Source organism: Klebsiella sp. EMBS2024 (genome assembly GCF_036233805.1).
GTDB lineage: Bacteria > Pseudomonadota > Gammaproteobacteria > Enterobacterales > Enterobacteriaceae > Klebsiella > Klebsiella pneumoniae.
Window position 1 is genome coordinate 2,412,377 of the sequence record NZ_JAZARW010000001.1, and the last position, 48,275, is coordinate 2,460,651.

Here is a 48,275-nt window from a genome sequence, read left to right on the forward strand (position 1 = left end):
ACCGGGAGTCGCAGATGCGCTCCCGGTTTGTGCTTTCAACCGCGCGGCGGATTACTTCGCTACCGCCGTTTCCAGCCAGGCTTTAAAATCGTCGCCCAGCGTTTTGTGACGAATACCATATTCGACAAACGCCTGCATGTAGCCAAGCTTATTACCGCAGTCATGGCTCTTGCCTTTCATATGATAAGCTTCAACCGTTTCTTTCTCGATCAGCATATCAATGGCGTCAGTCAGCTGAATTTCATCACCAGCGCCCGGAGGGGTTTTCGCCAGCAGCGGCCAGATATCGGCGCTGAGGACATAACGCCCCACCACCGCCAGGTTGGACGGCGCAACGTCAGCTTTTGGCTTCTCAACCACGCCCACCATCGGTACGCTTTCGCCCGGCTTCAGGGATTCGCCTTTGCAGTCAACCACGCCATAAGCGGTTACGTCTTCGACAGGTTCAACCATAATCTGGCTGGCGCCAGTCTCATCGAAGCGAGAGATCATCTCAGCGAGGTTATCGCGGCTCAGATCGGATTCATATTCATCCAGAATAACGTCTGGCAGAATAACCGCGACCGGCTCATCTCCCACTACCGGATGGGCGCACAGCACCGCGTGACCCAGACCTTTCGCCAGGCCCTGACGAACTTGCATAATAGTCACGTGCGGCGGGCAAATAGACTGCACTTCTTCCAGCAGCTGGCGTTTTACACGTTTTTCCAGCATCGCTTCCAGCTCAAAACTGGTATCGAAATGGTTTTCGATAGAGTTTTTCGACGAGTGCGTTACCAGAACAATTTCAGTAATTCCTGCAGCGATACATTCATTAACAACGTACTGAATTAACGGCTTATCTACCAGCGGCAGCATTTCTTTTGGAATCGCTTTGGTGGCCGGCAGCATCCTGGTGCCTAATCCCGCAACCGGGATAACCGCTTTTCTGACTTTAGAATTAAAGGCAGCCATTGAAATCTCCTGGACTGTTTGTTTTTTAAACTTCTCGTTACAAATAACGTGTCGAGTATATCAGTCAACCGCGTATTTACTGGTCTGAAAAGCTGCCGATAGCCTCGAATTAGGACTTTTACGCATAAAACTGCTCGATGTTACCACCGCTAAAGGGCAAGAGGTAATCCCGTCTGCTTAGATATAAACGCAATTGCTCATTCCGCAGACAACATTAAGCGTAAACGACCGCCAGCCCCCCAAATTTGGCACTGCCACGAGGTGCAGCGTTGGCTAATTTGGTTAAGATAAGCATCACCCAGCGTCCCCAAAGGAACGCCATTACTAATCTGAATTTGATGCTCCCCCGTATTCAGCGTGCCATTAAGTCCCGCTGACACCAGAATTAAATTTTTCAGCCCGCTGTGGTAATACCCTACTAACAGAGGGAACTGGCCCGGAAGATTTGCCTGACGCAGCAGTTGATTCACCTGTTTTAACAAACTTCCCATTTCTGGTAGCCGTTGTCCCTGGTGCGCCAGTTGCTCCTGCAGCAGACCATTAAACAACGCGCGCAGCAATAATGCTGCCAACACGCCATTATCGCCTGCGCGTGTGACATCCAGACAATAGAAAGCCAAATCATTTTCCGAAAGCGGCGCGATATCGAGTACCAGACCGGGCTTGTCTGCCGACACCAGTTGTCGATAATGAACGCGGCAGTGCGACATTTCCTGTTGCACCGGCGGCTGTAATTCCTGCAATAGTCTTGAAGCGGCGATGGGATTACTGACCAGCGCATCCCAGTCCTCAAATAAACGCTCTTCCTCTTCCACGCGCGAACTGAACATCGCGGGATAGAGACAGGCGTAAACGGTCTCGCGCAGGCGATCGAAATCTTTTACTGGCTTTAACAGCACGTCCTGGACGCCAAGTCGCAACGCTTTAGCTATATCTGCCATGTTTTCGGTGGCGGAGATCATCAGGATCGGTAACTGTTCGCCGCGGTTACGCAGCGTTTCCACCAGCTCCAGACCGTTCATTCTCGGCATAGAAATGTCGCAAATCATCAGGTCCGGATGCACCTCCGTCATTTTATGCAGGGCATCCTTGCCATCTTCCGCCTGGAAGGTTGTTGCTCCCAGCGAGGTCAGCCATCCATGCAAGAGTGAGCGGAAAACGGGTTCGTCTTCAACTATCAGAATCTGTTTTCCCGCCAATGGCTGCGTCATGATATCTCCCCTGGCTGACGATAATTCAATAGTGGCACGCTATTCTCACTATCGCCTGTCAGAATTTGCTTAAGTCAGTAACTCGTACGTCAAACGGCTGTACGCACTAATGGTAATAATTCATCCATTTTCTTTTCTACCGCCAGTTGCCCCGCGGCAATCGCCTCTCCGGCGCGATGAAAATCAAGCGTCGAAACTTGCGGACAGTATGGCTGCAACAGGATATCCGGCGGGTCACCCGCCATACGATTGCGTTTAAGACGGTTTTCCAGTACCTGGATAGATGTGGTCATGATCTCCATCGCCGTCGGCGTCACGGCCGTACGGCGGGAACTCATTCGCGTCAAGCGCGCGCGCAGACGAGTATGCCATGGCCCCTCCTTCTCTTCCGCTTCCTGCCGCGGCGTTTCAAGGGAGAACAAATCCTGCTGCATAAGATGGGCATCATGTTGCAGGTCGACGGCAATCACAATATCCGCTCCCATTGCCCGGGTGAGCGACACAGGAACCGGATTGACCACCGCGCCATCGACCAGCCAGTAACCATTATGCCTTACTGGCGACATTAACCCCGGCATACTGCAGGAGGCGCGAATGGCTAAATGTAGATCGCCTTCGGTAAACCACAGCTCCCTACCGGTGCTTAAATTGGTGGCAACAGCAGCAAACCGGCGCTCGCAGCGTTCAATCTCGGTGACGGGCATAATGCGGCGGTAATGATTGAATACCTTTTCCCCCCGCAGCAGTCCCCCCCTGCGCCAGGAGAGATCCATCAGCTTCAGGACATCCCAGTTGCTGAATGAGCAGACCCATGATTCGAGTGCCGGGAGTCGGTTACAGGCATACGCCGCCCCTACCAGCGAACCGATAGAACAACCGGCTACGATATCAATCTCAATACCGGCCCGCTGGAGGGCGTTGATGACGCCAATGTGCGACCATCCGCGAGCTGCTCCCGCACCTAGCGCCAGACCAATTTTAAGCTTTCTCATTAGTACTAATAACTATCCTTCCACTCTGAGCGTGGCAACATTGTCACGGCTCAGTTAACATAATGCCCTTTGGCGTAGAAGCGCCGTTACTCTTTCTTCCATGGAGGCAGTTTTGTCGCAATTATGCCCCTGTGGCAGCGCACTGGAGTATAGCTCATGTTGCCAGCGATATCTGTCCGGCGCTGAGCTTGCGCCGGGCCCGTCACAGCTTATGCGCTCCCGTTATAGCGCGTTCGTCATGAAAGACGCTGACTATCTAATCAAAACCTGGCACCCGTCCTGTCAGGCGCAGCAATTTCGCGCCGAGCTGGAGAAAGGGTTTTCCCAGACCGAATGGCTGGGCTTAACCCTGTTCGCCAGTGATGAGGGGCGAGCTCCAAATGAAGGTTTTGTCAGCTTTGTCGCCCGCTTTAATGACAATAACCGCCCTGGCGCCATTATTGAACGTTCCAGATTCTTAAAAGAAAATGGACAGTGGTACTATATCGACGGGACACGACCGCTGATTGGCCGTAACGACCCCTGCCCCTGCGGCTCAGGTAAAAAATTTAAAAAATGCTGCGGCCAGTAACGCTGGCGCAGCGCTTGCAAACATTACAGGATTTTCCTCGCGATGCATTCATTACAACGTAAAGTACTACGCACTATTTGCCCTGATCAGAAAGGCCTCATCGCGCGTATCACCAATATCTGCTACAAGCATGAACTCAACATTGTGCAGAACAATGAGTTTGTTGACCACCGTACCGGTCGTTTCTTTATGCGCACCGAACTGGAAGGCATTTTTAACGACGCTACTCTGCTGGCCGATCTCGACAGCGCCCTGCCTGAAGGCTCCATCCGCGAACTGAATCCGGCAGGCCGTCGCCGGGTGGTGATTCTGGTGACGAAAGAGGCGCACTGTCTGGGCGATCTGCTGATGAAAGCCAACTACGGCGGGCTGGATGTCGATATTGCCGCGGTTATCGGCAACCATGACACCCTGCGCTCGTTGGTGGAGCGCTTTGGTATTCCGTTTGAGCTGGTCAGCCATGAAGGACTGAGCCGCGAAGAACACGATCAGCGGATGGGCGATGCTATCGCCGCCCACGAACCGGATTACGTGGTGCTGGCCAAGTATATGCGCGTCCTGACGCCAGAATTTGTCGCCCGCTTCCCGAACAAAATCATCAATATCCACCATTCGTTTTTGCCGGCGTTTATCGGCGCCCGTCCCTATCATCAGGCCTATGAGCGCGGCGTGAAAATCATTGGCGCTACCGCCCACTACGTGAATGACAATCTGGATGAAGGCCCGATCATCATGCAGGACGTGATTCACGTCGATCATACTTATACCGCAGAAGATATGATGCGCGCTGGGCGCGATGTTGAAAAAAACGTCTTGAGCCGGGCGCTGTATCAGGTACTGGCGCAGCGCGTCTTCGTTTACGGTAACCGGACGATTATTCTTTAATCGACTGAGAAATGAATTGGTTAGCTTTACGGCGTTACGCGTAAAAATCAGGCAACCAGTTTATTTTTGTCAAACGAATGCTTTACAGGGGCGCATCATTTGGTATGATGCGCCCCGCTTCCCGAGAAGGAAGCAGGCCAGTACCAAGCATTACCCCGTGGTGGGGTTCCCGAGCGGCCAAAGGGAGCAGACTGTAAATCTGCCGTCATCGACTTCGAAGGTTCGAATCCTTCCCCCACCACCATTATTCACTAAAGTGATATGGTTTCCCCGACAAGCGTAAACGATGTTTGCACTTAGCGGGAAGGGTAAGAACCTTCGACTAAGGTTCGACTCGAGCGCCAGCGAGAGAACGTTGCCGCAGGCAATGGCCCGAAGGGCGAGGAGAGATAGCGACGAGTTATCCTTCCCCCACCACCATTCATTTTGCTGAATAACCTACAATGTGTTTTTACCCCTGGTGGGGTTCCCGAGCGGCCAAAGGGAGCAGACTGTAAATCTGCCGTCATCGACTTCGAAGGTTCGAATCCTTCCCCCACCACCATCTCCCCNTGCCATGCCCAGCATAATCTACCTACGNTATTCTATNTTCTGCCCNANNGGGAAGGATGAGAAGCTTCGACTAAGGTTCGACTCGAGCGAAGCGAGAGAACGTTGCCGCNGGCAANGGCCCGAAGGGCGAGGCGCTTTAGCGCCGAGTAATNCTTCCCCCACCACCATCTCCCCANGCCATGCCCAGCATAATCNACCTNCGNTANTCTATATTCTGCCCNNNNGGGAAGGATGAGAAGCTTCGACTAAGGTTCGACTCGAGCGAAGCGAGAGAACGTTGCCGCAGGCAACGGCCCGAAGGGCGAGGCGCTTTAGCGCCGAGTAATCCTTCCCCCACCACCATCTTCTTAAAAAACACCTCAATCCAATTANTCTACGATATTCTATATTCTGCCCCATGGGGAAGGATGAGAAGCTTCGACTAAGGTTCGACTCGAGCGAAGCGAGAGAACGTTGCCGCNGGCAANGGCCCGAAGGGCGAGGCGCTTTAGCGCCGAGTAATNCTTCCCCCACCACTGTTGCACTCTCAGCCACCTGTTCTGCTGTCTCATCGCTCGCGCTTCGCTTAGCGAGGCTACAAGTGGTGCCGTCTGGTAGCCCGGACAGGTGCGCAGCACCGCCTCCGGAAAAACTCACAGCGGTGGCAACCGCCTTTTTACCGGCGAGCTTTTCACCACCGAGGTGTTACACTGCGCATACTCCGCCAGACCGTCCAGCAGGGTATCCAGCTGGGCAATATCGCGCACCACGAGACGCATCACAAAACAATCTTCCCCGGTCACCTTGTCACTTTCAATACATTCCGGCATCGCCTGGATATATTTATCCACCTTCTGCAGCAGCCCAGGCAGCGGCCGGACCCGCACCAGCGCCTGCAGGCTATAGCCCAGCGCGGCGAGATTTACCCGCGCCCCATAGCCCTGAATGACACCCCGCTCCTCCAGGCGCTTCACCCGCTCGGCGGTGCTCGGCGAGGTCAGCCCCACCCGCGCGCTCAGGACCTTGAGCGAAACTCTGGCATCCTGAGTCAGGCAGGTGAGGATCGCCCGGTCAATTTCATCAAGTACGTCATTCATATATTTCACCTAATTATAAAAGGCACTTCCCCCCTTCTACCTTAATTCAGCCATATCACCCTGTCAGGGTTTTTCGCACAATAACTAAAAAATGGTGGAGGTGAAAAATGCAACTTACCCGCGGCGTCTGGCAGATGAGCCTGGCAATGATAATCTCCGGCTCGATCGGCGCGTTCGTGCTGCTCTCTGGTTTGCCGGTGACTGATGTGGTGTTCTGGCGCTGCCTGATTGGCGCGCTAACCCTGCTGGTGTTTATCGTGTTAAGCCGCCAGCCCTTCAACCGGCTAACGCGTTTCACTCTCGCTCTGGCGGTGATTGGCGGCGCGGCGCTGGTCGTCAACTGGCTGCTGCTGTTTGCCGCCTATTCGCGGATCTCAATCGGTATGGCCACCGTGGTCTATAACACCCAGCCGTTTATGCTGGTACTGATGGGGATGGTGCTGGGGGAACGGGTCAGCGCCGTGAAATGGGGATGGTTACTGCTGGCCTTTGGCGGCGTAGTGATCCTGCTGTCGAGCGAGCTGACGCCTGCACACGAAGAGGGGCTTACCACCGGCGTGTTGCTGGCGCTGGGCGCGGCATTCTTCTATGCCCTGACCGCCATCATCGCGCGCAAACTGCATCCGCTCCCCGCGCAACATATCGCCTTCATTCAGGTTCTCGTCGGCGTCGTGATGCTGCTGCCGCTGGTGCATGCCCCCGAATTGACGGCCAGCTTCCCCTGGCGCTATCTGCTGATCCTCGGCATCGTCCATACCGGGATCATGTATCAGCTTTTATATAGCGCGATACAGAAACTGCCGACGCCCGTTACCGGTTCGCTCTCCTTTATTTATCCGCTGGTGGCGATGGTGGTTGACTATCTGGTCTTCCACCATGCGTTATCCGCGGTGCAATTGCTCGGTGGGATGCTTATTCTGTTTGCCGCCGCAGGGAATAATCTCGGCTGGGGCGAAAAAAAACCCCGCCGCGGCGGGGTCAGTGAGCAGTCGCGGGCCAGTTAGCGACGGGCGCGGACAATCTGGTATTTGCGCGTCAGGTATTCGACCGGCGCGCTCCAGATATGAACCAGACGGGAGAACGGGAACAGCAGGAACAGGGTCATGCCCAGCACCAGGTGAACGCGGAAAATAAACGCCACGCCATCCAGATGCTGTGACGCGCCGCCGTGGAACGTCACCACCGACTGCGCCCAGCCGACCAGTTTCATCATTTCACTGCCGTCCATATGCTGAGCGGAGAACGGGATCGTCAGCAGGCCGAGCGCACACTGCACCATCAGCAACGAGAGGATCAGAATATCCGCTCCGGTGGTGGTGGCGCGAACGCGCGGGCTGAGCAGACGACGCTTGAGAAGCAGTAACCCGCCCACCAGGGTCATCACGCCGCAGGCGCCGCCGGCGATCATCGCCATCTTCTGCTTGACATCGATCGGCAGGAAGGACTCATACATCCAGTGCGGGGTCAGCATGCCGAGGAAGTGGCCGGCGAAAATACCCAGGATGCCGATATGGAACAGATTCGACGCCAGGTTCATCCCCTTACGGTCCAGCATCTGGCTGGAGGCGGCGCGCCAGGTGTACTGGCCATAGTCATAGCGCAACCAGCTGCCAATCAGGAACACCGAACCCGCAATGTACGGATAAATGTCAAAGAAGAACATATTCAGGAAGTGCATTATTGCTGTCCTCCGTTAGAGATATTCAGATATTGCGGGGCCACGGCTCCGGCAAAACGACGCTGGTGAGCGGAAATTTCCGACTCGCCGCAGCCCTGGTCGGCAAAGAATTTGACCTGTTCTTCTTCCCAGACGGCGTCCAGCGCCTGCGGCGTATCGTCGCGCGCTTCGTCGGCAATCTTCTCCGCCACCTTCTGGCTGTCGACCTGCGTATTGGCCAGCTTCAGCAACAGCTCGAACAGCACCGCATAGCGACTTTCGCGCTGCTGCAGGCGCGCGCTGAGCAGACCGAGGATCGGCGCGACGTCCCGCAGGCCGCCAAGCGCTTCCTCTTCCGGCAGCTGCGCCAGATACTCCAGATATAGCGGCAGATGATCCGGCAGCTCATGGCTATCCAGCAGCAGGCCGTGGCGCTCGTACTGCGCCATGAGATCCACCATCGCCTGCCCGCGATCGCGGGATTCGCCGTGGACATGTTCAAACAGCAGCAGCGAGGTGGCCCGGCCGCGGTCAAACAGTTCGCTATAGGCCGCCTGGGCGTCCAGCGGATCCTGAGCCACTAAATCGCGCAGGAAAACGCCCAGCGCGTGGGCATCCTCTTTGCTAAGTTTCTCTGATGACGCGAGCGCCTCGAACATCTCCTGCTGATGCTGCCATAAGGCAGCGTCAGGATATTCGAGCAGACGCGATACAATCACGAGTTCAATCATGCGTGCGGCTCCGTTTTGCTGGTCACGTCGATGGCGTCGATGCGACGGCTGTTGAACAGGTTGAACTGACTGTCAGAGCCGTGGCAGCCATCGCCAAAGCTAAAGCCGCAGCCGTTTTTCTCCGGAAACGCTTCTCGCGCCTGTTCACGATGGCTGCTCGGCACCACGAAACGATCTTCGTAGTTGGCGATCGCCAGATAGCGATACATTTCCTGGGCCTGCGCTTCGCTCAGCCCCACCTCTTCCAGCGCGCGGGTATCGACGACGCCGTCAACGGTTTCCGCACGCTTATAGTGGCGCATCGCCAGCATTCGTTTCAGCGCCAGCAGTACCGGCTGGGTATCGCCCGCGGTCAGCAGGTTCGCCAGATATTGCACCGGAATACGCAGGCTTTCCACGTCCGGCAGGATCCCGTTGCTACCCAGTTCACCCGCATCGGCGGCGGACTGAATCGGCGACAGCGGCGGCACGTACCAGACCATTGGCAAGGTGCGATATTCCGGGTGCAGCGGCAGGGCCAGCTTCCAGTCCATCGCCATTTTGTAAACCGGCGACTGCTGCGCAGCTTCAATGACCCCCTGCGGTACGCCATCTTTCAGCGCCTGCTCGATCACTTTCGGATCGTTGGGATCGAGGAACACGTCCAGCTGACGCTGATACAGATCTTTCTCGTTCTCGGTGCTGGCGGCGTTTTCAATCGCGTCCGCGTCGTATAGCAGGACGCCGAGATAGCGGATACGGCCCACGCAGGTTTCGGAGCACACCGTCGGCATCCCGGATTCAATACGCGGGTAGCAGAAGATGCATTTCTCGGATTTCCCGCTCTTCCAGTTGAAATAGATCTTCTTGTACGGACAGCCGGTGATACACATCCGCCAGCCGCGGCACTTGTCCTGGTCGATCAGTACGATGCCGTCTTCTTCACGCTTATAGATGGCGCCGCTCGGGCAGGTCGCGACGCAGGCCGGGTTCAGGCAGTGCTCGCACAGGCGCGGCAGATACATCATGAAGGTGTTTTCGAACTGGCCGTACATCGCCTTCTGCATGTTGTCGAAGTTCTGATCTTTGGCGCGTTTTTCAAACTCGCCGCCGAGGATCTCTTCCCAGTTCGGACCGCTGGTGATCTTGTCCATCCGCTGGCCGGTGATCAGCGAGCGCGGACGGGCGATCGGCTGATGTTTGCTCTCCGGCGCGTTATGCAGATTCTGATAGTCATAATCAAACGGCTCGTAGTAATCATCGATGCCCGGCAGATGCGGGTTGGCGAAGATTTTACCCAACAGCATCGCGCGATTGCCCATGCGCGGCTGCAGTTTACCGTTAATTTTGCGGATCCAGCCGCCCTTCCATTTTTCCTGGTTTTCCCAGTCGTTCGGGAAACCGACGCCCGGCTTACTTTCCACGTTGTTGAACCAGGCGTATTCCATCCCTTCCCGGCTGGTCCAGACGTTTTTACAGGTCACCGAGCAGGTGTGGCAGCCGATGCACTTATCGAGATTCAGCACCATGCCGACTTGTGAACGAATTTTCATTTTACGCTCTCCTGTACCTGGTCGTTGCCTTCGCCGTCTAACCAGTTAATATTCTTCATCTTACGTACCACCACAAACTCATCGCGGTTGGAGCCGACGGTGCCGTAGTAGTTAAAGCCATAGGCCAGGTGGCCGTAGCCGCCGATCATGTGGGTCGGTTTCGGCGTAATACGGGTGACGGAGTTATGGATCCCCCCGCGCTGACCGGTGATTTCAGAGCCCGGCAGGTTCACGATACGTTCCTGCGCGTGATACATCATGGTCATCCCGGCTGGAACGCGCTGACTCACCACCGCACGCGCCGTCAGGGCGCCGTTGGCGTTGAACACTTCGATCCAGTCGTTATCTTCGATACTCAGATCTTTCGCATCCGCTTCGCTCATCCAGACAATCGGCCCACCGCGCGACAGGGTCAGCATCAGCAGGTTATCGCTGTAGGTCGAGTGGATACCCCATTTCTGGTGCGGGGTCAGGAAGTTCAGCGCCTTCTCCGGGTTGCCGTTGGACTTCTCGCCCATCACCGCTTTCACCGAACGGGTGTCAATCGGCGGCCGATAGACCAGCAGGCTTTCGCCGAAGTCGCGCATCCACTGGTGATCCTGATACAGCGACTGACGTCCGGACAGCGTGCGCCACGGGATCAGCTCGTGAACGTTGGTGTAACCGGCGTTGTAGGAGACATGCTCATCTTCCAGGCCAGACCAGGTCGGGCTGGAGATAATCTTCCGCGGCTGCGCCTGAATATCGCGGAAGCGGATCTTCTCGTCTTCTTTGTTCAGCGCCAGATGCGTATGCTCGCGACCGGTGATCTCGCTCAGCGCTTGCCACGCTTTCACCGCCACCTGACCGTTGGTTTCCGGGGCCAGGGTGAGGATCATTTCCGCGGCGTCGATGGCCGTTTCCAGCTTCGGCTGGCCTTTCGCCGGGCCTTCCGCCTTGGTGTAGTTGAGCTTACGCAGCAGATCCATCTCGCTCTGGGTGTTCCAGGCGATGCCTTTCCCGCCGTTGCCGATGGTTTCCAGCAGCGGGCCGATCGAGGTGAAACGCTCGTAGGTCGCCGGGTAATCACGCTCAACCGGAATAATATGCGGCGCGGTTTTCCCGGGGATGAGATCGCATTCGCCTTTTTTCCAGTCTTTGACGTCCAGCGGCTGCGCCATTTCCGCGGCGGAGTCGTGCTGGATCGGCAGGGTCACCACGTCGGTTTCTTTACCGAGGTGGCCCACGCACACTTCAGAGAATTTCTTCGCGATACCTTTATAGATCTCCCAGTCGCTCTTCGATTCCCAGGCTGGATCAACGGCGGCCGACAGCGGGTGAATAAACGGATGCATATCCGAGGTATTCATGTCGTCTTTTTCGTACCAGGTGGCGGTCGGCAGCACGATGTCGGAGTAGAGACAGGTGCTCGACAGACGGAAATCGAGGGTCACCACCAGATCCAGTTTGCCGTCGAGGCCGTTATCCCGCCATTCGACTTCTTCCGGCTTCACGCCGCCCTGCTTGCCCAGGTCTTTGCCCTGAATGCCGTTCTCGGTACCCAGCAGGTACTTGAGCATGTATTCATGGCCTTTACCGGAGGAGCCCAGCAGGTTGGAACGCCAGATAAACAGGTTACGCGGGTGGTTTTTGCCATTTTCCGGCTGCTCGGCCGCAAAGCGAATCGAGCCCTCTTTCAGCGACTTCACGGTGTAATCCACCGGGGTCATGCCGGCTTTTTTCGCTTCGTCAGCGATACGCAGCGGGTTGACGCCAAGCTGCGGCGCCGACGGCAGCCAGCCCATCCGCTCTGCGCGCACGTTAAAGTCGATCAGGTGGCCGCTGTAACGGGATTTATCCGCCATCGGCGACAGCAGTTCCTGCGCGGTCACCGTTTCATAGCGCCACTGGCTGGAGTGGTTATAGAAGTACGAGGTACTATTCATGTGACGTGCCGGACGCTGCCAGTCAAGGGCGAACGCCAGCGGCTGCCAGCCGGTCTGCGGACGCAGTTTTTCCTGGCCCACATAGTGCGCCCAACCGCCGCCGCTCTGACCGACGCAGCCGCAGAAGATCAGCATATTGATCAGGCCGCGGTAGTTCATGTCGAGGTGGAACCAGTGGTTGAGGCCCGCCCCGACGATAATCATCGAACGACCGTGAGTTTTATCGGCGTTATCGGCAAATTCACGGGCGGTACGGATGATATGCGCGCGGGAGACGCCGGTGATCTTCTCCGCCCACGCCGGGGTGTAGGCTTTCACTTCATCGTAGCCGGCGGCGCAGTTGTCATCGTTCANACCGCGCTCCAGGCCGTAGTTAGCCATGGTCAGGTCATACACGGTGGTGACCAGGGCGGTAGAGCCGTCGGCCAGCTGCAGGCGTTTGGCCGGCAGTTTGTGCAGCAGAATGTTTTCCAGATCGACTTTGTTGAAGTGCTCAGACCCTTCGCCGCCGAAGTACGGGAAGCCGACGTTCGCCACTTCATCATGGCTGCCCAGCAGGCTCAGACGTAGCTCAATCTCTTCGCCAGTTTTACCGTCGCGCTGTTCGAGGTTCCATTTGCCTTTGTCGCCCCAGCGGAATCCGAGGGAACCGTTCGGTACGGTCATGTCGCCCTTCTCGTCAAAGGCGACGGTTTTCCATTCCGGATTGTTCTCCTGACCAAGGGAATCCACGAGGTCGGATGCGCGCAGCGTACGGCCGGCGGCATAATAACCGTCGCGCTCCTCGAGCATCACCAGCATCGGCATGTCGGTATAGCGGCGCACATAGTCGGTGAAATACTGGCTCGGCTTATCGAGGTGGAATTCACGCAGCATCACATGGCCCATCGCCAGCGCCATCGCGGCATCGGTACCCTGCTTCGGCGCCAGCCACAGATCGCAGAGTTTGGCGATTTCGGCGTAGTCCGGAGTGATGGCTACGGTTTTGGTCCCTTTATAGCGGACTTCGGTAAAGAAGTGCGCATCCGGGGTGCGGGTCTGCGGCACGTTTGAGCCCCAGGCGATGATATAGCTGGAGTTATACCAGTCGGCGGATTCCGGCACATCGGTCTGCTCGCCCCAGGTCATCGGCGAAGCCGGCGGCAGGTCGCAGTACCAGTCGTAGAAGCTCAGGCAGGTGCCGCCGATCAGCGACAGATAACGGGCGCCGGACGCGTAGGAGACCATCGACATCGCCGGGATCGGCGAGAAGCCAGCCACGCGGTCCGGACCGTAGGTTTTGACGGTATAGACGTTGGAGGCGGCAATCAGCTCATTCACTTCCTGCCAGGAGGAACGTACAAAACCGCCGCGACCGCGGGCCTGTTTGAAGCTTTTAGCTTTGTCGGCGTCTTCGATAATCGACGCCCATGCCTCAACCGGATCGCTATGCTGAACTTTCGCTTCCCGCCACATCTTCATCAGGCGTTTACGCATCAGCGGGTATTTCAGGCGGTTAGCGCTGTACAGATACCAGGAGTAGCTGGCGCCGCGCGGGCAACCGCGTGGTTCGTGGTTCGGCAGGTCCGGGCGGGTGCGCGGATAGTCAGTCTGCTGCGTTTCCCAGGTCACCAGACCGTTTTTGACATAAATCTTCCAGCTGCATGAGCCGGTGCAGTTGACACCGTGAGTGGAACGCACAATTTTGTCATGCTGCCAACGTTGACGGTATCCATCCTCCCAGTCCCGGTTGGTGTTTAGAAGCTGGCCGTGCCCATCGGCAAAGGTTTCACCCTTCTGTTTGAAGTAGCGAAACCGGTCCAGGAATTTACTCATCGGGTTTCTCCTGATATGGAGCCTGACGGCTCTCTGATAAATCGACATTGCTGGATTTGCAGCGAAGGTAACGCTATGAAAGAGGGCGAGAATTGATAGCGATCAATCCGAACTGGCTTGTTACTGCGCAGCAAAACCTCGATTACCACCAAGGTGGTATAAGATGTTATTTTTTAACTTATTGTTTTTTAATGATTTTAACCTCAAAAAGCAGCATCACGCCGGGATTTGTTAACAACGGAGGTATTAAGGGGTAGAGCCATTTCACTGGCAAGCCCACCTGTTCTGGCTCAGCGGTCGATGCGGACAATATTATCCCATAGTATGTTGTAACTAATTAAGCGCTTAAAAAAGGCGCCTCCGTGGGGAGCGCGCCTTTTTATACGCCAACGTTACCGCGGCCGATTACTGACGCTTACGACCGTATACCGCCCAGGTGATCACCACGCAGGCAATATAGAACACGAGGAACACTTTCATCGCCCCGGCCGGCGAGCCGGTCAGATCCAGCGAGATACCGAACGCTTTCGGAATAAAGAAGCCGCCGATAGCGCCAATGGCGGAGATAAAGCCCAGCGCCGCCGCGGTATCGGTCGCCGCCTCGCGCATCGCCTGCGCTTCGCTGCCGCCCTGGGCCTTCACGCGGTCCATAGTCAGCTTACGGAAGATCACGGAGATCATCTGGAAGGTGGAGGCGCTCCCCAGCCCGGCGGTCAGGAACAGCACCATAAACACCGCGAAGAAGGCGATAAAGTTACCGCCCTGGCCGTTGGTCGGCAGGGTCAGGAACAGCAGCGCGCAGAAGACAGCCATCACCACAAAGTTGACCAGCGTTACGCGGGTCCCACCGAGGCGGTCGGAGATCGCCCCGCCCATCGAACGCGCCAGCGCGCCAATGAACGGGCCGAAGAAGGCGTAATGCAGGATCTGCACATCCGGGAACTGAGTTTTTGACAGCATCGCGAACCCGGCGGAAAAGCCGATAAAGGAGCCGAAGGTCGCGAGATAGAGCAGCGCCATAATCCACAGATGCAGGCGCTTAAGTACCGGCAACTGCTCGCTCAGCGACGCTTTCGAAGCCGACAGGTCGTTCATAAAGAACCACGCCGCCAGAGTGAAAATAATCAGGAAAGGTACCCAGATCCACGCGGCGTTTTCCAGATACAGCATCGAGCCGTCCGGTTGCTCGCTACCGTTACCGCCAAAAACGGCAAAGATAGAGATCGAGACCACCAGCGGCGCGACCAGCTGCATCACGCTGACGCCCATATTGCCAAGTCCGCCGTTAACGCCGAGCGCCCCGCCCTGCTTCGCTTTCGGGAAGAAGAAGCTGATGTTGGCCATACTGGAGGCAAAGTTGGCTCCGGCGAAGCCGCACAGCAGAGAGATAATCACGAAGATGCTAAACGGCGTAGAGGTATCCTGGACCGCGAAGCCCAGCCAGACGCACGGCACAATCATGATCCCGGTGCTGAACGCCGTCCAGCGACGGCCGCCGAACAGCGGCACCATAAAGGCGTAAGGCACGCGTAATAAGGCGCCTGACAGCGCCGGCAGCGCGGTCAGCATAAACAGCTGATCGGTTGTAAACTGAAAGCCTACTTTGTTGAGGTTAACGGCAACCGCGCTGAACAACATCCAAACGCAGAACGCCAGTAACAGACAGGGAACGGAGATCCATAAATTGCGGCTTGCCACACGATGGCCGCGCTGTTGCCAGAATTCAGGATCTTCAGGCCGCCAGTCGGTTATGACCGAGCGGTTAGCCTTCTCCGGGAGGGAAGATTGACTCATAGATACCTCTGATTATTCATATTTCCTGCCGCTACCTTAGGGGTTACCCGGGGCGGTAAGTTGATATAAATCAAAGGAAAAGCGTGAGCTAATTTGTGCAAAAATAAGCCATGCCTCCAAGTGAGTAGAGAATGGTGGGGAAAAAAGTGTGGTTTTTCACGCTGCTGCCGGGTTGCGTATAATCCCCCCCCTAACATCGCCTACCACCGACAATTAAGGAGTAACTCTTTAGGGGTATGGGTATACTCCAGGGGATAGTCGAGAATAAGCGCCACTCCCGGAGACATGACCGGTCAGGAGCCACGCATTCCATGTTAAAACGTCTTTTTACCCCGCTGACGCTGGTCAATCAACTGGCGTTAATCGTGCTGCTCGCCACGGTTATTGGCGTCGCCGGCATGGCGATCTCCGCGCGCCTGGTGAACGGCGTGCAGGGCAGCGCGCACGCCATTAACAAGGCCGGTTCATTGCGTATGCAAAGCTACCGGCTGCTGGCGGCGATCCCGCTGAATGAAAACGATCAAAAACTGGTGGCGGACATGACCGCCACCGTCTTCAGCCCGGAGCTGCAAAATTCCGCCCGCCGCGACGGCCAGGAAATCCAGCTTAAAGCCCTGCAGCAGTACTGGCAGCTGGCGCTGGCCCCCGGCATGCAGCGCGCAGTCAATCAGGCGGAAGTGGCCCAGGATGTCGCCGACTTTGTCGATCGTATCGACCAGTTGGTCACCGCATTCGACCACACCACCGAGCAGCGTATCGAACGGGTGGTCTGGATCCATCGCATCCTCGCCATTGGTATGGCGCTGCTGCTGATCTTCACTATCATCTGGCTACGCGCCCGCCTGCTGCGGCCGTGGAAACAGCTGCTGAGCATGGCGCGCGCGGTGAGTCAGCGTGATTTCACCCAGCGGGCGCACATCAGCGGCCGCAACGAAATGGCGACCCTGGGCATGGCGCTGAATAACATGTCGGAAGAGCTGGCGGAAAGCTATGCCGTGCTCGAGCGGCGGGTGCAGGAGAAGACTGCCGGACTGGAGCAGAAGAACGAGATCCTCGCTTTCTTATGGCAGGCCAACCGCCGGCTGCACTCCAGCGCCCCGCTCTGCGAACGTATTTCGCCGGTACTGAATGGCCTGCAGGGGCTGACGCTGCTGCGCGATATCGAGGTACGGGTTTACGACCTGGAAGACGAAGATAATCACCAGGAGTTTACCTGCCACTCGGATGATGACTGTGATGATAAAGGCTGCTACCTCTGTCCACGCAATCTGCCGCCGCTGCCGGATGGGGGAACAACGCTGAAGTGGCGGCTGTCAGATGCGCATAGTCAGTACGGCATCCTGCTGGCGACGCTGCCGGTTGGCCGCCATCTCAGCCACGATCAGCAGCAGCTGGTGGATACCCTGGTGGAACAGCTGACCAGCACCCTGGCGCTGGACCGCCATCAGGAGAAGCAGCAGCAGCTGATCGTCATGGAAGAACGGGCCACTATCGCCCGCGAGCTGCACGACTCCATCGCCCAGTCGCTATCCTGTATGAAGATGCAGGTTAGCTGTCTGCAGATGCAAGGCGACGCCTTGCCGACGGAAAGCCGCCAGCTGCTGGGGCAGATCCGTAACGAACTGAATACCTCGTGGGCCCAGCTGCGGGAGCTGTTAACCACCTTCCGCCTGCAGTTGACCGAGCCGGGGCTGCGCCCGGCGCTGGAGGCCAGCTGTCAGGAGTACAGCGCCCACTTCGGCTTTACGGTGCAGCTTGATTACCAGCTCCCGCCGCGCTTTGTGCCCTCGCATCAGGCGATCCACCTGCTGCAGATCGCTCGCGAAGCGTTGAGCAACGCTCTGAAGCATGCCAGCGCAACCGAAGTAACCGTGACGGTGTCACAACGCGATAATCAGGTTCGTCTGGTGATAGCGGATAACGGCCGCGGCGTACCGGACCACGCCGAACGGAGTAACCATTACGGTTTAATTATTATGCGGGATCGCGCCCAGAGCTTGCGCGGTGACTGTCAGGTACGACGCCGGGAAACCGGTGGAACCGAAGTGATCGTCACGTTTATCCCGGAAAAAACGTTTTCCATCCAATAAGGAGACCCTCATGAGTCAACAGGAACGGGCAACTATCCTTCTCATTGACGACCATCCGATGCTGCGCACCGGCGTGAAACAGTTGATCAGCATGGCGCCGGACATCCAGGTGATTGGCGAGGCCAGCAATGGCGCGCAAGGTATTGAGCTGGCCGAGTCACTGGATCCTGACCTGATCCTGCTGGACCTTAATATGCCGGGCATGAACGGTCTGGAGACTCTGGATAAGCTGCGTGAGAAATCCCTTTCTGGCCGGGTAGTGGTCTTCAGCGTCTCCAACCATGAAGAGGACGTTGTCACCGCCCTGAAGCGCGGCGCCGATGGCTATTTGCTGAAGGACATGGAACCGGAAGATCTGCTGAAAGCGCTGCAGCAGGCGGCCGCCGGAGAGATGGTATTAAGCGAAGCGTTAACGCCGGTGCTGGCCGCCAGCCTGCGCGCCAACCGCGCCACCTCCGATCGGGACATCGGCCAGCTGACCCCGCGCGAGCGCGACATTCTCAAGCTGATAGCCCAGGGACTGCCGAACAAAATGATCGCCCGTCGCCTGGATATCACCGAAAGCACCGTCAAAGTACACGTGAAGCACATGCTGAAGAAAATGAAGCTCAAATCCCGCGTGGAAGCGGCGGTATGGGTCCACCAGGAGCGAATCTTCTAAGGCGAGTCCGTCCAAGAGACGCCTGGCGTGGTAAACTTGACCAGCGGCTCGGTCAGCGCCAGGGCGATCTCATTGGAGGAGACGCGCTGCCCCTGTTTATCCTCCACCACCACCGACAGGCGCCAGCGGTTCGCGGCGCCCGGTTCACTGTTCCACACCGGCATAATGATGCTCCAGCCATCGGGGCTGCTGGCATCTACCGGCGGCGTCAGGCTGAGGGCCTGGGTGTCTCCCTGCCAGTGCAGCGCCTTGATGCCATGCAGACTATGGATCTGCAGCTTCAACTGCACCGTCTCCCCGGACTGCAGATCCCAGGGCGGCGTGGCCAGATAGACCGTCAGATTTTTGCGCTGACGATACTCCACCACCGGCAGATTATCCCGCTCCGGACTATCGAAGCGGCTCCCGCGCAGCGAGTTGCTGATCGCCACCTCGTCTGCCGCAAGCTGCTGCTTAAGGGGTACGCCAAAGCGATAGTTTAGCTTCAGTCCCACATTGTTCTGGCTGACGCCATTTTCCCCCTGCTTATGCTTAGCGGTCACCGTGACCAGCGGGACCGGGGTGTAATTGAGCCCAACGGAGACGGCCACCGGATTATGGTAGCCGGTGCCGGAGTGAAACAGATCGACGCTATCGCCGAAATACTGTTCGACGCTGACGCTGGTGTTGATGTGCTGGTAGAACGGCAGCCGCGCCTGGGCGGTGACGTCATACCCTGCGGCCATCCGCTGCTCCTGAGTCTGATTATCGCGTAGCTGCCAGTCGCCCAGCGGATGGTAATAGTTTGCCGACAGGCGGAGATATTCTCCCCACGCTTCGGCGCCAACGCTGCCGCGCGCCAGGCTTTCGCTCAGCACTTTATCGTAAAACGAGTTATAGCCCAGCAGCCAACCGCCAACCCGCCAACGCTGGCCAAGCCCGATGTTGCCCACCAGATCGTGCTCGCGCCGGGTCACCGAGTACTGGTTCCACGTCAGATAACGGTCGTTATCCTGCAACGGCACGAACCAGCTCCCTTTACTGCCGGTGAATTTCCCCTCTTTATCGACCAGCAGGTCGACATTGGCGTTGCCCCACGGCGAGAGCCAACTCTCCAGCTGATGACTCACTTCATTGCCGATTTTACTGATGGCAAACAGCTGCGCCTGTTCACCCGCCGTCAGACCATTGTCGCTCATGCTGGCCTCGCCAAACTTCTTCGCCACTTCGGCAAAGTGCCGGGCGTCGTCATCAACCTGGGGAGCAATCCCCATATCGGGCAGCGGATCTTGCGCTTGCGCAGGGCGGGTGGTGTCGCTGGCGGTCAGCGCCCAGACGGGAACGCCCGGCAACAGCAGGAGAAAGGTCAACGTTGGCAACAAACGGAACGACACAGGCATTAACAGAGTTTGCGCAAGCTCACAAAAATGGATAGAAGTGTTAGTTTATCGTTTTTTCCCTGCTCCCGCAGCCCTGTGGGCAATTCCAGGAATAAGCTGAAACCGGTTGGGTAAGGTGCCGCCCAACCGGAGGCGTCGCTGCGCGCCACCGTTACGCCCGGGTTCGTTGCGCCGCCAGCAGCGCGTTGAGCTCCGGCACGCAAGAGCCGCAGTTGGTCCCGCATTTCAGCTTCCCACCCAGCGCCCCGACGCTGGCGCAGCCGCTGGCGATGGCCTCGTTAATTGACCATTCCCCCACCCCAAAGCAGCTGCAGACGATCCGCCCCCGCGGCGCGACTGCGGCGCCCGGTCGGCCGCTAAGCAAGGCATGTCGTTGGGCAGCATCGGACGGCGGCGCGGCAAAGGCAGCGCTTATCCATGCGCAATCCACCGCCGGCTCGCGCGCATCGCTCCACCAGCCGAGCATCAGCCTTCCCTGATGCCAGGCCAGCAGGTTCCACACCGCGCCGCCGTCAGCCACCTGTAACTGCCAGCCGCGCCGGGCGCACCACGCGCTGAGCCACTGTCGGGCAGATGCCTCCCCGGCCAGCGAGTAGTGCAGCACGCCTGGCGCCGCCCGCCGCCGCCAGTGCCAGGTCGCAGGAAATGGTAGCGGTTCGCGGCAAAAAAGCTCGCTGTGCCAGGCCGGTTGCCAGGCGGCAATCGCCACCGCCGCCTGTTTACTTTCCGGCTGGCCGGAATACGGGTCCGTGACGGCGGCCAGCAGGTTATTCACCCGCCCCTGACGGGCAAACTGGTTGTTCCAGTGCATCGGAACAAACAGCGAGCCGGGGCGCTGCCCTTCGCTGATCGCCACTTTCGCCACCATCACCCCATGCCGCGACCAGATCCGCGCCAGCCCGTCAGCGGGAAGCTGATAGCGAACGGCATCCTGCGGCGCCACCTCCACCATTGGCTCCGCGATATGCTGCATCAGCCGCGGCACTGCGCCGGTACGGGTCATGGTGTGCCACTGATCGCGGATCCGCCCGCTGTTGAGGATCAGCGGATAAAAGGCATCGGTTGTCGCCCGGGTCGGTTGAGGCGTCACCGGCACCATCCGCAGCCTGCCATCGCCATGCCAGCCGCGCGTGATATCCCAGGCGGCCTCGCTGCGGCTGACCGGCCAGCGCACAGGCGGCATGGCGTCCCACGCCTCACGGCTGAGATCCGCCAGCGCGCCGATATCAAACGCCCGCTGGCCGTCGTTTTCGAAACCGGACAGCGCCGCATGCTCGCGGAAGACGTCATGCGGATGCTGCCAGGCAAACGCCTCGCGATACCCCAGCGCCTGGCCCACTCTGGCGATGATCCACCAGTCCGCTTTCGCCTCCCCCGGCGGCGGCAGAAAGCTGCGCTGACGGGATATCCGCCGCTCCGAGTTGGTGACCGTGCCATTCTTCTCGCCCCAGGCCAGCGCTGGAAAGCGGATGTGGGCGAAACGTCCGGTATCGGTCTGGGCGGCGACATCTGAGACGATCACCAGCGGACAGGCGGCCAGCGCCTGGCTCACCGCGTGGCTGTCAGGGAGCGACACCACCGGGTTGGTACCCATGATCCAGACCGCTTTGACCTCGCCGCGGCCAATGGCGGCAAACAGCTCCACGGCGGTCAGCCCGGGGGTCTGCGCCAGCCGTTCCGTCCCCCAGAAGCGGGCCAGCCGCTGCAGATCGTCTGGCACAAAATCCATGTGCGCCGCCAGCATCGTCGCCAGCCCGCCGACTTCGCGGCCGCCCATGGCGTTGGGTTGACCGGTCAGCGAAAAGGGGCCGCAGCCGCGGCGGCCATACTTCCCGCTGGCCAGATGGACGTTGATGATGGCGTTACATTTGTCGCTGCCGCTGGCGGATTGATTGATTCCCATGGTGTAGAGGGTGATCGCCCGCGGGGCGGCGATGAACTCGCGATAGAATCCCNCCACCTCATCGGCAGGCAGACCGCAAAAGGCCGCCACCCTCGCCACGTCCCAGCCGCGGGCGGCGGCCAGCGCCTGCGGGCCGTCGCGAAAGCCATCGACGCAGGCTCCTGCCTCAGCCAGGGCGTTAAGCAGCCCCACAAACAACCCGCCGTCGCTTCCCGGGGCCAGCGCCAGATGGCGGTCGGCGATCTCGCAGGTAGCGGTGCGTCGGGGGTCGATCGCCACGATCCGCAATCGGGGATTATCCCGCTTCGCCTGCGCCAGCCGCTGGAACAGCACCGGATGCGCCCAAGCGGCGTTCGAGCCGACCAGCACCACCAGATCGCTGTTTTCCACATCATCGTAGCTGCAGGGCACCACGTCGGCGCCAAAGGCCCGCTTGTAGCCAGTGACCGCTGACGACATGCACAGCCGTGAATTGGTATCGATGTTCGCCGCGCCGATAAACCCTTTCATCAGCTTATTGGCGGCATAGTAATCCTCGGTTAACAGCTGGCCGGAGGCGTAAAAGGCCACCGCTTGCGGTCCGTGCTGGTCGATGATCTGTCGCAGGCGCGCAGCGGTTTCCGCCAGCGCCTGAGGCCAGGCTACCTGCTGGCCGTCGACCTCCGGCGTCAGCAGCCGCCCCGCCAGGCCCGTGGTCTCCCCTAAGGCGGCCCCTTTGACGCACAGACGGCCGAGGTTCGCCGGGTGCTGATCGTCGCCACGCACGCTCACCTGCCCCGCGTCGTCCACGCTCGCCAGCACCCCGCAGCCTACGCCGCAGTAGGGGCAGGTCGTTCGGATGGTATTCATCAGGAGGCCTCCGCGCGGGCCAGCAGCTGCTGGTTACCCACCCACACTTTGCCGTTTTCTACTTTCACCGGCCAGGCGCGTACCGCCTGTTCGTCGCCGTCGCACGGCCAGCCGTCGCGCAGGCGTATCCGCTGTTTGTACAGCGGGGAGATCACCACCGGCTCGCCGCCGACGTCCCCTAACAGCCCACGCGACAGCACGTTGGCCGCGCTGCCCGGCTCGCGGTTGTCGAGGGCGTAGACCCGCTCGCCGAAGCGGAACAGGGCAATCTGCCGCTCCCCTAAGCGGGCGCCGATCCCCGCCTGCGCCGGAATGGCGTCAAGGTCGCATACCGCCTGCCACGGTCGGGATGGGAGTTCGCCTTCGGGCAACGTCTCAGTCAGCAGCGGCTGCGGCTGACCGCGCAGATCGCGGCGCTGCACAGCCTCGTCGGGCTGGTCGCTATTAACGAAGGAGCGGAACAGCGCCAGACGCTGCGGATCGTTGAGGGTGGTCTGCCACTCGCACTGGTAGCTGTCGACGATCCGGGCCATCTCCTGCTCCAGCTCCTCGCCAATGCCAAGACTATCCTCCAGCACCACCTGCCGCAGATAGGTGACGCCGCCCTCCAGGTTATCCATCCAGGTGCTGGTTCGCTGCAGGCGATCGGCGGTACGGATATAGAACATCAGCAGACGATCGATGCTGCGGATCAACGTCGCTTCGTCGAGATCGCTGGCAAACAGGTCGGCGTGACGCGGTTTCATCCCGCCGTTGCCGCAGACGTACAGATTCCAGCCTTTGTCGGTGGCAATCACCCCGATATCTTTCCCCTGGGCTTCAGCGCATTCGCGGGTGCAGCCGGAGACCGCCATCTTGATTTTGTGCGGGGCGCGTAGCCCTTTATAGCGATGCTCGAGCCGTACCGCGAGCCCGGTGGAGTCTTGCACGCCGTAGCGACACCAGGTTGAGCCGACGCAGGATTTCACCGTGCGCAGCGACTTGCCGTAGGCGTGGCCGGTTTCAAACCCGGCGTCGGCCAGCTCGCGCCAGATAGCCGGCAGCTGTTCCAGCCGCGCGCCAAACAGGTCGATGCGCTGGCCGCCGGTCACTTTGCTGTAGAGCTGGTAACGTTTGGCGATCTGCCCGATGGCGATCAGTCCGTCCGGCGTCACTTCCCCTGCCGCCATCCGCGGCACCACCGAATAGCTCCCGTCCTTCTGGATATTGGCGAAATAGCGGTCGTTGGTATCCTGCAGCGGCAGGTGCGCCGGCTTCAGCAGGTACTCGTTCCAGCAGGAGGCCAGCACCGAGGCCACCAGCGGTTTGCAGACATCGCAGCCGTGCCCCTGGCCGTAGCGGCTAATCAACTGCTCGAAGGTATGGATATGGTTAACCCGCACCAGGTGGTAGATCTCCTGGCGCGACCACGGGAAATGTTCGCAGACGTCTTTTTTCACTTCGACGCCCTGCTCCGCCAGCTGATACTCCATCACCTGTTTCACCAGCGCGCTGCAGCCGCCGCAGCCGGTAGCCGCTCTGGTGCAGCTTTTTATCGCCGACATATCCCTCGCCCCATTGTTCACCGCCTGGCAGATATCGCCTTTGCTGACGTTATGGCAGGAGCAGATCGGCGCGCTGTCCGGCAGCGCCGCGACGCCGAGCGCCTTCGGCGCGGCTCCCTCCAGCGCGGGCAGGATCAGACTCTCCGGACGCGGCGGCAGCGCCATGCCGTTCAGCATCATCTGCAGCAGCGTGGCATAGTCGCTGGCATCCCCCACCAGCACGCCGCCAAGCAGGGCTTTGCCGTCCTGACTGACGACGATTTTTTTGTAAATCTGCTGCGGACCGTCGGTCCATTGATAGCTCTGACAGCCCGGCGTGCGCCCCTGCGCATCGCCAAACGAGGCCACGTCGACCCCCAGCAGCTTCAGTTTGGTGCTCATGTCGGCGCCGCTAAAGCAGGCGTCCTCTCCTGCGAGAGTAGCCGCGGCGATGCGCGCCATCTGATAGCCCGGCGCCACCAGACCGTAAATTTTATTGTCCCACAGGGCGCATTCGCCTATCGCCAGCACGTCCGGGTCAGAGGTGCGGCACTGGCCGTCGATGTGAATTCCCCCGCGTTCGCCCACCTGCAGTGCGCAGCCGCGGGCCAGCGCGTCCTGCGGGCGGATCCCCGCCGAGAAGACCACCATGTCGGTCCGCAACGCGCCGCCGTCGGCAAAGTTCAGCCGCAGGCCGTCGGCCTCGCGCACGATGGCGGTGGTCGCTTTGCTGGTATGCACCCCCACGCCGAGGGCGACAATCTTCTCCCGGAGCATCGCCGCCCCGCCGTTATCCAGCTGGACGGCCATCAGGTTCGGGGCAAACTCCACCACCTGCGTCTCCAGCCCCAGCTGTTTCAGGGCGTTGGCCGCCTCCAGCCCGAGCAGCCCGCCGCCGATAACCACCCCGCTCTTCGCCGCGGCGGCATGGGCGGCGATACGGTCGAGATCGTCAAGAGTGCGGTAGACAAAGCACCCCGCGAGATCGTTACCGGGGATTGGCGGAACAAAGGGATACGAGCCGGTCGCCAGCACCAGTTTATCCCAGTGGATTTCATGCCCCTCGGCGTCCCGTACCAGCCGTGCTTCGCGGTCGATGGTCGCCACCGCCTCGCCGAGGCGGAGTTCAATACCATGTTCAATAAAGAAGTCCCCGGCCGCCAGCGACAGCGACTCGGCGCTGCGTCCGGCAAAATACTCGGAGAGATGTACCCGGTCGTAGGCGGGATAACGCTCTTCGCCAAACACCACGATTCGATATTGCTGATGCAGATTGCGGCTCACGCATTGCTCGAGAAAATGGTGGCCGACCATGCCATGTCCCACCAGCACTAATACAGGTTTCGTCATCGTCATTATTCCTGCAGCCTGCGGCTGCGTTGAAGAGGGGTCAAAAAGCCAGTCCACGGTGACAGGCTCATCGCTTTCCAGGCGCGCGGTAAGCGCGGCGGCGGCGGTGCAGTCGCCCATCAGCAGCACGCCGCGCAGGCGGCCATCGCGCAGCAGCAGGCGACGATAGTGGCGGTCGATGGGGTCCCAGCTGGTATAAATGTCATCCTGTTCGCCGGGCTGCTGCTCGCCAGCGCTAAAGAGTTCAATGCCGGTGACCTTCAGGCGGGTCCCGGCATCCTGCCAGACAAAGCCCTCGCCGGGGGCGCCGCACAGGCGATCCGCCAGCACCTCGGCCTGACGCAGGCAGGGAGCCACCAGCCCCCAGGTCTGGCCGTCAATTTCGCAACATTCGCCGATGGCGCTGATCCCCGGCAGCGAGGAGGCCATCTGACGGTCGACCACGATCCCCCGCTGGCACAGCACGCCGGACTGCGCCGCCAGACGGCTGTCGGGCTGCACGCCGGTAGCCAGCACCACTCTGGCGGCGCGGAATACGCGCCCGTCCGCCAGCCGCACGCCATCGGCGTCGATGGCGGCGATGCGGCACTCCAGCACGCAGCGAATGCCGCGCGCTTCAAGCTGCTGCCTGAGCTCATCGGCGGCAAAAGCGTCGGTCAGCGGCGCCATTAATCCGCTGCCGCGATGCAGAAGAGTGACCTCTCCGCCGTGACGACGCAGCGCCGCCGCCGCTTCCACCCCCAGCACCCCGCCGCCAATCACCACCGCCGGGCCGGGTATCGCCAGAATACGTTCCACGTCCGCCAGGGTGCGGAAGGGCATAACCTGCGGACGATCAATGCCCGGCAGCGGCGGGATAAAGGGCCGCGAACCGGTGGCGAACACCAGTTCATCCCACGGCAGCCAGGTTTCCGCGATGCGCAGCCGCCGTTGCTGAATATCGACTTCATCGACCGCCTCGCCAGACCGCAGGCACACCCCGTGCCGGGTATACCACTCCGCCGGCAGCAACGGGATCTGCGCCGCCGTTTTTTCACCTGCCAGCAGCGGCGAGAGCTGAATGCGGTTATAGGCCGGGTGCGGCTCGTCGCCGACGACGGTAATGGCAAACCGCGCGGGGTCGCGCTCAACCAGCCGCTGCACCAGCCGGGTGGCCGCCATGCCGTTACCGATCACCACCAGTCGCCGCGTCATGACCGCCTCCTTACGCCGCTTTCGGCTGTTTTTCATACAGGAAATGGAGGATCTGCTGGCGCAGATGGTGATACCGGCTGTCGTCCGCCAGCTGAACGCGGTGGCGCGGACGCGGCAGATCGACCGCGAGGATCTCGCCGACCGTCGCCGCCGGACCGTTGGTCATCATCAGCACCCGATCCGAGAGCAGCACCGCTTCATCAACGTCGTGGGTGATCATGACGATGGTGGTATTGAGCTCCTGCTGGATATGCATCACCGTGTCCTGGAGGTGGGCGCGGGTCAGCGCATCCAGGGCGCCGAAGGGCTCATCAAGCAGCAACACTTTCGGCTTCATCGCCAGCGCCCGGGCGATACCCACCCGCTGCTTCATGCCGCCGGAGATCTCCCCGGGACGTTTGTGCAGCGCATGACCCATCTGTACGCGCGCCAGGTTGTGTTCGATCCACTCCCGGCGCTCACTCTTGCTCATGGTGCGACGGAACACCTGATCCACCGCCAGCGCCACATTGTCGAAACAGCTCAGCCACGGCAGCAGCGAGTGGTTCTGGAAAACCACCGCCCGCTCCGGCCCGGGACCGGCGATTTCCCGGTTATCACACAGTAGTCCGCCCTCGGTAGGGGTGGTGATCCCGGCGATCAGATTTAGCAGGGTCGATTTTCCGCAACCCGAGTGGCCGATCAGGCTAATGGTCTCCCCTTCGACGATATCGAAGGAGACATTCTGCAGCGCCAGGAACTCGCCGCTGGCGGTGTTGAAGCGTTGGCTGACGGCCTGCACCTGAATTAATGGTTTCATGTTGGCTCCTTATTTTTCCTGCCAGCTAAAGCGGCGAGCGAGCAGCATCAGGCCCTGCTCCAGCAGCAGGCCGACGACGCCGATAATGACGATGGCGATGATGATGTTTTCCACATTGAGGTTGTTCCACTCGTTCCAGATCCAGAAGCCGATCCCCAGCCCGCCGGTAAGCATTTCCGCCGCCACGATCACCAGCCAGGCGATGCCGATGGAGAGGCGCACGCCGGTAAGCACCGCCGGCAGCACCGCCGGAAAGAGGATTTTGCGCATCACCGTCCACTCCGAGAGCTGGAGGACGCGGGCGACGTTGAGATAGTCCTGCGGGATCCGCCGCACACCCTCCGCGGTGTTGATCACCATCGGCCAGATGGAGNAGATAAAAATGGTCCAGCTGGAAGCCGGCTCCGCCTTCTGGAACAGCAGCAGGCCAATCGGCAGCCAGGCCAGCGGGCTGACCGGGCGCAGCAGAGCAATCAGCGGATTAAACATGCGGGCGAAGAACAGCGAACGGCCGATCAAAAACCCCAGCGGAATGCCCGCCAGCGCCGCCAGGCCGAAGCCCACCGCCACGCGCTGCAGGGAGGCCAGCACGTTCCAGCCGATGCCCATGTCATTGGGCCCGTCCTGATAGAACGGATCGGCAAACAGGGTCAGCGCCGAGTCCAGCGTGCTCAGCGGCGTGGGAAAGCCTTTGCTATGCATCGCCGCCAGCTGCCAGGCCAGCAGCAGCACACCCAGCCCCAACAGCGGGGGCAGCAGGCGCTGGGTGAGCTCACGCAGCCAGCGCGTGACGGTCGGCGTGGTGCGCCGGACCTGCACCGGCGGCAGGATAATCACTTCGCCAGGCGCGTTGTCCACGCTGACGACCGGTTGCTTACGTTGTGCCTGCTTCATCTCATGCCCCCTTACGTTGAATAGAGAAATGACGGGCGTAGCCTTCCGGGTCGGACCCGTTCCAGACCGTCCCGTCCATTAGTGTGCTGCTGCGCATCCTGGCTGCCGGCGCGCTGATCCCTCCTACCGCCTGGGCGGCAGCCTGCCAGACATCGATGCGGTTAATGCGCGACGCCACCGCGAGGTAATCCGGAGCCTGCTTCAGCAACCCCCAGCGGCGGAACTGGGTGAGGAACCACATCCCGTCCGACAGCCACGGGAAACTCACCTCGCCCCCGGCCCAGAAGCGCATCGGATGGGCATCCTGCCAGCGGCGGCCAAGGCCGTTGTCATACTCTCCAAGCATCCGGCCGGTGAGGTATTGCTCCTTGGTATTGAGCCAGCCGCGTCTGGCGAGCAGGCGGGCCGTCTCCCGGGTGTTCTCCGGCGAGGCGGCGATCCAGCGCTGCGCCTCCATCAGGGCCGCCACCAGCGCGCGGGCGGTGTTCGGGTTGCGTTCCACCCAGTCGCGACGGGTGCCCAGCACCTTTTCCGGATGCTCGGGCCAGATATCCTGGGAAGTGGCCGCGGTGAAGCCGATACGGTCGTTAATAGCGCGGGCGTTCCACGGCTCGCCGACACAAAAGCCGCTCATATTGCCGATGCGCATGTTCATCACCATCTGCGGCGGCGGCACCACGACGGTGCGCACATCGTTGAAGGGATCGATGCCGGCGCTCGCCAGCCAGTAGTAAAGCCACATGGCATGGGTGCCGGTAGGAAAGGTATGGGCGAAGGTGTAACTGCCCGGCGCGCTGCGGTCGATCAGCCGCTTCAGCCCGCCGAGGTCGGTCACCCCTTTCTCCTGCAGCTCGCTGGAGAGGGTAATCGCCTGCCCATTGCGGTTGAGGGTCATCAAATTGGCCATCGCCTGCGGCTTGCTGGCGATCCCCAGTTCGAGGCCGTACAGCAGGCCATAGAGAATATGCGCCGCGTCGAGCTCGCCGGCCACCAGCTTGTCGCGCACCGCCGCCCAGCTGGCTTCCTTACTCGCCACCAGGGTGATGCCATATTTTTGGTCAAACCCCTTCGCCGCGGCGATGGCCAGCGGCGCGCAATCGGTCAGCGGAATAAATCCGACCCGCACGCGGGTTTGCTCCGGTTTGTCCGAGCCGCCGGCCCAGGCGGCCTGCATCACGCCCGGCAGCAGCATCGCGCCGCCCAGCGCGGCCCCTGCCTGCAGCAAGCGCCGCCGGGAAATTGAAAATTTGTCGCCCATATCCGCTCCACCATGCGCAAAAAAAAAGCGCCCGACAGTGCATACGCACTGCAGGACGCCTTTATCCACGGGCCCCCGAACCGCCATTGGTTCGTTGCCCGGACTTTTATTCACTTAATAAGTAATGCAAACGGGATGCCAGCTTTGGCAATAGCGCGCTGGCGGGCTTTTTCCCAACGCTGGCCGGTTTTTCACCTAAAAGTGCACCGCCGGCAGGCAAAGAATGCCCATCGATTGTGCATCTACTCCTTTGGTGTTAGCGGCCAAATCGCCTTCACCATCAGCAGCGCGCGGGCTATCTCAACCATGCGCTGATTTTTGTCCATGGCCATCTTGCGCAGCGTCTGCCAGGCCTGCTCCTCCTGCATTCCCTGGTGCGTCATCAGCAGACTTTTCGCTTTTTCGATCAGCTTGCGCTCTTCGAGCGCGTCTTTCAGCGAGGCCAGCTGGCTGGAGAGCTGCTGCAGCTCATAGGCCTGCTGGCGCACCAGCGGCAGTAGCTGTTTATCGAGCCGTAGCGTCACGCTATCGTCTTCCTCTCCGGCCTGCCAGCCAGGCGCGTCGTCTGCTAACAGCGCGTCGGTGGCATCCAGCAGATCGTCGATCAGTTGCTCTTCCACTTCGCGCAGTTGCTCAAGCCGTTGGGTTTGCAGACCAAACCAGCGCAGCGCCGTTTCCCCGCCGTCGGCAGCCGGCTGGCGGGTACAGGCGATCCGCCGCAGCTGTTCAATATCCAGACCGGCGTGGCACTGGGTTCTGAACAACTGGACGGTCGCCGGGCTGCCCAGCGCCTGAAAGCTGTCGAAGCAGGGCTGCTGACCGTCAATACGGTCCACCAGCTGCTGGCGCAGGCTGTCGCTGAACTCGCCGCGGGTAAAGCCCAATGCTCCCAGCGCGCGCTCCTGGCCCACCAGCTCTTTTCCCTGCATAAAGCTGTACAGGGCGACCATCCGACCAGCCACCGGCGGATCGTCAATGCTGTCATTGAGCTGCGGGGCGATGTTCAGCAGATGGCGGATGACGCGGCTGAACTGCTCCGTCGCGGCTTCAGCGGCAATTTGCCGGCGGCCGATCTGCGCGCGTAGCGCCGGGAGCTGCGCCAGCTCGTCAACCGCTCTGGCGATACGCCAGCACAGCGCGCTGCCGGCTACCGCGCGCGCCCGTTCGAGGCTGGCATAAAACAGGGCTAGCCGCTCGTCAACCAGCGCCCCTCCCGCCCGACACTCCGCTGTATACAGCAAGCCGCCCGAGCAAAGATAGATATTTGACGCCCCGCGCTCACACTGCAGCATATGCACCAGCGCGCTGAGCTGGCTGGCCAGTTCCCCCAGTTGGCTAAACTGCTGAAGCTGTTGTTTTTGCAGGCGACGCGCCAGCTGCAGCCAGGCCGTCGCATCGTGCGCATGACCAGTCGTATTATTCATACCCCTCCTCCGGGTTAACGCTTTATACTGCCTAAAGCAATAACCGTGCCTTTAAGAAGGAGTTTGTATGCAACGTATTGTGATCATCGCCAACGGCGCCGCCTACGGCAGCGAATCCCTGTTCAACAGCCTGCGCCTGGCCATTGCCCTGCGCGAGCAGCAGTCCGACCTCGATCTCAAGCTGTTTCTGATGTCCGACGCCGTCACCGCCGGGCTGCGGGGGCAGAAGCCGGCAGAAGGGTATAATGTGCAGCAGATGCTGGAGATCCTCACCGCCCAGCAGGTTCCCGTGAAGCTGTGTAAAACCTGCGCGGACGGCCGCGGGGTCAGCGCACTGCCGCTGGTTGACGGCGTGGAGGTTGGCACTCTCGTTGAGCTGGCCCAGTGGACCCTGGCGGCAGATAAAGTGCTGACCTTCTGAATCTGGGGCGCCAAACGGCAGGAAATATCAGGTTTCGCCGCCTNCAGAGGTAAAAAAAACGTTAGCTGAATGCTTTCAGGAACAACGTCATTTTTGTTTAATCTTTATCCCTTTTTTTGATCAAAATCAGCATCCCGACCCGCGCCGTTTGGTGTGATGCACAGAGCAAAGTGTGAACAATATCACGCGAGGACTGGGTGGGCAGGATGCTGTAGCGGGACAGAAACGGGGTATAAAATGGCGATGGTTAAAGCAAGTTTGACGTTATTTGGTGGTGACACGCTGGTGGTGCGGTGCTCAGAGCGCTGCCATATTCATCTGATGAGCGCGAAGGTCCCGGGCGACAGTCATGCGGATATTCTGAGCGTGCAGGATCGGGACAGCGCCTATCTGACGGTGCCCTACAGCGGCACCTGGAACGTGCTTATCGACAGTCACAGCCAGTCGCTGGAGCACTCCATCAGCTACGTGCCGGCCTGACCGTCACTGCCAGAACACACGCCCGGTCATGCCGGGCGTGGGATTCATGACAAACCTCATGCAATCATTGTACTTGCAGATTGCACCAGAAAAATAACAAGGAAAATCAATTTATTGATTTTCGGCTGATAACCACCAGTAAGGAAAAACCACGCTTTTTCCTTACTGGTCAGCAATCGGACGCCCGGTCATGCCGGGCGTTTTCTTTTGCGCGCGCTCAGGCCAGGCCCGGCGTCGGACTCTCGCCCAACAGCGCGCGGACGCTGGCCACCAGGTCATCGAGACTGGCATCGTGCATGCCCAGCTTGCGCAGCGCCTGCTCAAGCGAAAACAGATACTGGGCGTTGGTGCCGAGCGGCCCGCTGGCCCGGGCGATCAGCGGGGCGATAACCTTGGCACTGGTATCCGGTTCAAACAGTGGATGGCGCGGATCCATAATAAACACCAGGGCATTCACCGTCCGTCCGTCGTCCAGCTCCAGCTTGCACCAGGTGGGCAGATAGCAGCCGGTGATCATCTCCCGCTTCCACAGCAGGGTCAGCTCCTCCTCCAGCGTGTCGTCAGGCAGACGATAGGCGACGCCGGTGGTTCGGCCGCCCTCTTTGAGAGCCAGCATGCGTCCCGGCTGGCAGGCACTACCGCGCCCGGCGGTCAACCGCAGGCAAAACGCGCGGTGCCAGCCCGGCAGCGTGCCGGTGCAGGACTCGCGATAATTGAGCGCCGGGTTCCAGATAAGCGAACCGTAGCCAAAGATCCATACTGAGCCATCATCCGGGCGGCAGGCCAGCGTCGCCGCCAGCGAGGCTGCACGTTGTTCTGCCGACCAGAGTAGCGATTCCTCAATAGCGCCAAACGCTGTCTTACAATCCGCATTCATTAAGAAATCACGAGTTAACACTGTTTACTACCTCCGCCACTGCCCGCTTCCCGGCGTTCGTCTCATGCATCCGTCAATATTGCTGAAATATTATCCAGCTTTATCTTTCAATAAGCAATCAGCGGGGCGCTGGCAAGCGAAAAAGCGGCGTCAGCGATTATTTTTTCTTATGCCACTTATCATCATCGCCTTTCTCATAGCTGTTCTTCACCGCCGCCCAGGCGACTTTGTGCGCCGTCTCTTCGCGGCTGGCGTCATCGCGCCGCTCGTCTTTATCTTTATATTGATCCCAGGCGCTGTTAAACGCTTCTTTATAAATTTCCTGCGCATGGGCAGGCAGTACATGCTGAACGCTGTCGGGGAGTTCTTGTTTACTGCGATAGGGCATACTGACCTCCTGTTTGAGCATTAAGTTTAAGTCTGGTACGCAGTCGGCTGGCTATCAAGGTTAAAATGAGTAGAAAAATTATTTTAGTAATTATCTGAATAATAAGAACTAAATATAAGTAAACATAAATTATAATAAACTAATCAAGATATCCCTCGATACCCGTAAATTTAAGTAAAAAACCAGCGGTAATTTAGCAAGATCTGTTACTTTACCGCCCTACGTTTTTATAATTATAACACCTGCATAAATGGAGATGGTTCATGACCCATGCACATGAGGCGGTAAAAACCCGCCATAAGGAGTCTTCCCTCGTCTTTCCGGTGCTGGCGCTGGCGGTGCTGTTTTTCTGGGGCAGCAGCCAGTCACTGCCAGTGGTTATCGCGATCAATATCCTCGCGCTGGTCGGCATTTTGAGCAGCGCCTTCAGCGTGGTCCGCCACGCCGACGTCCTCGCCCACCGCCTGGGCGAACCCTATGGCTCCCTGATTTTAAGCCTGTCGGTGGTTATCCTTGAGGTCAGTTTGATCTCTGCCTTAATGGCCACCGGCGACGCCGCGCCGACCTTGATGCGGGATACCCTCTACTCCATTATTATGATCGTCACCGGCGGTCTGGTCGGTTTCTCTCTGCTGCTGGGCGGGCGTAAATTCGCCACCCAATATATGAATCTGTTCGGCATTAAGCAGTATCTTATCGCCCTGTTTCCGCTAGCGATTATCGTGCTGGTCTTTCCGATGGCGCTGCCGGGCGCGAACTTCAGCACCGGGCAATCGCTGCTGGTGGCGGTAATTTCGGCGGCCATGTACGGCGTTTTCCTGCTTATTCAGACCAAAACCCATCAGAGCCTGTTTGTTTATGAGCATGAAGACGACAGCGACGATGACGACCCGCACCACGGTAAACCGTCCGCCCACAGCAGCGGGTGGCATACCGCCTGGCTGCTGGTGCACCTGGTGGCAGTGATCGCGGTTACCAAAATGAACGCTAACCCGCTGGAAACGCTGTTGACCAGCATGAATGCCCCGGTGGCCTTTACCGGCTTCCTGGTGGCTCTGCTGATCCTGTCGCCGGAAGGCCTTGGCGCCCTGAAAGCGGTGCTCAACAATCAGGTTCAGCGGGCGATGAATCTGTTTTTCGGCTCCGTGCTGGCCACCATCTCGCTGACGGTCCCGGTGGTCACCCTCATCGCCTTCCTGACCGGCAATGAGCTGCGCTTTGGCCTTGGCGCCCCGGAGATGGTGGTGATGGTCGCCTCGCTGGTGCTGTGCCATATCTCCTTCTCCACCGGACGCACCAATGTGCTGAACGGCGCGGCCCACATGGCGCTGTTCGCCGCCTATCTGATGACCATTTTCGCCTGACCCCGTTTTCCCACCCGGCGGAGTCCGGGCGAAAAAAAGCCTGCCGGTTTTGACGCCGGCAGGCTTTTTTACTGATGCAGTCAGGCTTACTTGCTGGTATCCAGCTCGTCGAAGCTTTTCACCAGATCGTCAATCGCTTTCATCTGTTTGAGGAACGGCTCCAGTTTATCCAGCGGCAGCGCGGACGGGCCGTCGCATTTCGCGTGGTCCGGATCCGGATGCGCTTCAATAAACAGACCGGCGATACCTACCGCCATACCGGCGCGGGCCAGCTCGCTCACCTGCGCACGACGACCGCCGGAGGCTGCGCCAAACGGGTCGCGGCACTGCAGCGCGTGGGTGACGTCGAAAATGACCGGCGAGTTGTTGGAGGCTTTCTTCATCACGCCGAAGCCGAGCATATCCACGACCAGGTTGTCGTAACCGAAGTTAGCGCCGCGGTCGCAGAGGATTACTTTGTCGTTACCCCCTTCGATAAACTTATCGACGATGTTGCCCATCTGACCCGGGCTGACGAACTGCGGCTTCTTGACGTTGATCACCGCCCCGGTCTTCGCCATCGCTTCCACCAGGTCAGTCTGGCGCGCGAGGAAAGCCGGAAGCTGGATCACGTCCACCACGTCAGCTACCGGCTGCGCCTGGCTGGCTTCATGAACGTCGGTGATGATTTTCACGCCAAAGGTCTGCTTCAGCTCCTGGAAAATCTTCATCCCTTCTTCCAGACCCGGCCCACGATAGGAGTGGATGGAGGAACGGTTGGCTTTATCAAAGGAGGCTTTGAAGACGTAGGGAATACCAAGCTTCTGCGTAACGGTGACATAATGTTCGCAGATACGCATCGCCAGGTCGCGCGACTCCAGCACGTTCATCCCGCCGAACAGCACGAACGGCAGGTCGTTCGCTACGTTGATATCACCAATGCTAACCACTTTTTGTTTCATAAGTTCGCCTTATCAGGGTGTAACCGGAATGGTTCCAGACTAATGCAATGTAATTTGTTTATGCGAAATCGTGTTGATCTGCGCGCGGATCATCTCGCTGATCGGATCCTCCGGGCACTGCTCAACGAAATAGCTCAGATCCAACAGCGCCACGTGATCGCAGTCCAGCTGGGCGTATATCAGCCCGCGGTCGCGGATCTCATACGGATCTTCCGGATTAAACTGCAGCAGCGCTTCGCTGGCGCGCAGGGCCAGCTCCATCTGCCGCTCTTCCATCAGCGCCGACTTCAGGGTGTCCAGCAGCTTGCGGATCACCTCGGCGTTATCCGCTTCGTCGAGATCTTCATTAAACAGTTCCGCCACCGGCCCGATGTTGCCCTTCAGCCATACCTCCAGGGTATGCTCGTCGAGGGTCTCGCCGTTAAACGGATTAATCAGCCACATCTCTTCGCTGGTTTCCGGGTCCGCACGCAGCAGCATCTGGGTCGGGAAGATCACCGGCACCACCGGCAGCGCCAGGCGCTGGGCGATCCACAGCAGGATCGCGCCTAACGACACCGCGCTCCCCTGGCGGTTAACCAGCACTTTATCCAGCCATAGCGCGTCGGAAAGACGATACACGCCCTGCGAGGCGCCAAAGCCCCACTCGTCATAAAACAGCTCCAGCAATCGTTCTATCTGGCGCTCCTGGTCCCACGACGGCGCAATCTCCTCCTGCGCGAGGCGCAGCAATCGCTGCAGCTCTTCCTCGACAAAACGCGACGGAAAATCGTCGCGGACCTGTTCAGAAATGAGGACCATGCCATCACACAATGGCGCTTTGTTAAATTCGAAATCCGCTAATGACCCCATGACCTACCCCAGTATCGGTATTCTTGTGATGGCGAGTTGAATGATGATAAACAACACCACCAGCGCCAGCAGGAACGCGATAAAACGGCTCTGCTGGCTGCGCGGACGACGACGGCCCAACGCGATAAAACCTAATGCGATGTAAATGATAACGCCAAACAGCTTTTCAGTCAGCCATGCGCCGTCTTCTGTGAACGGCAGGTAGTGCGTTATCGCCATTAACCCTGCGCCGCTGAGAAATAGCAGCGTATCGCTGCAGTGCGGCGCAATTCGCACCCACCGCTGGTTCAGCAGCGGGCTCTGGTGATACATCCACCAGTAACGTAAAACGAACAATCCTACCGACACCGCCACTGTGGCAATGTGCAGGTAGAGGACAGCCGTGAATAAGTTCATCAGCCAACATTCTCCATGTCGGGTAAACGTCCGAGGGTCAGACGCTCATTGTCGCCATAGTCGCGACAGGTCGCGACGTCCAGATAGCCCGCTTCGCGGAACAGCGCGCGAACCGCCTCGCCCTGAGTCCAGCCATGCTCCAGCAGCATCCAACCGCCGGGCTGCAGATACTGCCGTCCCTCGCGGATGATATGCGCCAGATCGGCCAGCCCCTGGTCGCCTGCGACCAGCGCCGTCAACGGCTCAAAGCGCACATCGCCTTCGGCGAGATGCGGGTCGGCGGCGTCGATATAGGGGGGATTGCTGACGATCGTGGCGAAGCGCTGCCCGTCCAGCGCGCTAAACCAGTCGCTTTGACTTATCGTCACGTTAGCGATGCCCAGATGTTCGGCATTGCGCAACGCCAGCGCCACGGCGTCCGGCATCACGTCCACCGCGGTGACCTCACAGTCCGGACGTTCGCTGGCCAGCGCCAGGGCAATGGCGCCGGTCCCGGTGCCGAGGTCGAGAATACGGCACGGCGCGGTTGGCAGACGCGCCAGCGCCTGCTCTACCAGACATTCGGTATCCGGGCGGGGGATCAGCGTCGCCGGGGAGACGAACAGCGGCAGCGACCAAAACTCGCGCTGCCCGACCAGATGAGCAATAGGTTCCCCGCGCTGGCGTCGCACCAGGAGCGCCTCCAGCCTCGCCGCCTCGTCAGCAGAAAGCGTCGTTTCACCGAAGGCCAAAATCCAGGTTCGCGCCCGGCCGGTAACGTGTCCCAGCAAGATCTCGGCGTCGCGTCGCGGGCTGTCGCTCTCCGCCAGGCGGGCGATCGCCTGCTGCAGCCAGGCCTGAAAGGTCATCATTCCTGCTCGGACAGCGCCGCCAGCTGATCGGCCTGATGTTCCTGGACAATCGGCTCAATCAGCATGTCGAGTTTGCCCTCCATCGCCTCATCCAGACGGTAGAGCGTCAGGTTGATGCGGTGGTCGGTCACGCGGCCCTGCGGGAAGTTATAGGTGCGATTGCGGTCGCTGCGGTCGCCGCTGCCCAGCAGGTTGCGGCGCGTGGAGGCTTCCGCCTGCTGACGTTTGGCCACTTCGGCGGCGCGGATGCGCGCGCCCAGCACCGACAGCGCCTTGGCTTTGTTTTTATGCTGAGAACGCTCGTCCTGGCACTCCACCACGATGCCGGTGGGCAGGTGGGTAATGCGGATAGCCGAGTCGGTGGTGTTAACGTGCTGACCGCCTGCCCCGGAGGAACGGAAGGTATCGATGCGCAGATCCGCCGGGTTAATGTCCGGCATTTCGGCTTCCGGCAGCTCCGGCATCACCGCCACCGTACAGGCGGAGGTGTGGATCCGCCCCTGCGATTCGGTGGCCGGCACACGCTGCACGCGATGGCCGCCGGATTCAAATTTCAGCCGACCGTAAACGCCGTCGCCGCTGATCTTGGCGATCACCTCTTTAAAGCCGCCGTGCTCACCTTCGTTGGCGCTGAGGATCTCTACCTGCCAGCGGCGCGATTCTGCGTAACGGGTGTACATGCGGAATAGATCGCCGGCAAACAGCGCTGCTTCGTCGCCGCCGGTCCCGGCGCGCACTTCCACGAAGGCGTTACGCTCGTCATCAGGATCTTTCGGCAGGAGGAGAACCTGCAGCTGTTGCTCCAGCTGGTCGCCTTTTTCTTTGGCGTCACGCAGCTCTTCNTGCGCCATTTCGCGCATTTCCGGATCGTCGAGCATCATCTGCGCGGTTTCAATATCCTCCTGCACCTGACGCCAGTCGGTATAGCAGCGCGCCACATCGCTCAGTTGAGCATACTCCCGCGACAGCGCGCGGAATTTATCCTGATCGGCAATCGTCGCGGCATCGCCGAGCAGCGCCTGCACTTCTTCATGGCGCTCGTACAACGCTTCCAGTTTGGCAACAATAGAAGACTTCATAGGCGTGAATTCACCCTGTCCTGAAAATAAGAGAAAGGTGCGCTATTCCAGCCCGAGGCTGTTGCGCAGAATATGCAGACGTTCGTCGTCCCCGTCACGGGCGGCCTGCTGAAGAGATTTGGTTGGCGCGTGGATCAGGCGGTTAGTGAGCTTGCGCGCCAGATCCTGCATAATTTCCTGGGCATCACCGCCCTGCTCCAGCGCGGCCAGCGCTTTCGCCGTCAGCTCCTCACGGACCTGCTCAGACTGAGAACGGTATTCGCGAATGGTCTCGCTGGCGCTCTGCGCGCGCAGCCAGGCCATAAATTCGCTGGTTTCCTGCTCGACGATCGATTCCGCCTGCACCGCGGCAGCCTTACGCTGCGCCAAGTTATGCTGAATAATGTTTTGCAAATCGTCGACGCTGTAGAGGTAGGCGTTAGCCAGTTTGCCGACCTCTGGTTCAACGTCGCGCGGGACGGCGATATCCACCAGCAGCATCGGCTGGTTACGCCGCGCCTTAAGCGCACGCTCCACCATGCCTTTGCCGATGATCGGCAGCGGGCTGGCGGTGGAGCTGATAATGATGTCGGCCTCTTTCAGCCGTTCGTCGATATCGCTGAGGGCTATCACCTCGGCGCCCACTTCCTCCGCCAGCGCCTGGGCGCGTTCACGGGTGCGGTTGGCGATCACCATTTTGCGCACGTGATGTTCGCGAAGATGGCGCGCTACCAGCTCAATGGTTTCCCCGGCGCCGACCAGTAACACGGTGACGCTGGAGAGCGATTCAAAGATTTGCCGCGCCAGGGTACAGGCGGCGAAAGCCACAGAGACCGCGCTGGCGCCGATATCGGTTTCGGTACGCACGCGCTTAGCCACTGAAAAGGATTTCTGGAACATCCGCTCCAGCTCGCTGACGTTAAGATGGCCGCGGCTGGAGTCGGCGAAGGCTTTTTTCACCTGGCCGAGGATCTGCGGCTCGCCCAGCACCAGCGAATCGAGGCCGCTGGCGACGCGCATCAGATGGCTGACGGCGTCATTATCCTGATGCCAGTAAAGGCTTTTTCGCAGGTCTTCTTCGTTGAGGCCGTGGTAGTTGCACAGCCAGCGGATCAGCGCTTCCTGCAGGTTATCCTGCTCTTCGACGCTGAGATAGAGTTCCGTGCGGTTGCAGGTCGACAGCACCACCCCACCCTGCACCATCGGCTGAGCCAGCAAGCTCTCCAGCGCCTTATCGAGCGTTTCCGGCGAAAACGTGACGCGTTCTCGCAGGGCGACCGGAGCTGTTTTGTGATTGATGCCAAGAGCTAAAAGGGTCATTGTGAGGGAGTAGTACCAGCGTTGCTAAGGTTAGTCTGAGTGCATCATACAGGATGCGCGTAATCAATAAAAGAGAGGCTCCCCTTTTGGAGTAATAGTTAAAGCAAGACCGCCATTAAGGTTAATTTTTTGATTTCAGACAACTTGAACGTAGACGCTATCGCCCGGCGACGCTAGCATTAAGGGTTATAAATGTAACCTGCTACACAAATCGGCCCGCTGTTCCCTGTCGCCGTTTTTCCCTGTAGACATCAAGGATTTGTCATCATTATGAATCGACTGTTCCGCCTGCTGCCGCTGGCCAGCCTCGTCCTCACCGCCTGTTCTCTTCATACGCCGCAAGGGCCTGGCAAAAGCCCGGATTCGCCGCAGTGGCGTCAGCACCAGCAGGCTGTCCGCAGCCTCAATCAGTTCCAGACCCGCGGGGCGTTTGCCTATCTTTCCGATGAGCAAAAAGTCTATGCCCGCTTCTTCTGGCAGCAAACCGGCCAGGACCGCTATCGCCTGCTGCTGACCAACCCGCTGGGCAGCACCGAGCTGTCGCTGACCGCGCAGCCGGGCAGCGTGCAGCTGATCGATAACAAAGGCCAGACCTATACCGCCACTGATGCCGAAGAGATGATTGGCCGTCTGACCGGGATGCCGATCCCGTTGAACAGCCTGCGCCAGTGGATCATCGGCCTACCGGGCGACGCCACCGACTATTCGCTGGACGATCGGTACCGTCTGCGTGAACTGAACTATACGCAAAACGGCAAAACCTGGCACGTGACCTACGGCGGCTACACCAGCGATACCCAGCCAGCCCTACCGTCCAATGTCGAGCTGAACAATGGCGCTCAGCGCATCAAGCTGAAGATGGATAACTGGATCGTGAAATGATGACCCGCTGGCCCTCTCCTGCAAAACTGAATCTGTTTTTATATATCACCGGCCAGCGGGCCGATGGTTACCATACCCTGCAAACGCTGTTTCAGTTTCTCGATTACGGCGATACGTTGACCATCGAACCGCGTACTGACGGCCAACTGCGCCTGCTGACGCCGGTGGCCGGCGTGCCGGACGAGGAGAATCTGATCGTTCGCGCCGCGCGTCTGCTGATGCATGCCGCCAGCGAAAGCGATCGCCTGCCGGCGGGCAGCGGCGCCGATATCAGTATCGATAAGCGCCTGCCGATGGGCGGCGGCCTGGGCGGTGGCTCCTCCAATGCTGCCACCGTGCTGGTGGCGCTCAACCATCTGTGGGGCTGCGGTCTCTCGGAAGATGAGCTGGCGACTCTTGGCCTTCAGCTGGGGGCCGATGTGCCGGTTTTCGTGCGCGGCCATGCCGCCTTCGCCGAGGGGGTGGGTGAAATACTGACGCCGGTAGAACCCGAGGAAAAATGGTACCTGGTGGCCCACCCGGGGGTCAGTATTCCGACGCCGATCATTTTTCGCGATCCTGAGCTACCACGAAATACCCCGCGCCGGTCAATTAATACGTTATTAAATTGTGAATTCAGCAACGATTGCGAGCTTATCGCAAGAAAACGTTTTCGCGAGGTTGATGCCGCGCTTTCCTGGCTGTTAGAATATGCGCCGTCACGCCTGACCGGCACAGGAGCCTGTGTGTTTGCTGAATTTAACACCGAATCCGCTGCCCGTCAGGTGCTGGACACTGCCCCGGCATGGCTAAATGGCTTTGTGGCGCGCGGAGTTAACCTTTCGCCGCTCAAGCAGGCCCTGCTCTGAATCCTGCGCCGTGATGGCACATTGATAATGAGTCAGCCGGGGAAATTGAGTTACGGTGACAACGTCACCCTGTTCCAGACGTTGCATCGTGCTCTTTAAATACACCGACTGGATCGAATGGCGCCATCCCGCACATTATTGGCCCATTCATCCACCACTGGACGCATGCCTGAGGTTCTTCTCGTGCCTGATATGAAGCTTTTTGCTGGTAACGCCACCCCGGAACTAGCACAACGTATTGCCAACCGCCTGTACACTTCTCTTGGCGACGCCGCTGTAGGTCGTTTTAGCGACGGCGAAGTCAGCGTACAAATCAATGAAAACGTACGCGGTGGTGATATTTTCATCATCCAGTCCACTTGTGCTCCCACCAATGACAACCTGATGGAACTGGTTGTTATGGTTGATGCTCTGCGTCGTGCTTCGGCAGGTCGTATCACCGCCGTTATCCCTTACTTCGGTTATGCTCGTCAGGACCGTCGTGTTCGTTCTGCTCGTGTGCCAATCACCGCGAAAGTGGTGGCGGATTTTCTGTCCAGCGTCGGCGTTGACCGCGTGCTGACCGTTGACCTGCACGCAGAACAGATCCAGGGCTTCTTCGATGTGCCAGTCGATAACGTGTTCGGCAGCCCAATCCTGCTGGAAGATATGCTGCAGCTGAACCTGGACAACCCGATTGTGGTTTCTCCGGACATCGGCGGCGTCGTGCGTGCCCGCGCTATCGCTAAACTGCTGAATGATACCGATATGGCTATCATCGACAAGCGCCGTCCGCGCGCCAACGTCTCCCAGGTGATGCACATCATCGGCGACGTTGCCGGTCGTGACTGCGTGATGGTCGACGATATGATCGACACCGGCGGCACCCTGTGTAAAGCGGCAGAAGCGCTGAAAGAGCGTGGCGCGAAACGCGTATTCGCTTACGCAACGCACCCAATCTTCTCCGGCAACGCTATCCAGAACATCAAAAACTCTGTCATTGATGAATTTGTCGTCTGCGATACCATTCCGCTGGCACCAGAAATTAAAGCGCTGGATAAAGTGCGTACTCTGACGCTCTCCGGTATGCTGGCTGAAGCTATTCGCCGTATCAGCAATGAAGAATCTATCTCTGCTATGTTCGAACATTAATCGAGCCCAGCACAAAAACCCGCTGCGGCGGGTTTTTTTGTCTCCGCACCTTATTTGTATGATCAATGCCTCCTTCACCTGCCATTTAGTTGACAGATGATGCGCTCATGGATGAAACATTATTGTGAACAGATTATTTTCCTCACATGTGATGCCTTTCCGCGCCCTCATCGACGCTTGTTGGAAAGAAAAGTACACCTCCGCCCGCTTCACGCGTGACCTGATCGCCGGGATCACCGTCGGGATCATTGCGATTCCGCTGGCGATGGCGCTGGCGATTGGCAGCGGTGTGCCGCCGCAGTACGGCCTCTATACCTCAGCGGTGGCAGGGATTGTGATCGCCTTGACCGGCGGGTCACGCTTTAGCGTTTCCGGTCCGACCGCCGCCTTTGTGGTGATCCTCTATCCGGTTTCCCAGCAGTTTGGTCTGGCGGGACTGCTGGTGGCGACGCTGATGTCGGGGATCTTTTTAATCCTCTTTGGCCTGGCGCGCTTTGGCCGCCTGATCGAATATATCCCGCTGTCAGTCACCCTCGGCTTCACCTCGGGGATCGGTATCACCATCGGCACCATGCAGATTAAAGATTTCCTCGGCCTGCAGATGCCCCATGTGCCGGAGCATTATCTGCAGAAAGTGGCGGCGCTGGCGATGGCCCTACCGACCATTAACGTTGGCAATGCCGCCATCGGCGTCGTTACTCTTGGCATTCTGATCCTCTGGCCGCGGCTGGGTATCCGCCTGCCGGGCCACCTCCCGGCGCTGCTAGGCGGCTGCGCGGTCATGCTGGTGGTCAACTTGCTCGGCGGCGATGTCGCGACGATCGGCTCACAGTTCCATTATCAGCTGGCGGACGGCACTCAGGGCAATGGCATTCCGCAGCTGCTGCCGCAGCTGGTATTGCCCTGGGATATGCCGGGCTCAAACTTTACCCTGAGCTGGGCCTCGCTGCAGGCTTTGCTGCCTGCCGCCTTCTCAATGGCGATGCTCGGCGCCATTGAATCTCTGCTGTGCGCGGTGGTGCTTGATGGCATGACCGGCACCAAGCACAAAGCCAATAGCGAGCTGATTGGCCAGGGGCTGGGCAACATTGTCGCGCCGTTCTTCGGCGGGATCACTGCCACCGCGGCGATTGCCCGCTCGGCGGCGAACGTCCGCGCCGGCGCCACATCGCCGGTTGCCGCCGTGATCCACGCCCTGCTGGTGATCCTGGCGCTGCTGATCCTCGCCCCACTGCTCTCCTGGCTGCCGCTGTCGGCGATGGCCGCCCTGCTGCTGATGGTGGCATGGAATATGAGCGAGGCGCATAAAGTCATCAATCTGCTGCGCCACGCGCCGAAGGACGACATCGTGGTGATGCTGATGTGCATGTCGCTAACGGTGCTGTTTGACATGGTGATCGCTATCAGCGTCGGGATCGTGCTGGCTTCGCTGTTGTTTATGCGCCGTATCGCACGCATGACTCATCTGGCGCCGGTCAACGTCGAGGTGCCAGACGATGTGCTGGTGCTGCGGGTAATTGGGCCGCTGTTCTTTGCCGCCGCCGAAGGCTTGTTCAACGATCTGGAGACCCGGATCGCCGGCAAGCGCATCGTGGTGCTGAAATGGGACGCGGTGCCGGTTCTCGACGCCGGTGGTCTGGATGCCTTCCAGCGCTTTGTGAACAAGCTGCCGGAAGGCTGTGAATTGCGCGTATCTAACCTCGAGTTTCAGCCGCTACGCACGCTAGCGCGCGCCGGCGTCAAGCCGCTGCCCGGACGCCTGAGCTTCTACCCCGATCGTCAGGCCGCGCTGGCTGACCTGTGATCACCCGGCGGCAGGTCCCTGCGCCTGCCGCATCAAGGATCCGGTCGCCTGCTGCAGCCAGCTCAGCACTGCCGGCGTCATCCAGGTGCCCTTCATCAAATGCGGCTCCTGCTCCATTGCCCGACGAAACTTCTGCAACGTCTGCGGCCGGGTACCGGCGTAGGACTGAAACAGTTCAAGCCACGCACGGGCCAGCGCCTGACCCGACGCCGAGTCCGGCGCTACGCCCTCCCGGCACGCCTGATGCAGCTTAGCCACCAGCGCAGGCCACTCCTGTAGCCGGTCAAAATAGTGCTGGCGGGTGAACGCCATCTCTTCTTCGTTAAGGTACCGCGCCCAGATGGCCAGTTTGCTTTCGGCAAAGGCCTCGGTGATATAAGCGATGATTGCCGGCGTGACGCCGGTCTGTTCAACCATCTGCGGCTCGGCGGCATGCATCTCGTTCAGGCGGGTCAGAAACTCCGGACGCCCGGCCGTATCCTGCTCCAGGCGCTCCATCCAGCGCGTCGCCAGACGCATCGCCTGCGGACTGTCCGTCGGGCAGCCGCTCGCCATCAGCGTCTGCACCTCCTCCGTTAGCTCGCGCCACGCCTGCGCCCGCTGTTCATCCTGTGCCGCAAACGGCAGCGCGGCTAACTCCTGTTGACTAAACCAACGATCGTACATTTTCATTAACTCCAGCGTCTGTAGCCAGGACTCCAGATCGGGTTCATTGCCGCTCGCCAGCGCCTCGCGCAGCACCAATAGTCGGTCGCGCAGCCTGCCAACATCGCGTAGCTGGGCGTTGAGCATATCTATCTGCTGCGTCAGCAGCTCGGGCAGCGACAGCGTTTGCCGATCGAGATAGTCCTTGATTGTGGCGAGCGTTAGCCCGGCCTGCGCCAGCGCCTTTATCATATGCAGGCGCTGAACCGCGGACAGGTTATAGAGCCGATAGCCCGCCTCGCTTCTGGCCGAAGGCGTTAACAGCCCCGTCTGTTCATAATGATGCAGCGTACGTACCGTCAGTCCGGCACGCTTCGCCAGCTCTCCCACCTGAATTAACATGACTGCTCCTCTCTGTGGCCAGGTCCGCTACTCTGCAGCCTGACGTAACGTCAGGGTCAAGCAAAAACCGCGCTTGCTATTCATTTTTGCTGGCAACCATAGCAGCACGAAGGCCAGGACGGAATGGGGGCGTAATATGGCGGGAAAAAGAGGAAGAGATAAAGTGAGACACAGAAAAGCGCATCGGCCTTCAGCGGCCGATGCGGGAAATCATGCTACGGTTAGCTGTGACGATGCTGGTTACGACGGCAGCGTTTATCGTAGTGGCGCACCCACCAGTAGCGGTCGCTGACCTGCTCGTGGCCGCCAATACGGGCACCGGCCAGCCAGAGCACTGCGCCAACGAAGATGCTTAGGATTGCGCCATGCGCAAAGAACTGTGGCAGGTTAAGCTGCGGAAGCTGGTTCAGAATGGAGTAACCTACCCCCACAACCATCACCACCAACCCTAACCCCATGAGTACGTTACCGAGTAACGAAGCGTTTTTGCGTTTCATGTGTCACCTCCGGACTTTGGGTTGCCAGGGAATGTCCCCAAATCTTATAGGTGTAGTATAGACAAGGTCTCTTCTGCGGAGTGCGTCCACGATCACATTAGTGAACAGCGAATAGACAAAAATTTACAAATAAGTCTATGAACCATATCAAATTCTAATGATTTAGTGAGTAAATCATCAATGCGGGTATTGTCTAATAGCCAGAATTTTGTCAAGCGCGCCCGCAGACAGTACACTACGCGGCAGAGAATGCCCCATGCAGGATAGAAAACGTGACCATTAAACTAATTGTCGGCCTGGCCAACCCCGGTGCGGAATATTCCGCCACCCGGCACAACGCTGGCGCCTGGTATGTGGATTTACTGGCGGATCGCCATCGTGCGCCGCTGCGCGAAGAGAGCAAATTCTTCGGCTACACCTCGCGCATCAACCTGGCGGGCGAGGACGTCCGCCTGCTGGTCCCCACTACCTTTATGAACCTCAGCGGTAAAGCCGTGGCCGCGATGGCGACCTTTTATCGCATCAACCCGGATGAAATTCTGGTCGCCCATGACGAGCTGGATTTACCGCCGGGCGTGGCGAAATTTAAGCTTGGCGGTGGCCATGGCGGCCACAATGGCCTGAAGGATATCATCAGTAAGCTCGGCAATAACCCGAACTTTCACCGTTTACGCGTCGGAATCGGCCATCCGGGTGACAAAAACAAGGTTGTCGGCTTTGTGCTTGGCAAACCACCGGCCAGCGAGCAGAAACTGATCGATGACGCTGTCGACGAAGCGGCGCGCTGTACCGAAATCTGGTTAAAGGACGGGCTGACCAAAGCGACCAACCGTTTGCACGCCTTTAAGGCGCAATAAGCAGTTGTCGTGCGGCATTTTTGCCGCGCACCGTGTATAATAGGCAAAGCTATTCAATTTTCTGCAATCTGTTCCTTGTAACAGATTGATTATCCAAAGATTAAGGTGATTTAAATCATGGGATTCAAATGCGGTATCGTCGGTTTGCCCAACGTCGGCAAATCCACCCTGTTCAATGCGCTCACCAAAGCGGGTATTGAAGCGGCCAACTTCCCCTTCTGTACCATTGAGCCGAACACCGGTGTCGTACCGATGCCCGATCCGCGTCTGGACAAGCTGGCTGAAATCGTCAAACCGCAGCGCATCCTGCCGACCTCCATGGAGTTCGTGGATATCGCGGGGCTGGTGAAAGGCGCGTCCAAAGGTGAAGGTCTTGGCAACCAGTTTCTGACCAACATCCGTGAAACCGAAGCCATCGGCCATGTGGTTCGCTGCTTTGAAAACGATAATATTATTCACGTCGCGGGGAAAGTGAACCCGGCGGAAGATATCGACGTTATCAATACCGAACTGGCGCTGTCTGACCTTGATACCTGCGAACGCGCGATTCACCGCGTCTCCAAAAAAGCCAAAGGCGGCGATAAAGACGCGAAGGTTGAGCTGGCCGCGCTGGAAAAATGCCTGCCGCAGCTGGAAAACGCCGGTATGCTGCGTGCGCTGGATCTGACCAAAGAAGAGAAAGAGGCCATCCGCTATCTGAGCTTCCTGACCCTGAAGCCGACCATGTACATCGCGAACGTCAATGAAGACGGTTTCGAGAACAACCCGTACCTCGATCAGGTTCGCGCCATCGCCGAGCAGGAAGGGTCTGTGGTGGTGCCGGTGTGCGCCGCCGTTGAAGCGGACATCGCCGAGCTGGACGATGAAGAGCGTGACGAGTTCATGGCTGAGCTGGGCCTCGAAGAGCCGGGCCTGAACCGCGTGATCCGCGCCGGTTACGCTCTGCTGAACCTGCAGACCTACTTCACCGCGGGCGTGAAAGAAGTTCGCGCATGGACCATCCCGGTGGGAGCGACCGCGCCGCAGGCAGCCGGTAAGATCCACACCGACTTCGAAAAAGGCTTTATCCGCGCGCAGACCATCGCTTATGAAGACTTCATTGCCTACAAAGGCGAACAGGGCGCGAAAGAAGCCGGTAAAATGCGTGCTGAAGGTAAAGACTACATCGTGAAAGATGGCGATGTGATGAACTTCCTGTTCAACGTCTAATCCCGCTGGCTGGCGTTTTCGCCGCCACCGCGC

Annotated in this window: 41 protein-coding genes, 2 tRNA genes and 4 other RNA genes; 20 read left to right on the forward strand and 27 right to left on the reverse strand. The window is 59.2% G+C overall.

All coding sequences use genetic code 11. The features are described from left to right. Positions 1-51: 51 nt before the first annotated feature. From galU to rssA, 3 genes are all read right to left on the reverse strand, one after another. Positions 52-954, reverse strand: a complete 903-nt coding sequence (gene galU / locus VZP09_RS11145) for a UTP--glucose-1-phosphate uridylyltransferase GalU (RefSeq protein WP_021313027.1) — start codon at positions 952-954, stop codon at positions 52-54. A gap of 197 nt (positions 955-1,151) precedes the next feature. Continuing rightward, on the reverse strand, positions 1,152-2,165 hold the full coding sequence (rssB, locus tag VZP09_RS11150) for a two-component system response regulator RssB (RefSeq protein WP_004175574.1): 1,014 nt from the start codon (positions 2,163-2,165) through the stop codon (positions 1,152-1,154). 89 nt (positions 2,166-2,254) lie between these two features. After that, positions 2,255-3,157: a patatin-like phospholipase RssA gene (gene rssA, locus VZP09_RS11155; RefSeq protein WP_002910108.1), complete on the reverse strand. Its 903-nt coding sequence runs from the start codon at positions 3,155-3,157 to the stop codon at positions 2,255-2,257. Positions 3,158-3,269: 112 nt separating this feature from the next. On the opposite strand from rssA, the gene VZP09_RS11160 reads away from it, so the two are divergent. The 8 genes from VZP09_RS11160 to VZP09_RS11195 all read left to right on the forward strand — a co-directional run bounded on the left by VZP09_RS11160 (position 3,270) and on the right by VZP09_RS11195 (position 5,683). Next, the gene (locus VZP09_RS11160; protein ID WP_002910109.1) at positions 3,270-3,728 is read left to right on the forward strand and encodes a YchJ family protein; all 459 of its coding nucleotides are present in this window, start codon (positions 3,270-3,272) and stop codon (positions 3,726-3,728) included. Between the two features lie 42 nt (positions 3,729-3,770). Further along, on the forward strand, positions 3,771-4,613 hold the full coding sequence (gene purU / locus VZP09_RS11165) for a formyltetrahydrofolate deformylase (RefSeq protein ID WP_004151854.1): 843 nt from the start codon (positions 3,771-3,773) through the stop codon (positions 4,611-4,613). A gap of 159 nt (positions 4,614-4,772) precedes the next feature. Beyond that, positions 4,773-4,857: transfer RNA gene (locus VZP09_RS11170), tRNA-Tyr, on the forward strand. A gap of 43 nt (positions 4,858-4,900) precedes the next feature. After that, a non-coding RNA gene (locus VZP09_RS11175) (RtT sRNA) lies at positions 4,901-5,033 on the forward strand. A gap of 39 nt (positions 5,034-5,072) precedes the next feature. Then, positions 5,073-5,157 (forward strand) — tRNA-Tyr (locus tag VZP09_RS11180). Positions 5,158-5,200: 43 nt separating this feature from the next. Beyond that, positions 5,201-5,332: non-coding RNA, RtT sRNA (locus VZP09_RS11185), on the forward strand. A gap of 43 nt (positions 5,333-5,375) precedes the next feature. Beyond that, positions 5,376-5,507: non-coding RNA, RtT sRNA (locus tag VZP09_RS11190), on the forward strand. A gap of 44 nt (positions 5,508-5,551) precedes the next feature. Continuing rightward, positions 5,552-5,683, forward strand: a non-coding RNA gene (locus VZP09_RS11195) — RtT sRNA. A gap of 114 nt (positions 5,684-5,797) precedes the next feature. On the opposite strand, the gene VZP09_RS11200 is transcribed toward VZP09_RS11195, so the two are convergent. Continuing rightward, positions 5,798-6,241 (reverse strand): Lrp/AsnC family transcriptional regulator, encoded by a 444-nt coding sequence (locus tag VZP09_RS11200; RefSeq protein ID WP_004152249.1) that lies wholly within the window; start codon positions 6,239-6,241, stop codon positions 5,798-5,800. 107 nt (positions 6,242-6,348) lie between these two features. Here VZP09_RS11200 and VZP09_RS11205 point away from each other — a divergent pair, with 107 nt between their 5' ends. After that, on the forward strand, positions 6,349-7,245 hold the full coding sequence (locus VZP09_RS11205) for a DMT family transporter (RefSeq protein ID WP_009307604.1): 897 nt from the start codon (positions 6,349-6,351) through the stop codon (positions 7,243-7,245). On the opposite strand, the gene narI is transcribed toward VZP09_RS11205, so the two are convergent. From narI to VZP09_RS11235, 6 genes are all read right to left on the reverse strand, one after another. Next, entirely contained in the window at positions 7,242-7,919 is a 678-nt protein-coding gene (gene narI / locus VZP09_RS11210; RefSeq protein WP_002910189.1) for a respiratory nitrate reductase subunit gamma, read from the reverse strand. The genes VZP09_RS11205 and narI overlap by 4 nt on opposite strands. Then, the gene (gene narJ, locus VZP09_RS11215; protein ID WP_002910191.1) at positions 7,919-8,629 is read right to left on the reverse strand and encodes a nitrate reductase molybdenum cofactor assembly chaperone; all 711 of its coding nucleotides are present in this window, start codon (positions 8,627-8,629) and stop codon (positions 7,919-7,921) included. Before narJ ends, narI begins: the two co-directional genes overlap by 1 nt. Continuing rightward, complete coding sequence (gene narH / locus VZP09_RS11220; protein WP_002910193.1) at positions 8,626-10,161, reverse strand: nitrate reductase subunit beta; 1,536 nt, start codon at positions 10,159-10,161, stop codon at positions 8,626-8,628. Before narH ends, narJ begins: the two co-directional genes overlap by 4 nt. Beyond that, positions 10,158-13,901 (reverse strand): nitrate reductase subunit alpha, encoded by a 3,744-nt coding sequence (locus tag VZP09_RS11225; RefSeq protein ID WP_328795137.1) that lies wholly within the window; start codon positions 13,899-13,901, stop codon positions 10,158-10,160. Before VZP09_RS11225 ends, narH begins: the two co-directional genes overlap by 4 nt. 178 nt (positions 13,902-14,079) lie before the next feature. After that, a complete protein-coding gene (locus VZP09_RS11230; protein WP_048333118.1) occupies positions 14,080-14,181 on the reverse strand; it encodes a hypothetical protein in 102 nt (33 codons plus the stop codon). Between the two features lie 125 nt (positions 14,182-14,306). Next, complete coding sequence (locus VZP09_RS11235) at positions 14,307-15,695, reverse strand: NarK family nitrate/nitrite MFS transporter (protein WP_004175568.1); 1,389 nt, start codon at positions 15,693-15,695, stop codon at positions 14,307-14,309. 311 nt (positions 15,696-16,006) lie between these two features. Here VZP09_RS11235 and narX point away from each other — a divergent pair, with 311 nt between their 5' ends. Then, a complete protein-coding gene (narX, locus tag VZP09_RS11240; protein WP_087791187.1) occupies positions 16,007-17,785 on the forward strand; it encodes a nitrate/nitrite two-component system sensor histidine kinase NarX in 1,779 nt (592 codons plus the stop codon). Between the two features lie 10 nt (positions 17,786-17,795). Continuing rightward, positions 17,796-18,446 carry a two-component system response regulator NarL gene (gene narL, locus VZP09_RS11245; RefSeq protein ID WP_032438267.1) on the forward strand — a complete coding sequence of 217 codons (651 nt, stop codon included), beginning with the start codon at positions 17,796-17,798 and terminating at the stop codon, positions 18,444-18,446. On the opposite strand, the gene VZP09_RS11250 is transcribed toward narL, so the two are convergent. From VZP09_RS11250 to nasR, 7 genes are all read right to left on the reverse strand, one after another. After that, on the reverse strand, positions 18,443-19,825 hold the full coding sequence (locus VZP09_RS11250; RefSeq protein WP_002910201.1) for a YchO/YchP family invasin: 1,383 nt from the start codon (positions 19,823-19,825) through the stop codon (positions 18,443-18,445). The genes narL and VZP09_RS11250 overlap by 4 nt on opposite strands. Before the next feature lie 151 nt (positions 19,826-19,976). Continuing rightward, positions 19,977-22,577: a nitrate reductase gene (locus tag VZP09_RS11255; RefSeq protein ID WP_328795139.1), complete on the reverse strand. Its 2,601-nt coding sequence runs from the start codon at positions 22,575-22,577 to the stop codon at positions 19,977-19,979. After that, a complete protein-coding gene (gene nirB, locus VZP09_RS11260; protein WP_077254435.1) occupies positions 22,577-26,644 on the reverse strand; it encodes a nitrite reductase large subunit NirB in 4,068 nt (1,355 codons plus the stop codon). The genes VZP09_RS11255 and nirB overlap by 1 nt, the downstream gene beginning before the upstream one ends. Before the next feature lie 10 nt (positions 26,645-26,654). Further along, complete coding sequence (locus tag VZP09_RS11265) at positions 26,655-27,443, reverse strand: ABC transporter ATP-binding protein (RefSeq protein WP_004145418.1); 789 nt, start codon at positions 27,441-27,443, stop codon at positions 26,655-26,657. A 9-nt stretch (positions 27,444-27,452) separates the two neighbouring features. After that, positions 27,453-28,337, reverse strand: a complete 885-nt coding sequence (gene ntrB / locus VZP09_RS11270; protein WP_328795140.1) for a nitrate ABC transporter permease — start codon at positions 28,335-28,337, stop codon at positions 27,453-27,455. 1 nt (position 28,338) lies between these two features. Continuing rightward, entirely contained in the window at positions 28,339-29,595 is a 1,257-nt protein-coding gene (locus VZP09_RS11275) for a CmpA/NrtA family ABC transporter substrate-binding protein (protein WP_004175561.1), read from the reverse strand. 242 nt (positions 29,596-29,837) lie between these two features. After that, positions 29,838-31,019 carry a nitrate regulatory protein NasR gene (gene nasR, locus VZP09_RS11280; RefSeq protein ID WP_032415128.1) on the reverse strand — a complete coding sequence of 394 codons (1,182 nt, stop codon included), beginning with the start codon at positions 31,017-31,019 and terminating at the stop codon, positions 29,838-29,840. A 67-nt stretch (positions 31,020-31,086) separates the two neighbouring features. Here nasR and VZP09_RS11285 point away from each other — a divergent pair, with 67 nt between their 5' ends. Next, positions 31,087-31,440, forward strand: a complete 354-nt coding sequence (locus VZP09_RS11285; protein WP_002910380.1) for a DsrE/DsrF/TusD sulfur relay family protein — start codon at positions 31,087-31,089, stop codon at positions 31,438-31,440. A gap of 237 nt (positions 31,441-31,677) precedes the next feature. Beyond that, positions 31,678-31,920 (forward strand): DUF1883 domain-containing protein, encoded by a 243-nt coding sequence (locus VZP09_RS11290; RefSeq protein ID WP_002910387.1) that lies wholly within the window; start codon positions 31,678-31,680, stop codon positions 31,918-31,920. A gap of 217 nt (positions 31,921-32,137) precedes the next feature. Here VZP09_RS11290 and VZP09_RS11295 read toward each other — a convergent pair whose 3' ends face one another. Together VZP09_RS11295 and chaB are read right to left on the reverse strand one after the other, a co-directional pair. After that, complete coding sequence (locus VZP09_RS11295) at positions 32,138-32,818, reverse strand: gamma-glutamylcyclotransferase (RefSeq protein WP_023280258.1); 681 nt, start codon at positions 32,816-32,818, stop codon at positions 32,138-32,140. 136 nt (positions 32,819-32,954) lie between these two features. Then, positions 32,955-33,185 (reverse strand): putative cation transport regulator ChaB, encoded by a 231-nt coding sequence (gene chaB / locus VZP09_RS11300; RefSeq protein ID WP_002910389.1) that lies wholly within the window; start codon positions 33,183-33,185, stop codon positions 32,955-32,957. A gap of 263 nt (positions 33,186-33,448) precedes the next feature. Here chaB and chaA point away from each other — a divergent pair, with 263 nt between their 5' ends. Then, complete coding sequence (gene chaA / locus VZP09_RS11305) at positions 33,449-34,549, forward strand: sodium-potassium/proton antiporter ChaA (protein ID WP_002910392.1); 1,101 nt, start codon at positions 33,449-33,451, stop codon at positions 34,547-34,549. A gap of 86 nt (positions 34,550-34,635) precedes the next feature. Here the strand turns inward: chaA and kdsA are convergent, their stop codons facing one another. From kdsA to hemA, 6 genes are all read right to left on the reverse strand, one after another. Continuing rightward, on the reverse strand, positions 34,636-35,490 hold the full coding sequence (kdsA, locus tag VZP09_RS11310; protein WP_002910393.1) for a 3-deoxy-8-phosphooctulonate synthase: 855 nt from the start codon (positions 35,488-35,490) through the stop codon (positions 34,636-34,638). A gap of 39 nt (positions 35,491-35,529) precedes the next feature. Continuing rightward, positions 35,530-36,342, reverse strand: coding sequence for an invasion regulator SirB1 (gene sirB1, locus VZP09_RS11315; protein WP_002910395.1), 813 nt, complete (start codon positions 36,340-36,342; stop codon positions 35,530-35,532). Between the two features lie 3 nt (positions 36,343-36,345). Next, positions 36,346-36,738, reverse strand: coding sequence for an invasion regulator SirB2 (gene sirB2 / locus VZP09_RS11320; RefSeq protein ID WP_004145428.1), 393 nt, complete (start codon positions 36,736-36,738; stop codon positions 36,346-36,348). Continuing rightward, complete coding sequence (prmC, locus tag VZP09_RS11325) at positions 36,738-37,586, reverse strand: peptide chain release factor N(5)-glutamine methyltransferase (protein WP_004215201.1); 849 nt, start codon at positions 37,584-37,586, stop codon at positions 36,738-36,740. The genes sirB2 and prmC overlap by 1 nt, the downstream gene beginning before the upstream one ends. Then, entirely contained in the window at positions 37,586-38,668 is a 1,083-nt protein-coding gene (gene prfA / locus VZP09_RS11330) for a peptide chain release factor 1 (protein ID WP_328795141.1), read from the reverse strand. Before prfA ends, prmC begins: the two co-directional genes overlap by 1 nt. Positions 38,669-38,710: 42 nt before the next feature. Then, the gene (gene hemA / locus VZP09_RS11335; RefSeq protein WP_002910404.1) at positions 38,711-39,967 is read right to left on the reverse strand and encodes a glutamyl-tRNA reductase; all 1,257 of its coding nucleotides are present in this window, start codon (positions 39,965-39,967) and stop codon (positions 38,711-38,713) included. 270 nt (positions 39,968-40,237) lie between these two features. Between hemA and lolB the strand changes: the two genes are divergently transcribed. From lolB to dauA, 4 genes are all read left to right on the forward strand, one after another. Next, complete coding sequence (gene lolB, locus VZP09_RS11340) at positions 40,238-40,849, forward strand: lipoprotein insertase outer membrane protein LolB (RefSeq protein WP_002910405.1); 612 nt, start codon at positions 40,238-40,240, stop codon at positions 40,847-40,849. Next, positions 40,849-41,697: a 4-(cytidine 5'-diphospho)-2-C-methyl-D-erythritol kinase gene (gene ispE / locus VZP09_RS11345; RefSeq protein WP_004898981.1), complete on the forward strand. Its 849-nt coding sequence runs from the start codon at positions 40,849-40,851 to the stop codon at positions 41,695-41,697. Before lolB ends, ispE begins: the two co-directional genes overlap by 1 nt. Positions 41,698-41,880: 183 nt before the next feature. Continuing rightward, a complete protein-coding gene (gene prs, locus VZP09_RS11350; RefSeq protein WP_002910407.1) occupies positions 41,881-42,828 on the forward strand; it encodes a ribose-phosphate diphosphokinase in 948 nt (315 codons plus the stop codon). A 124-nt stretch (positions 42,829-42,952) separates the two neighbouring features. Next, positions 42,953-44,632 carry a C4-dicarboxylic acid transporter DauA gene (dauA, locus tag VZP09_RS11355; protein ID WP_064152596.1) on the forward strand — a complete coding sequence of 560 codons (1,680 nt, stop codon included), beginning with the start codon at positions 42,953-42,955 and terminating at the stop codon, positions 44,630-44,632. Here the strand turns inward: dauA and VZP09_RS11360 are convergent, their stop codons facing one another. Beyond that, positions 44,633-45,679 carry a MerR family transcriptional regulator gene (locus tag VZP09_RS11360; RefSeq protein ID WP_101970030.1) on the reverse strand — a complete coding sequence of 349 codons (1,047 nt, stop codon included), beginning with the start codon at positions 45,677-45,679 and terminating at the stop codon, positions 44,633-44,635. Between the two features lie 221 nt (positions 45,680-45,900). Further along, positions 45,901-46,176 carry a stress-induced protein YchH gene (gene ychH / locus VZP09_RS11365; protein ID WP_002910437.1) on the reverse strand — a complete coding sequence of 92 codons (276 nt, stop codon included), beginning with the start codon at positions 46,174-46,176 and terminating at the stop codon, positions 45,901-45,903. Positions 46,177-46,448: 272 nt separating this feature from the next. Here ychH and pth point away from each other — a divergent pair, with 272 nt between their 5' ends. Together pth and ychF are read left to right on the forward strand one after the other, a co-directional pair. Beyond that, on the forward strand, positions 46,449-47,033 hold the full coding sequence (gene pth, locus VZP09_RS11370) for an aminoacyl-tRNA hydrolase (RefSeq protein ID WP_040225724.1): 585 nt from the start codon (positions 46,449-46,451) through the stop codon (positions 47,031-47,033). A gap of 117 nt (positions 47,034-47,150) precedes the next feature. Continuing rightward, positions 47,151-48,242: a redox-regulated ATPase YchF gene (ychF, locus tag VZP09_RS11375; protein WP_328795142.1), complete on the forward strand. Its 1,092-nt coding sequence runs from the start codon at positions 47,151-47,153 to the stop codon at positions 48,240-48,242. Positions 48,243-48,275 lie beyond the last annotated feature (33 nt).

Bases quoted from the DNA above. Each gene is read 5' to 3' on its own strand.
- sirB1 (WP_002910395.1), bottom strand. From the start codon at position 36,342: ATGGGGTCATTAGCGGATTTCGAATTTAACAAAGCGCCATTGTGTGAT.
- VZP09_RS11275 (WP_004175561.1), bottom strand. From the start codon at position 29,595: ATGGGCGACAAATTTTCAATTTCCCGGCGGCGCTTGCTGCAGGCAGGG.
- ychF (WP_328795142.1), top strand. From the start codon at position 47,151: ATGGGATTCAAATGCGGTATCGTCGGTTTGCCCAACGTCGGCAAATCC.
- prmC (WP_004215201.1), bottom strand. From the start codon at position 37,586: ATGACCTTTCAGGCCTGGCTGCAGCAGGCGATCGCCCGCCTGGCGGAG.
- VZP09_RS11235 (WP_004175568.1), bottom strand. From the start codon at position 15,695: ATGAGTCAATCTTCCCTCCCGGAGAAGGCTAACCGCTCGGTCATAACC.
- narJ (WP_002910191.1), bottom strand. From the start codon at position 8,629: ATGATTGAACTCGTGATTGTATCGCGTCTGCTCGAATATCCTGACGCT.
- hemA (WP_002910404.1), bottom strand. From the start codon at position 39,967: ATGACCCTTTTAGCTCTTGGCATCAATCACAAAACAGCTCCGGTCGCC.
- kdsA (WP_002910393.1), bottom strand. From the start codon at position 35,490: ATGAAACAAAAAGTGGTTAGCATTGGTGATATCAACGTAGCGAACGAC.
- VZP09_RS11290 (WP_002910387.1), top strand. From the start codon at position 31,678: ATGGCGATGGTTAAAGCAAGTTTGACGTTATTTGGTGGTGACACGCTG.
- VZP09_RS11360 (WP_101970030.1), bottom strand. From the start codon at position 45,679: ATGTTAATTCAGGTGGGAGAGCTGGCGAAGCGTGCCGGACTGACGGTA.
- VZP09_RS11200 (WP_004152249.1), bottom strand. From the start codon at position 6,241: ATGAATGACGTACTTGATGAAATTGACCGGGCGATCCTCACCTGCCTG.
- nasR (WP_032415128.1), bottom strand. From the start codon at position 31,019: ATGAATAATACGACTGGTCATGCGCACGATGCGACGGCCTGGCTGCAG.
- sirB2 (WP_004145428.1), bottom strand. From the start codon at position 36,738: ATGAACTTATTCACGGCTGTCCTCTACCTGCACATTGCCACAGTGGCG.
- ispE (WP_004898981.1), top strand. From the start codon at position 40,849: ATGACCCGCTGGCCCTCTCCTGCAAAACTGAATCTGTTTTTATATATC.
- VZP09_RS11250 (WP_002910201.1), bottom strand. From the start codon at position 19,825: ATGCCTGTGTCGTTCCGTTTGTTGCCAACGTTGACCTTTCTCCTGCTG.
- ychH (WP_002910437.1), bottom strand. From the start codon at position 46,176: ATGAAACGCAAAAACGCTTCGTTACTCGGTAACGTACTCATGGGGTTA.
- nirB (WP_077254435.1), bottom strand. From the start codon at position 26,644: ATGACGCGGCGACTGGTGGTGATCGGTAACGGCATGGCGGCCACCCGG.
- VZP09_RS11265 (WP_004145418.1), bottom strand. From the start codon at position 27,443: ATGAAACCATTAATTCAGGTGCAGGCCGTCAGCCAACGCTTCAACACC.
- rssB (WP_004175574.1), bottom strand. From the start codon at position 2,165: ATGACGCAGCCATTGGCGGGAAAACAGATTCTGATAGTTGAAGACGAA.
- chaB (WP_002910389.1), bottom strand. From the start codon at position 33,185: ATGCCCTATCGCAGTAAACAAGAACTCCCCGACAGCGTTCAGCATGTA.
- chaA (WP_002910392.1), top strand. From the start codon at position 33,449: ATGACCCATGCACATGAGGCGGTAAAAACCCGCCATAAGGAGTCTTCC.
- lolB (WP_002910405.1), top strand. From the start codon at position 40,238: ATGAATCGACTGTTCCGCCTGCTGCCGCTGGCCAGCCTCGTCCTCACC.
- purU (WP_004151854.1), top strand. From the start codon at position 3,771: ATGCATTCATTACAACGTAAAGTACTACGCACTATTTGCCCTGATCAG.
- narI (WP_002910189.1), bottom strand. From the start codon at position 7,919: ATGCACTTCCTGAATATGTTCTTCTTTGACATTTATCCGTACATTGCG.
- VZP09_RS11205 (WP_009307604.1), top strand. From the start codon at position 6,349: ATGCAACTTACCCGCGGCGTCTGGCAGATGAGCCTGGCAATGATAATC.
- rssA (WP_002910108.1), bottom strand. From the start codon at position 3,157: ATGAGAAAGCTTAAAATTGGTCTGGCGCTAGGTGCGGGAGCAGCTCGC.
- narL (WP_032438267.1), top strand. From the start codon at position 17,796: ATGAGTCAACAGGAACGGGCAACTATCCTTCTCATTGACGACCATCCG.
- galU (WP_021313027.1), bottom strand. From the start codon at position 954: ATGGCTGCCTTTAATTCTAAAGTCAGAAAAGCGGTTATCCCGGTTGCG.
- narX (WP_087791187.1), top strand. From the start codon at position 16,007: ATGTTAAAACGTCTTTTTACCCCGCTGACGCTGGTCAATCAACTGGCG.
- VZP09_RS11285 (WP_002910380.1), top strand. From the start codon at position 31,087: ATGCAACGTATTGTGATCATCGCCAACGGCGCCGCCTACGGCAGCGAA.
- narH (WP_002910193.1), bottom strand. From the start codon at position 10,161: ATGAAAATTCGTTCACAAGTCGGCATGGTGCTGAATCTCGATAAGTGC.